Genomic DNA, 54671 nt, shown 5'->3' on the forward strand with positions numbered 1-54671 from the left:
CTGGTGTCGGTGGGCGCCTCGCTGGTCTACCACGTGCTGGGCTACCACCTGGGGCTCAACAGCATCGGGCCGCTGGTGGCGCTCTACTCCGTCGCCGCCCACCGGTCGTGGGCGTGGTGCGCGGCCGGTGCGGTGCTGATCGTCTTCGAGTGGACCTACGCCTCGGCGCAGCAGCCCGGCGTCGCGCTGTGGTCGGCCGCCGCGCAGTCGTGCATCGTGGCGGCCTGCGGGGTGGGCGCGGGCACCAGCGTGCGGCTGCTGTCGGAGCGCACCGGGCAGCTCGCCGACCTCGCCGCGCAGCTGCGCGCGGAGCAGGGCGCCGCCGCCCGGCGGGCGGTCACCCGCGAACGGGTGCGCATCGCCCGCGAGTTGCACGACGTCGTCGCCCATCACATGTCGGTCATATCCGTACAGGCCGGGCTGGGGCGCTACGTGGCGCTGAGCGACCCGGCCACCGCCCACGCCACGCTGGGCGTCATCGCCGACACCAGCCACGAGGCGCTGACCGAGATGCGCCGGCTGCTGTCGATCCTGCGCATCGAGGCCCACGACGACGACGAGGGCCTCTACGCCACCGCGCCGGGCCTGCTGGCCCTCGATCCGCTGGTCGAGCGCATGCGCGGGGCGGGCGTCGCCACCGAGCTCGTCGTCGAGGGCCGGGCCCGGCCGCTGCCGTCCGGCCTCGACCTGTGCGCCTACCGCATCGTCCAGGAGTCGCTGACGAACGTGCTCAAGCACGCCGACCCCGGCCGGGTCGAGATCCACATCGGCTACGGTCCGGCCACGCTGACGTTACGCGTCAGCAACGACGGCGCCGCCGTCCAGGCGGAGGACGGGCCGTCCGGCGGTCACGGGTTGATCGGCATGACTGAACGTGTCAGGCTCTACCAGGGGTCGATCACCGCCGGGCCGCTGCCCGGAGGCGGGTTCGAGGTCTTGGCGACCTTCCCGCTCCCCGTGCCCGGTGCCGACGATCGGCCGCCGTGACGACCGTGAAGCAGGTGCGAGATCAAAGTCCTCGTCGTCGACGACCAGGTGCTCATCCGTGCGGGTCTGGCCGCGCTCCTGCGCGCCGCGGGCCTGGAGGTCGTGGGCGAGGCCGCCGACGGTGAGGAGGCCGTGCGCCTGGCCGCCACGCTGCGGCCCGACGTGATCCTCATGGACATCAGGATGCCGGGCATCAACGGCCTGACGGCGACCGAGCGCATCCTGGCCGCCGCCCACGACCCGCCGCCCAAGGTGCTCATCCTGACCACGTTCGACCTCGACGAGTACGTCTACAACGCGCTGCGCCTGGGCGCCGGCGGGTTCCTGCTCAAGGACACCCCGCCCGAACGCCTGATCGCCGCCATCCACACGGTCGCGGCGGGCGACATCCTGCTGGCCCCGGCCGCGACCAGGCGGCTGATCGAGGCGTTCACCGAGCCACCGGCCCCGCTCCCCGCCCCCTCCCTCGACCGGCTCACCGGGCGCGAGACGGAGGTGCTGCGGCTGGTCGGGCACGCGCTGTCGAACAAGGAGATCGCCGAGCGGCTGTCGGTGAGCGAGGGCACGGTCAAGACGCATCTCAACCGGCTGATGGCCAAGCTGGGGCTGAGCAGCCGGGCGCAGGTGGTGGTGGTGTCGTACGATGCCGGCCTCGTCCGCCCCGGCCGTCCCCTGTCCCGCCGGACGACCGCCGACGACCAGGGTTAGCGCAGGGCCGCCGGACGCGGTCAGCGGTCGGGCGTGAGCAGGGGCTTGACGTCGAGGATCGGGGTCGCGTCGAGCGCCTCCAGGTTCCGGACGTGCACCCGCCGGCCCTCGACCGCCAGGATGTGCACGGTGTGCAGGCCGATCGGGTTGGGCCGGTCGGGTGCGCGGGTGGCGAAGACGCCGGTGAGCGGCCGGGCGGCGTCGCCACGCGGGTGGACGGCGAGGGTGTCGCGGTCGGCCCGGTCGAGCCAGGTGAGCAGCAGCACGTCGGTGCCCGGGGTCAGGCCGTCGAGGGCGGGGGCGTACCGGTCGTCGAAGACCAGCCAGGCGTCGGGGGCTCCCTCGTCGGGCTGCCGGGGCGCCGCCGTGCGATCGGTCAGCGTGGACTCGACGCGCCCGACCGGGCGCAGCGTGGGTTCGGTCACGAGTCCTGGATCTTTCCCCGTGCGGGGACGCCGGTCAAGACCGTCGATCGCCCGAAGCCCGCCGGAGGGGCCGGCGGCTGCCACGGGCTCATTCGTCGAGCGTGAGGCCGGCGAGCTGGCCGCGGGCGGTGACGCCCAGCTTGGGGAAGGCCTTGTACAGGTGCTGGCCCACCGTGCGCGGGCTCAGGAACAGGTGCGCGGCGATGTCCCTGTTGGACAGCCCGGTGGCGGCCAGCTGCACGATCTGCCGTTCCTGCGGGGTGAGCCGCGCGAACCGGTCCACGCCGGTGCGGCGGGGCGCGCTCCAGCCCGTGGCGCCGAGTTCGGTACGCGCCCGCTCGGCCCAGGGTTCGGCGCCGAGCCGTTCGAACACCTCCAGCGCGGCCCGCAACCGCTCCTGGGCCTCGCCGGTGTGGCGGGCTCTGCGCAGCCACTCCCCGTACAGGAGTTCGGTGCGCGCGCGGTCGAAGGGCCGCTCGTGCGCGGCCAGCGCGGCGCGGAAGTGCGCGCCGGGGTCGCCGGTGGTGTCCAGCAGGGCCCGGCATCGCAGCACCAGGGCGTCGGCCCAGCGCTGGCCCAGCGTCGCCGCCCACGACTCCAGCCGGGCGAACGGCTCCGCGGCGCGGGCGATCCTGCCGCTGCGCAGCGCGGCCTCGACCAGGTCGGGCACGTGGTGCATGGCGTCGATGCGGTTGCGGGAGCGCCCGTAGACCAGCGATTCCAGGCTGAGCAGGGCCTGCTCGGAACGTCCTGCGCCGAGGTCCAGCAGGGCGAGCGCGCCCGGGTGGGCGGTGGCCGGGTCGAGCGCCTCGCCGCGGACGGCCGCGAACCGGTCCAGCAGCCCGGCGGCCTGGCGCGCCCACGCGGGCTGGCCGGTGTCGGCGGAGATGGCCACTGCCTCGGTGGCCAGGCTGCGCGCCTCGGCGTGCCGGCCGCGCGCGTACTCGACCCGGGAGAGGAACGTCAGCGCCTGCGGCAGCAGGCCGACCATGCCCTCGGCCCGGATCGTGGCGGTGGCCGCGGCGGCCAGCATGTGGGTGCGGGCGTCGTACTCGGCCAGGCCCAGCCCGCCGATCAGCAGCAGCCCGCGGCGATCGGCCTTCGCCAGGGCACGGGCCGACTCCACCACCTCGGCCAGGGGCGGCAGCCCGTCGGCCGGCCGGCCGAGCGCCATGGCGATGAACCAGCGCGACAGCCGGTGCACCGGGACGACCTCGTCGTCCGGCGGCAGCTGGAGCGCGTCGAGCTGCTCGGCGGTGCGCCAGGCCATGTCGCGGTCGCCGTCGAACCAGATCATGGACGCGGCGTCGAGCAGCAGCCAGGCGGCCGAGCGCGGATCGGTGCTCGCCAGGTGGTCGACGCCCGCCGACAACATCGCGTGCGCCCCGGCGAGACGCCCCTCTCCGTAGTCGGAGCAGGCGCGCACCCGGATCAGCCGGGAGGTCAGCTCGGCGCCGGGATCGCCGGCGTCCTCGGCCAGGGTCCTGGCCCGGTCGAAGCGGCCGCTGAACTCGGTCGCCTCGGCGGCGAGCGTGAGCCTGCGCGCCCGGTCCCCGAGCTCCGGGCTCAGCGCGGCGGCGCGCTCGTAGGCCGCCGCGGCGGCCGCGTACCCGCTGCGGGAGCGCGCGCGGTCGGCGGCCGACTCCAGCCGGGCCGCGACCCGCTCGTCGGCGGCCAGCGTGGCGGCGGCCAGGTGCCAGGCGCTGCGGTCGGCGTCCGCGGCGTGGTCCAGGGCCTGGCTGAGCGCGTGGTGCACGGTCAGCTGCCGGGCCAGCGGCGTGCGTTGCCGGACGGCCGCGCGCACAAGGGGATGGCGGAACTCCAGCCGCTTGCCCTCGCCCCAGACGACCAGCCCGGCGGCGAGCACGTGCTCCAGGTCCTCCGGCGTGCTGCCCAGCGTCCCGGCGGCGGCCAGGACGACGCCCGGCTCGCCCGTGCCGTCGACGGCGGCGACCTGGAGCAGGACCTTGGCGCTGACCGGCAGGCCGTCGGCCTGGGCGGCGAAGGCCTCCTCCAGGCGGGCGGTGAGCGAGGGCTCGTCGGCGGGGCCGTGCGACTTGGGCAGCTCGATGAGCGCCAGCGGGTTGCCGGCCGCCTCGGTGAGGATCCGGCGGCGGGCCGCGTCGGGCAGGTCCGGGCCGGCGGAGTCGAGCAGCGCGGCGGACGCCGGCTCGTCCAGGCCGGACAGCTCCAGCACGGGCAGCCCCTTGGCCTCGAACCCCGGCCGCGCGGCGAACACCATGACCACGCCCTCGGCCGCCAGCCTGCGCGCCGCGATCAGCAGCGCCTCGGCCGAGGCGTGGTCCAGCCACTGGGCGTCGTCGATCAGGCAGACCACCGGCCCGTTCTCGGCCAGCTCCGACAGCAGCGACAGGACCGCCAGTCCGATGAGGAACCGGTCCCCCGCGCCGTTCTCGCCCAGCCCGAAGGCGCCGCGCAGGGCGGCCGCCTGCCGGTCCGGGATGTGCTCCAGCCGGCCGAGCACCGACCTGAGCAGCAGGTGCAGGGCGCTGAACGGCAACTCCGCCTCGGCCTCGATGCCCGTCGTCCGCAGGACGTGCGCGTCGCTCACGTCGGCGTGGCCGAGCAGCGCCGTCTTGCCGATGCCGGGCTCCCCCAGGACGACCAGGGCGCCGCTGGCCCCTTCCCGGGCGCCGTCCAGCAGGCCGTCGATGATCGTCAACTCGTGGTCCCGCCCCCGCAACATGGGTCAGACATTACCTATGCGATGACTCATGCTGATCTTTCGGGCGGTCTCTACCGTTGTCGACATGAAGCCGTACAGCGTGAACATTCCTCAGGCCGACCTCGATGACCTGCACGAACGCCTGCGCCGCACCCGGTGGACCCGGGAGATCGCCGGGCAGGGCTGGAGCCGCGGCGTGCCCCTGGACTACCTCAAGGGCCTGGCCGACTACTGGCTCAACGACTTCGACTGGCGCGCGGCGGAGGCCGAGTACAACAAGCATCCGCAGTTCGTCACCGAGATCGACGGGCAGGACGTCCATTTCTTCCACATCAGGTCGAGCTCCGGCACCGCCCTGCCGCTGCTGCTCCTGCCCGACAACCCGGGCGGCACGATCGGCTTCCTCGACGTGCTCGACGAGTTGTCGCGCGACTTCCATCTCGTGGTGCCGTCCTGCCCGGGGGTCGGCCTGTCCGGCTACGTCACCGAGCCCGGCTGGACGGTCCCGCGCACGGCGGCGGCCTTCGCCGAGCTGATGTCCCGGCTCGGCTACGACCGGTACGGCGCGCAGGGCGGCGGCGGAGGCGCCAACCTCGCCCTGGAGCTGGCCCGCCAGGCGCCCGAGCGGGTGGTCGGCGTGCACGTCAACGCCTGGGTCGCCTTCCCCTCGCCGGACGAGGGCGGGTTCACCGCTGACGAGCAGCGCCGCCTGGGCATCATGCAGACCTTCATGCAGGAGGGCCTGGGGTTCAACCAGATCATGTCGACCCGCCCGCAGACCCTCGCCTACGGGCTGACCGACTCGCCCGTGGGCCAGCTCGCCTGGATCGTGGAGAAGTTCAAGGAGTGGACCGACTCCCGCGCCGAGCTGCCCGAGGACGCCTTCTCCCGCGACCGGGTGCTGACCGACGTGAGCCTCATGTGGTTCACCGCGACCGCGGGGTCGGTCGCCAACCTCTACTACGAGCTCGGCCACGACCCGGGCGCCTACGCCCCCAAGCCCCGGGTGACCGTCCCCACGGCCGTGCTGCTGGCCAAGGACGACGTGACGATCCGCCGCTTCGCCGAGCGGGACGCCGACGTCCGGCGCTGGACCGAGCTCGACCGCGGCGGCGCGTACCTGGCGCTGGAGGTGCCGGAGCTGCTGGTGGCGGACGTGCGGGCGTTCTTCGGCCCACTGGCGGCTGCCTGACCGGCGGGCCTGAAGGATTCATGGCCCGCTTGATGACATCCGCATCTGGTGGGCGGCCCGCCCGGGGGGCAAGGTGGGACCGGCATTGCGCCGGCGGCGTGTCGAGAACGCGGCGTCGGCTCCGTCCTGGGAACATCGGCGGCCGGCGAGCGGCCGCGTTTGACGAAGGAGGCCCGGCGTGGCGATCCAGCGGATGGACAACGTGCTCATCGTCGTCGAAGACCTTGACGCGGTGATCGCGTTCTTCCTAGAACTCGGCATGGAGCTGGAGGGCAGGGGGCCGATCGAGGGGCGTTGGGCGGAGCGGGTGATCGGGCTCGACGGCGTCCGGCAGGAGGTCGCGATGCTGCGGATCCCGGGCGGCGCCGGCGGGATCGAGCTGGCCATGTTCCACACGCCGAAGCCGATCCGTCCCGAGCCGGCGGACCCGCCGGCGAACACGCTGGGCATCCGCCGGGTCATGTTCGCCGTTGACGACGTCGAGGACGTCATCGCCCGCCTGCGCCGGCACGGCGCCGAGCTCGTCGGCACGCTGGAGCGGTTCGAGGACAGCTACCTGCTGTGCTACGTCCGCGGCCCGGAGGGCATCGTCGTCGGCCTGGCCCAGCAGCTCGGCGGGTGACCGGGCGCCCGCTGCGTCCGTGCCGCTAGGGCCGCCGGACCGCGGCGAGGTCGAGCTCCAGCGCCACCTTCCTGGCGACGAGTCCGGCGGCGGCGTTCCACTTCACGCCCCAGTCGGTGCGGTCGATCGTGACGCCACCCTTGAGCCGGAGGCCGTCCCCGTCGCCGGTCAGCTCCAGCGCCAGGGTGATCGGGTTGCGCACGCCGCGGATGCTCAGGTCCCCGGTGACCTGGAAGGCCGTCTCACCGGTCCGCTCCACCCGGTTCGAGGTGAAGGTGATCACCGGGTGGTCGGCGTCCTTGAGGTACTTGCCGCGCAGGTACCGGTCGCGCTGCGGGTTGCGGGTCTGGACGCTGCCCGCCTGGACGGTGAGCTCGATGCGCGACCTGGACGGGTCGTCGCCGTCCAGGTGGCCGGTTCCCGCGAACCGGTCGAACCGCCCGTGTACGGCGGGGCCGACGGTGTGCCGGGCGACGAAGCCGATCCGGGTGCGGGCCTGGTCGAGGACGTAGTCGCCGGTCAGGGCGCGAAGGCTGGTGGTCATGCCGGGCGCTCCTGATCGATGGCGGGGGCCGAGCCCGGCAGCGGGCTGTCGTCGAGATACCTGACCTCGTAGACGCGTTCGGCGAACTTCCAGCCGTCGCCGGTGCGCTGGTAGCGGTCGTGGTAGAGGGCGTGGTTGGCGTGGGAGCCGCCGTCGCGCATCCGCCCGAACTCGTGGATGTAGGCCCGGCCGGTCGCGGTGTCGCCGTCGATCCGGATGACGCCCGGATGGACGTTCTGCACGAAGAACTCCCAGAGGCCCTGCCCCCACTCGATCCCGGCGCGGATCGCCTCCCGGCCGGCGAACTCCCTGCCGATGTGCGGCCATCGCATGACGCCGCCGGGCGTGAACAGGGATTCGACGCGGTCGTAGTCGCGGGTCATCACCGCGTCGGTGAGCTCGCCGCGCAGCGCCTCGATCTCGACGCGGTCGGCTATGGCTTGCAGGTCGGTCATGTGGTTCTCCCCCTCGCTCAGGTGGTGCGTCCAGCATCGGGGCAGGTCGGAGGGCGAACAAGGTAGGGTTCGTGGGGCGATCCATAACATGGGGGTTATCCGTGGAGCTGAGGGACATCGAGATCTTCCTGACGCTCGCCGAGGAGCTGCACTTCGGCCGTACCGCCGAACGGCTGCGCGTCTCGCAGGCGCGCGTCAGCCAGGCCATCAGCAGGCAGGAACGGCGCCTCGGCGTGGCGCTGTTCGACCGCACCAGCCGGCGCGTGGCCCTGACGCCGGTCGGCCGCCGCCTGCGCGAGGATCTGCGGCAGGCCTACGACCTGCTCCAGGAGGGGCTGGCCCGGGCCGAGGCCGCGGGCGTGGGCGCGGGCCGCACGCTGCGCCTGGGCGTGTTCGGCCACGCCGGCTACGAGCTGCGCCCGCTGGTCGACGCCTTCCGCGCCCGCCATCCCGGCGCCGAGGTCCGGTTCAGCGAGGTCACCGGCGGCGACCCGTTCGCCGCCCTGCGCGCCGGGGACGCCGACGCGCACGTGTTGTGGTTGCCGGTGGCCGAACCCGATCTCACCGTCGGCCCCACCGTGCTCGTCACCGGCCGGGTGCTGGCGGTGTCGGCCGGGCATCCGCTCGCCGGGCGGGGCGGCGCGTCGCTGGAGGACCTGGCCGACGAGCATGTCGTCGACCTGGGCCCCGCCGCCCCGGAGTACTGGGTGGCGTCCATGGTCCCCACCCGCACGCCGCTGGGCCGCCGCATCCCGCGCGGGCCCGTCGCGCGGACGTTCCACGAGATCCTGGCCCTGGTCGCCGCCGGGCAGTGCGTCCATCCGCTGGGCGAGATCGCCGCCCGCTACAACCGGCCGCCCGGCGTCGTCTTCGTGCCGCTCCACGACGCCCCGGCTCTCCGGTTCGCCCTGGTCTGGTCGTCCACCGCCGACGGCCCCGCCGTCCGCGCGCTGGCCAGGACCGCCGCCGGCCTCGGCCCGCTCTCGCTCGGCGGGAACGGCGAGCCGGGCTGAGGCCCCGCCGGCCGGGCTGAGGTCTGCTCCGGCGCCCTACGCGGTGGTGGGTGCGCCCGCGACGCGGCGTTCGCCGCCGTTGCGTTCCTGCCAGAACCGGTACACCTCGACGGCGTCCGCGCGCGGCTCGTGGCGCATCGGCAGCCGGCGCCGCTGCCAGGGCTTGGCGAACTCGTCGTAGAAGGTGCCCAGCTCGAAGTACTTGCGGTCGTCCACGTAGTGGGGCTCGTAGGCGTCGCGGGTGGTGAGGAAGACGACCTCGGCCGGGGAGCAGTAGTACAGCGCGCCCAGGCACATCGGGCAGGGGTGGGCCAGCACGTGGATGGTGGCGTCGGTCAGGTGCTCGGTGCCGAGCCTGGTGCAGGCCTCGCGGATGGCGAGGATCTCCGCGTGGGCGGTCGGGTCGCCGGTCTGGGCGACCTTGTTGGCGCTCTCGGCCAGGAGCTCGCCGTCCCTGACGATGACGGTCGAGAACGGGCGGCCGCCCTCGGCGACGTTCTGGCGGGCGAGGTCGATGGTGCGCTGGACGAAGTCCATGAAGGTCCTCCGGAAGTGGCCGGGCGGTCAGAAGGGCTTGGTCGGCAGGTACTTGCCGTCCAGGGTGATGACGGCGCGCTCGCCGCCCTCCGGGTCGGCGACCTTCTTCACGTCGAGCCGGAAGTTGATCGCGGAGATGATGCCGTCGCCGAACTGCTCGTGGATCAGGGCCTTGAGGGTCGTCCCGTAGACCTGGAGCATCTCGTAGAAGCGATACATGGTCGGGTCGGTCGGGATCCGGTCCGGCATCGAGCCGCGGATCGGGATGGTCTGCAGCAGCGCCGCCGCGTCCTCGCCGAGGTCCAGCAGCTCGGCCACGGCCCGGGCGGAGCTCTCCGGCAGCGGGTGCTGGCCGAGGACGGCGGCGGTGGTGAAGGCCACCGACAGGCCGGCGGCGTCGGCGATCTGCTGCCAGGACAGGTCCTTCCGGATCTTGGCCTCGACGGCGGTGGCGGCCAGGGCCTGGCGGACGGTGGGGTCGAACTGTGCGTGCACCATGTGTCGGTACGTCCTTCTCTTCAGGTGGTGTCGGGCTCGTCAGGTGGTGTCGGGAGAGCCGCGGGGCCCGGTCAGGCCGTGCGCGCGGCGCCCGCGGCGGTCAGGTCCTCGACGCAGCCGGTCGGGATGTCGTAGACCCAGCCGTGCAGGGTGACCTGCCCCGCCGCCAGCGCGCGGGCGACCGACGGGTGGGTGGCCAGGTTGGCCAGCTGGGCGAGCACGTTCTGCCGCACCAGGGCCGGCACGTCACCGTGGGCGGCGGTGCGGGCCCGGGCGGCGTCCGCGTGCCGCAGCCAGGCGGCGACGGTCGGGGCGCCGCTGAGGTCGTGCCCCTCGGCGAGGGCGGTCATCGCGCCGCACGCCGAGTGGCCGCAGACGACGACGTCCCGCACGCCCAGCGCGGCGACCGCGTACTCGATGCTCGCGGCCACCCCGTCGGCTTCTGGGCGGTAGGCGGGCACCAGGTTGCCGGCGGTGCGGATGACGAACAGGTCGCCCGGCTCGGTGCCGGTGATCAGCTCGGGGACGACGCGGGCGTCGGAGCAGCCGATGAACAGCGTGTGCGGTGTGTGACGGGTGGCCAGACGGGCGAAGAGCTCCGCCTTGGCCGGGAAGACGTCCCGCTGGAAACGGGCGACGCCCTCGGCGAGGTCCTGCATGGTCACTCCCTTCGGCGGTGGCCGGCCCTTGTGGGCTGCTGACATCCAGCATGCATGACCTGGTCCTATAGTGTCCAAGAGGCGTTCCGCCTGATGCCCATTGCTCTCATCTATAGTTTGTCCATGGCCGCTCTCGAACTGCGTCACGTGCGCTACCTGCTCGCCGTGGCCGAACACGGCAACTTCACCCGCGCCGCCGAGGAGCTGCACATCTCGCAGCCCACGCTCTCCCAGCAGATCAGGCAGCTGGAGCGGACCCTGGGCGTGCAACTGCTGGACCGCACCGGCCGCGCGGTACGGCTCACCGACGCCGGGGCGGTCTACACCGACCACGCCCGGCGCGCGCTTCGCGACCTGGCCGCCGCCGAACGCGCCGTGCACGACGTCCAGGACCTCTCCCGCGGCCACCTGCGGCTGGGCGTCACCCCGACCTTCACCGCCTACCTGGTCGGCCCGCTCACCGCCGAGCTGCACGTGCGCCACCCGGCCGTCGACCTCACCCTGACCGAGATGACCCAGGACCGCATGGAAGCGGCCCTGCTCGGCGACGACCTCGACCTCGGCATCGCCTTCGCCGGCCCCCACCTGCCGGGCGTCACCCCCACCGCGCTGTTCACCGAGACCCTCAGCCTCGTCACCGGCACCCCGCACGCCCGGACGCTGGCCGCCCCCCTACCGGTGCGCGCGCTCAAGGGCGAACGGCTCGCCCTGCTCAGCGGCGACTTCGCCACTCGAAGCCACATCGACGCCTACTTCGCCCGCCACCGGGCCGCCCCCCGCATCGCGGTCGAGGCCAACTCCATCCAGGCACTCACCGAGATCGTGCGCCGCACCCCGCTGGCCACCGTCCTGCCCGACGCCATCGCCCACGGCCACCCGCACCTCACGCCCGTCCCCCTCGACCCGCCGCTGCCCAGCCGCACCGTCACCCTGCTGCACCGCGAGGGCGCCTACCGCAGCGCCGCCGCCCGCGCCTTCACCGAGCTCACCGGGGACTTCGTTCGCTCCCGCGGCTACACCCCGCCCGCCTGAACCCCGGCGCGCAGCGGGCATGTGTCGGTCAGAAGCCCGACAGATGCCCGGCCGCCGACTCGGAGCCGCCGTCGCCGCCCGGCGCCGCCGGTTCGCCGGTCGCCGGGACGCCTCCGTCCGGCTGGACGGCGGCGGCCTGCGCCGGTTCGTCATGCTCCTGGCTCGCTCCGGCCTGGGCCTGCTGCGCCGCGTCCGGACCGCCATGGGCATGGCCGGTGTCACCGGACGCCGCGGCCGCGGTCTCGGGCTGGGAGCCGGGCAGCGGGTGCCAGCCGCCGTCGGGCGACTGGTAGGCGGCCGAGACCAGCTCCGCCGTCCCGGTCTGGCCGCCGTCGCCGGCCGTCCCGTCGTGCACGGGGAGCGGGTGCCAGGCGCCGTCGTGGCCCAGGAACCAGGCCGCGTTCAGCTCGACCCCCGGCGTGCCGCCACCGGCGTCGGGCGAGATGGGCGCGGCGGGCGGGACGGGGTGCCACGAACCGGCGGCGTCCTGCGTCCAGTCCAGGTTGACGACGCTCTGGGCGCCCGCGATCGTGTGGCCGTCCGGGCCGATGGGATGCCAGGTGCCCTCCGGGCCGCGCCAGCCCGACCCCGCGGTGCCGGGCGGGTCGCTCGCCGACACCTGGTGCCAGGCGCCGGCGGCGTCCCGGTAGCCGCCCTCGGTGTGCGTGATCGCGCCGGGGACCGGGGTGGAGGAGATCGCGTGCCAGGCGCTGCCCGGTTCGTACCACCATCCGCCCTGGAACTCGACGATCCCGTGCGGCGTCAGCGGGGCCGAGGGGTGATGACGGTGTTCCGTGGCGGGACCGGCCAGGCCGGGCAGCGCGTGCAGCGGCGGCGCGACGTCGGAGGGCAGGGTGAACGCGGCCTCCTCGGCGCTCCCGTGGACCGCCCGGAAGAGGAGGTCGCCGAGGTCGTGGGCGACGTCGTGGCCGGTGGCCGCCTCGATGCCCTTGATCGCCGTGGTGCCCACGCCGTAGCCCGCCAGCGCGGCGCCGACCAGCGCGCCGGCCGGGGTGGTGACGTCCAGCAGCCCCAGCGTGGCGGAGTAGACGCCGGCGAGCCCGGTCGCGGCGGTGGCGGCGCCGTCGAGCACCTGCTCGCCGTTGCCGCCGCCCAGCCCCGTGCCGAGCTTCACGCCGCCGTTCCAGGTGTCGCGCGCGCCGGCGAACAGGCCGTAGCCGCTGATCGCCTGGTTCAGCGGCGGGAAGGCGAACGGGCCGGAGGAGCCCAGGCCGTGGGCGCTGCCGCCGAGCCTGTCGAAGTCGGTGTTCATCAGGAAGCTGGGCACCGTGAAGACGTTGACCACGTGCTGGAGGGCGTCGTCGGCTCTGCGGGCCGCGTCGTCGACGCCGCGCAGCACGTCCGCGGCCTGGTGCAGGGCGTCCCGCAGGGCCTGCGGCAGGAGGTCCGTCATGACCGGGTGAACAGGCCGGCCCGCGCGACGGTGCCGCCCGGCTCGGGCCCCGGCGCCCCGGCCGCCAGTGCGAGGTCCAGCTCTGCGGCCAGGATGGCCGCCGCGTGCGCGTACGGCCGCGGCCCGACCGCCGCGGGATCGGCCTCCCGCCTGGCCGCCAGCTCGATCCAGGTCGCGAACGCCTCGGCCAGCGGCTGCTCGGCGGGCTCCGGCCGCAGTTCGCCGGCCTGCTCCACGAGCGCGGCGATCAGCTTCCTGCGCAGGCCCGACCCCGGCGGCCGAGGCGGGACCGCCTGGACGACCTGCATCACGGAGATCGCGGCACGCACCACGTCGACGATCATCTCGGCCTCCCGGCCCGCTCAGGACGCCGGGACCCGGACCTCGCCGAGGACCAGGTCACGCCCGTCCGGCCAATGGAAATCGTGCAGGGTGACGGTGAGGCGGGACGCCCTCGGCGAGGTGTCCCACACCGTGAACACGAGCTTGCTGCGCTGACCGAGCGGCGGGTCGCCGTCCCCGCCGCCCTGGAACGGCACCGACGCGAGCTCGCTGCCGCTCGCCCGGTCGCTGATGCGGTAGATCATCCGGGAGGCGAACTGCCGCTCCTCCCGGGTCACGTACGCGGTGACGACGATCGACGGCCTGGTCCTCCCCATCCACCTGCTGACCGTCCGAGCGGTCCGCTCCACCGTGAACCGCCAGCCGTACCCGTGGATCGTCCACGGCGGCGGCCCGGACGCGTTCTTCCTGATCGGCTCGTCGGCCTCCAGGAACGGCAGCCTGGGCAGGCTGAGCCCGGGAACGGCCGGCCCGTCGAGCCCGATCCGGGGGACGACCAGCGCCGCCGCGATCAGCACGGCGATCACCAGGTTGGCGCGGGCGAAGAAGCGCATCCGCCGGCCCTAGAAGAGGATCTTCTTCATGGCGCGGCGCTCGCGCACGACCGGTCCCTGCAGTTCCTGGTAGAGCTTGTCGACCTGGCCCGGCCCGCCGAGCCCGGCCAGGACGATCGACTCCTTCTCCGTCCCGAGCATGTAGGTCAGCTCCAGCGAGGCGGTGTTCGTCAGGTAGGAGGACAGGGTGCGGACGTAACGGACCTGGGTGATCGAGGCGTACAGGATCACCTGCTTGCTCCGGTCCCTGACGCCCTGGGCCACGTCGACGCGGCGCTGGTGGAAGACGTACGACGTCACCCTGGCGGAGACGACGGCGGCCACCCAGGCCGCCACGGCGTACAGCCCGAGCGCCACGACCAGCAGCGGGACCCGCAGCACCGAGACGGACAGCGCCAGCGCCGTGGCCACGAGCGGGGTGAGCGCGAGGTGCCGGGTCTGCGTCCTGGTGGACCACACTTCCTGGCCGATGTCGTAGACGGCCCGTTCGTCCAGGTCGTCGGCCATGGTGCGGTACGGCGTGACCCCCGCCGCGACGGCGCGGGTGTACTCCAGGGCGGCGGCGTGCTCGGCATCGTCCGGGACCATCACCTGCGGCGGCGCGGCGGCCACCGAGGGCAGCGTCCCGGCGGCGGCGCCCGCAGGCGGCGGTTCCGAGGTGGTGGGCCGGCGCGACGGGTCCGCGTCGGCGGCCGGCGGCGGCGCGGCCGGGGTGGTGGGCTGGTGCGCGGGATGGCCCGTGGCGGCGCCGTCGGCCGTCCGGCAGGCCGCCAGGCGGGTGTGCACGTCCTTCACCACGTCCCCCGCCAGCGACTGGCGGAAGGCGACCGCGGCCTCGTCGGGCCTGCCCTGCTCCTGGAGCGCCACGCCCAGCTCGTAGGCGGCCAGGTGGTGCGCGGGCTCGGCCGCCACCACCGCGCCCAGGTGCCGCTCCGCCTCGCGCCACTCGCCCAGCTCGTTCAGACACACGCCGAGCGAGTACCGGCAGACCCGGTCGCCGGGGAACTCGGCGACCATCTCCAGGAGCACGTCCCGGGCCTCGGCGGTCCGTCCCGCCCGGTAGAGGGCCAGCGCCCGGTCGAAGCCCTCGTCGTCCTGTGCCGACATGCGTCCACCCTCCGCTCTCGGGTCCGAGCCGGACGTCTCAGTGGTGGGGCAGTTCCGGGTACACCACGAGGAAGAAGACGGCCAGGGCGATGACGGCGATGATGATCTGCGTCCCCAGGCTCAGCTCGTCGCCGCCGCCGTCGCGGCGGGCCCGCCAGTCGTCGCGGTTGCGCCGGCGCGACGACTCGTCCATGGAGCGCCGGACCATCTCCCGCTGGTGGTCGATCCGCCGCGAGCTCTCCCGCTGGTAGTCGTCGAACGGCATCTGTCACTCCTTCTGGGTCGCACCGCCTGGAGCCAGAGTGATACGGAACGTCATCACCTGGTAACGATAAGACGAAAAACTGCCGTACTCCAGTCGCGCCCGCACATCCGCCGATGGAGACCGACACCCCACTGTCCCGCCGGCCGGCCGGGCCGATGAATACGAAGAAGTGCGTACTTCCGATTCGCTGTGCCGGATGGTAGCCGTTCATGCACAATGCGCCCATGACGTCATTGTTCAGGGACGATGGCCGACGCATTCACGACCTGGCGATGGACATCCTCACGACGAGAAAGCCCGTACGCGTCTGGCCGCTGCTGATGGAGCGGCTGACGAAGGACCTGCCGGGAGACCTGGCGGTGCTCATCGACCTGGACTGGACGGCGGGCACCGGGCACGCGCTGACCGGCTCGCCCGACTGGCTGCACCAGGCGCCGCTGGACGCCCTCATCCACTCCCACATGCGCGCGCACCCGCTGCTCCGCCACTACGCCAGGACCCGCGACCGCACCCCTCTGGCCATGGACGACGTCGCCGACGGCGACTGGTGGAGGAGCGAGGCCTACCACGCAGGCCGGGCGGCGATCGGCATCGACCGCCAGCTCGCCCTGCCCCTGGACGCCCGTCCGGGACAGATCCGCGGCGTCATCATGAGCCGCGACGGCACCGGCTACAGCGACCGGGACCTGGAGTACGCCGCTCTCGCGCGTTCGCTCCTCGACACGGTCGAAGCGCACGAGAAGGCCGTCTTCCGGCTGCCCGCGCTCGCGGACCCGGCCGAGCACGGGATCACCCTGCGCGAGATGGCGGTCCTGATGTTGCTGAGCGAAGGGCTGACCGCGTACGCCATCGGCCGCCGGCTCACCATCAAGGAGGCGACGGTGAACAAGCACAAGGAGAACCTGTACCGCAAGCTCGGCGTGCACGACCGGGTCACGGCGCTGCGCAGGGCCCGCGCGCTCGACCTCCTGCCGCCCGAACCGGGACGGGACGCCCGGCTCAACGGTGAGTGATCCACCAGAACAGCAGGCCGACGAGGCCGCCGCCGGCGGCTTCCGCGGCCCCGCGGGCCAGGGCGACGGCGAGGGTGCGGCGGAGGCGGGCGGAACGGCGGCGCGACGCGGAGGCGGCGCGGCGGGGTGCTCGGTTGTCGGTCATGCCGGCCATGACACCGGGGCCGGCGGCGAGGGTGAAGGTATGCCGGACAGGTCTGGATTCACGGGATTAAGCTGCTGGTGGCGGTGATCCGGACCGGTCCGTCCCGGATCCGGCAGGACGGTCCTGATCCAGACGGACGGGTCTCGCTGGGTGGAGAGGCGGACGTGGTGGCGGATTCACCGTTTCGGCCGCAGGGGTCGGGCTCCCGGGTCCTGGCCGAGCTGGCGCGGCTGTGGGACCAGGCCCGCGTCCACAACCCCGGCCGGGTGACGCAGAAGGAGCTCGCCCGGGTCTCGGGGGTGCCGCACACGACGGTGAACGGGTGGGCGACTGGGGCCGCCGAGCCGCGGAATCTGGACCAGCTCGTCCAGGTCGGCGCGACTTTGGCCGCGTGGGCGAACGAGCCCCTCCCGTCGGCGCGGGACTGGGACCGGCTGATGGCCGCCGACCGTGCCCGCCCGGCTCCCGCCCCGGCCGACGTCGGCCCGCCCGTGCCCGCGCCCGCGGAGCGGGTTCGGGTGGGCGTGATCCCGCAACCTGCCGACTGCTTCCAGGACCGGCAGGTGGCCGAGGATGTGGAGGCCGCGGCCGGCGAGGGCGGGACGGGTGCGCCGGCCCAGGTGCTGACGGGGACGGGCGGGGTGGGCAAGACCCAGCTGGCAGCCGCCCACGCCCGGCGCGCCTGGCGGCAGGGGGTGCAGGTGCTGGTGTGGGTGGAGGCCGCCACCCGCGACGGCATCGTGTCCGCCTACGCCCGCGCCGCGGCGCGCCTGGGCCTGACGCCGGCCGGCCTGGACGATCCCGACCAGGCGGCACGGGAGTTCCTGGTCTGGGCCGAGACCACCGGCCGGTCCTGGCTGGTGGTGCTGGACGACGTGCGGCGTCCCAAGGACCTGGCCGGCCTGTGGCCGCCGTCGGCGGTTTCGGCGGCGGGCGGCCAGGTGCTGGTCACCACCCGGCTGCGGGAGGCGGCCCTGGCCGGGGCGGACCGGCGTACGGTCGGCGTCGGCACCTTCACCGCGGCCGAGGCCCGCTCCTACCTGAGAGCCAAGCTCGGCGACCACGTCCCGGTCGCCGACCTGGACGCCCTGGCCGCCGACCTGGGGTTCCTGCCGCTGGCGCTGGCCCAGGCGGCGGCCTACGCCGCCAACGCCGCGATCGGCTGCGCCGAGTACCGGCGGCGGCTGGCCACGAGGTTGCTGGGCCACGCCGTGCCCGGCGAGGACCACCTGCCCGACGGTCATCGCCGGATCGTCGCCGCCACCTGGGAGCTGTCGATCGACGAGGCCGGCCGGGCCGCACCCGCCGGGCTCGCCCGCCCGCTGTTGTGCCTGACCAGCGTCCTGGACGCGGCCGGCATCCCGCAGGCGGCGCTGACCAGCCCGCCCGCCCTGGCGTACCTGACCAGCCACCTGCCCGATCCCGCACCCCTCGGCGGTGGCGGCGTGGACGCGGCAACGGTGAACCAGGCGATGGTGGACGAGGTACTGCGGGTGCTGCACCGGCACAGCCTGCTCGACCACGACCGCACCGCCGCCCACCGCGAGATCCGCGTCCACCGGCTCGTGCAGCGCGCCACCCGCGAGCACCTCGTCGCCCGGCCGGAGCTCGGCCCCCGCCTGTTCGCCGAAGTCGCCGGCGCCGCCGCCGACGCCCTGCTGCACGTCTGGCCGCCGGTCGAACGCGACGGGCTCGGCGAGATCCTGCGCGCCAACACGACCGCCTTGCAGCAGGCCGCCGGAACCGCCCTGTGCAATCCCGGCGCCGGCGCCCATCCCCTGCTGTTCCAGGCCGCCGCCAGCCTCGGTCACGCCGGACGGGTCACCGCCGCCGTCGCCGCCTCCGCCGGCCTGCACGCCACCTGCCTGCGCGACCTCGGCCCCGACCACCCCGACACCCTGGCCATCCGCGGCAACCTGGCGGGCTGGCGGGGGCGAGCAGGGGACGTGGCCGGCGCGGCGGCCGCGTTCGCCGAGCTCCTGACCGACATGGAACGGGTCCTGGGCCCCGACCACCCCACCACCCTGGCCACCCGCACCAACCTGGCGGGCTTCCGGGGCCAGGCGGGGGACGTGGCGGGGGCGGCCGCCGCGTTCGCCGAGCTCCTGACCGACATGGAACGGGTCCTGGGCCCCGACCATCCCGCCACTCTCGCCACCCGCCACAACGTGGCGTCCGCGCGACGCGAGGCGGGGGACGCGGCGGGGGCGGCCGCCGCGTTCGAGGAGTTGCTGGCCGATCGCTCACGGTTGCTGGGCCCCGGCCACCCCGACACTCTGGCCACCCGCAGCCACGTGGCCTCCTTGCGGGGTGACGCGGGGGACGCGGCGGGCGCGGCGGCCGCGTTCGCCGAGCTCCTGACCGACATGGAACGGGTGCTGGGCCCCGACCACCCCGAAACCCTCGCCACCCGTGCCAACCTGGCCGGATGGCGGGGCCAGGCGGGGGACGCGGCCGGTGCGGCCGCCGCGTTCGCCGAACTCCTGACCGACATGGAACGGGTCCTGGGCCCCGACCACCCCGCCACCCTGGCGGCCCGCGCTCACCTGGCGTCCTTCAAGGGCGAGGCGGGGGACGCGGCGGAGGCGTACGCCGCGTTGGAGGAGCTGCTGGCCGATCGTCTGCAGGTGCTGGGCCCCGATCACCCCAGCACCCTCACCACCCGCAGAAACCTGGCGAGATGGCGGGGCGAGGCGGGAGACGCCGCGGGTGCGGCCGGCGCCTACGAGCGGTTGCTGACCGATCTCCTGCGGGTGCTGGGCCCCGGCCATCCCTGGACCGTGGCCGCCCGCGAGGAGCTGGCGTACTGGCGGGAGGCCGGACGGCAGTAGGAGCGCACGGGTCCCGGCACGTGGCCAGCCCCTTTTCCGGCTCGATTCCTGTGCCCGTGAGGCCAAGCATTCCTGACCTCGACACCCTTTGTGGTGAACCGAATACTGAGCGTGACAAACTCCTCGGACGGAAGGATCCCCCCCATGCCCACCGCCCGCATCGCCTCCGGTCAGACCGCCCCAGGACAGGGCTGGCAGGCTTACGGCTCCAACGGCATCTACATCGACGTCGACACCAGCTCCGCGCACTTCTCCGGGCGTCCGGTCTACGTCACCTCCGTCAGCGGCACCGGCGGCAACCAGTGGAACCTGGTCGGCCCCAGCGCCGTCTACGACGCCACCGCCAACAAGTTCCGCGTCTACGTGCAGTGGCGTGACGCTTCGGCGCTGTCCCCGGGCACCGCCCAGCAGTTCGGCTGGTACATCCAGTGGATCGGTTACGACAACCCCTGACCCGCGGCTCGCACGGCCGGCCGGCGCCCGGACGGGCCCGGCCGGCCTCGCCATGCGGGGCTCCCAGGCGGCTCTCGTGCCCGCGGTGGCCGGATGTGGCGTTCGCCGGAACCTTCGTGCCCGCCTCACACGTTGATCAACAACACGGGAGGCAGGCATGGATGTGATGCTCGCAGGGTTGGCGGTGCTCCTCGGGGCGGTCACCGTCGGCACGGTCCTCGCGGCCGAGTTGGCGCACGTCCGCGCTCGCCTGCGGCTCGGCGGGCTGCGCGAGGTCGACCTCGGTCATTACGAGCTCGCCTATCTGGCGGGCGGTCCCGTACGGGTGGCGGACACCGCGATCGGGCTGCTGGCCAGGGAAGGGGAGATCCGCGTCTCCCGAGGCGGGAAGATCCATCGCGTCTCCACGGCCGTGACGGCGGGATACCCCGTGGAGGAGCGGCTGGTCGCGATCCTCGCCAAGCGCAGGAGCTCGCCGGTCGTCCAGGTCAAGCGCCGCCTGGCGGACAGCGCGGAGGTCGCCGGGATCAGCCGCCGGCTCGCCGACCTGGGCCTGCTCGTCGACTCCCGGAGCGTGCCCGGGCTCCGGGTCTGCCGCGACGTCCTGAAGCTGATCCCCACGGTCGCGGCCGTCGCCGCCGGGGCCGACGTGATCTACATGATCGTCGCGCAGTCGCCGCCGCTGAGCGTGGCCGCCCTGTTCGGGTTCGGCGGGAGCTGGCTGGCGGCCAGGAAGATCCGGCCCCTGTACGTCAGGAACCGGCCGGTCCGGCTCGGCCGCGCGGGCCGCCACCTGTTGGAGAAGGCCCGCCTGGCACACCCGTACGGGGCCGAGACCGACGCCGTGGCCGTGCCGCTCGCACTGTACGGACTGAGCCACCTCGGCGACCCGCACCTGTCAGCCGAGCTCAGCAAACGTTCGATCCCGGACGGCCACCTCTACCCGGCCGCCCCCAGCACCCCAAACGACCAGTGCGGCTCCGTCGGCTGGACCCCGGACGACAGCGGAACCGGCACCTGGGACGGCAGCGGCGGCTGGAGCGGCGGCTGGGACGGAGGAGGCGGCGGCGCGGGCGACGGCGGAGGCGGCGGCGGGGGCTGACGGGCGGCACCACACTCCCCCGCTAGCTGGACGAGGTGCGCCCACTACAATCGGGTCTGCCCGATCGGATCACCCAGCGGTGCCTGATGGCGGGTGCAGGTCCAGGATCATGTCGAACGACTGCGCGCCGTCCTTCCCGGTGAAGGAGCCGACCTGCTGGAAGCCACGCTTGTGGTAGTAGCTGATGGCACGCGGGTTGTCGGCGAGAACGCCGCCGAACAGGATGATTCTCTTCCTGCCGAACTGCCGTGCGACGTCCGCCACGAGCGGGAAGATCTGCGTTCCCACCCCCCTCCCCTGATAGTCGTCGGCCAGGGTGGGGCCGAAGCGGCAGTCCGTCGCCGTCAGGTGGATGCCGGCCTCCTGGTAGCGAGCGATGTCCGAGGGGTGGAGATCGAGACTGAACTCGACAAGGCCGACGATCCTGCCGGACAGCCCCTCCTCAAGCACCAGCCTGAGCTTGTCGTAGCGCGCGATCGCGTCACACAGCTTCCGGGCAGCCTCGAGGCCGTACCCGTCGAAGGCACTCAGTCGCCTCGATTCGGCGGACAGCCCCTCAAGAAAGGCTGCAAGACGCTCCGCGTCAGTGTGCAAGAGCGGCCGGAAGACGACCTCCTGACCGTCATCCAGGTTCAGGCGACGCGTCAGGACGAGGGGGTCTTCGGCGACCGCCGTCAGTGTGAGCACCTCAGCAATCCTTCCCCGCTCCATCCTCGGTGGCGCGAACCTACTGGTCGCCAACCTTCGGCGGCAACGCGAACGTTCGATGTCAGCCCTCGCCCCGTCGCGCTGTGGGCATGAGTGATCGCTCATGGCGGGGGCGTGGTTCGGCATTGGTGCTCATGGCGGGGCCGTCGCATAGTGAGGGCCATGGACCGATCCCTGCGTGTCGCGGTCATCGGCGACCGCGATCCGGCGTTTCCTCCGCACCTGGCCACCGACGACGCCCTCCGCCACGCCGCCGCGCACCTCGGCGTCGGGGTGGACGTCCGCTGGCTCGCCACCGAACCGCTCGAGTCCGACCTGGCCGAGGTCGAGGCCGCCGACGTGTTGTGGTGTGCACCCGGCAGCCCGTACCGCAGCCTGTCCGGCGCTCTGGCCGCGCTCCGGCACGGCCGCGAGCACGGCGTCCCCACGCTGGGCACGTGCGGCGGCTGCCAGCACATGGTCATCGAGTACGCACGCCACGTGCTCGGCTTCGAGGACGCCCAGCACGCCGAGTACGACCCGTACGCCTCGACCTTGTTCGTGTCGGAGCTGACCTGCTCGCCGGCGGGCAAGACCATGCCCGTGACTCTGGCGTCCGGTTCCCGGGTGGCCGCGTTGTACGGGCGGAGCGAGGTCGAGGAGGAGTACTACTGCAATTTCGGCCTCGCCCCCGACCGGCAGGCCATCCTGCACGACGGCGGCTTCCTGGTCACCGGCGTGGACGGCGACGGCGAGGCCCGGGTGCTGGAGATCCCCGGGCATCCTTACTACGTGGCCACGCTGTTCGTGCCGCAGGCCCGCTCACGTCCCGAGGAGCCGCACCCCTTGGCGGCCGGTCTGCTGCGTGCGGCGCTGTGACGTTCACCCAGCTCAGGATCCTTCAGGCGGTCGCGCGGACCGGCAACATGACCAGGGCCGCGCTGCGGGGCGGGCCGTGTGCCGCCGCGCGACGCTCATCCTCACCCAGGCGGAGGCGCTGGAACAGGAGGTGGCCGCGATCCGCGGGCAGGAGCGGGGCAGCCTGCGCGTCGGCGTGATCCCGAGCGCCAACGCGCGGCTGCTGCCGCCTCTGCTGCGCCGGTTCGCCGAGGCGCATCCGCGGGTGCGGCTCGCGGTGATGGAGGGCTCGGACCACGAGGTCCTGGAGTGGCTGGAGACCGGGGTCGCCGACATCGCCACTGTGTCGGCCGCGGCCGGCGAGGTCTCGCTGCCCGCCGGATCGGTGGCGCGGCCGCTCGCCACCGACCGCATGCTGGCCGTCCTGCCCAGCGGCCACGAGCTGAGCGTCCGCCCTTCGTTGCCGGTGGCGGAGCTGGCGCGGCACCCCTTCATCATGTCCACGGGCGGGTGCGAGCCGCTGATCACGGCGATCGCGCGGGCGGCGGGTGCGAGCCTGACGTGTCATTACCGGGTGCGTGACACCAACAGCATCCTGGCCATGGTCGCCGAGGGGCTCGGGCTGAGCATCGTCCCCGAGCTGTCGCTGCCCGCCCACCTCAGCGGCGTGCACGCGATCCCGCTGGAGCCCGCCGTCGCGCGGACCATCCTCCTCGCCTTGCCCGCGGACCCGCTCCCGGCGGCCGTCGCCTTCGCCGAACTGGCCGCCGCCCACCATGCGGCGTCCCCGTGAACTCACGGCGATCGGCGCAGGAACCGGATCGGCCGGGCCGTAGCGCCGGCTTGCCCAGGGGCGACTCAGGCTTGGGGTGGGGCCACGGCGTCGGGGGGCAGGCGGCGGGCCAGGCGGAGCAGCGCGAGTGCGGCCGGACCCACCAGGGCTGCCAGTGTCAGCCACAGCAGCAGCGGGGCCATGTCGAGCAGGGCCGAGAACCCGGCGGGTGCGAGGACCGCCGCGAGTGCCCAGGTCTGCTGGTAGATCGCCAGGTAGCGGCCCCGGAGGGCCGGTGGTGCGGTGGCCGCCGCGAGGGCCCAGCTGGGCACGGTGTGCATGAGCTCGCCGAAGGTGAGGACGAGCGTGGCGACGAGCAGCCCGCCGACGCGCGGGAGTCCGGCGGGCAGCAGCGCGGTCGCGGCGTAGGCGGCGCACGCCGCCATCAGGATCAGGCCGCTCAGGGCCATGGCGTGGGTACGGCGGGCGTGCCGCTGCCACCTCCGGACCGGGAGCTGACCCGCCGCCACCAGGACCGTGTTGATCGCGTAGAGGACGCCCAGCAGGGCCGGCGGGACGCCGAGCACCGTGACCGCGTACACCGGCAGGGCGACGGGGAGGACGAGGTGGATCAGGGTGTACGCCTGCTCGGCCGCCACCAGGGTGAGGAACGGCCGGTCGGCGAACACCTGCCGGTAACCGCCCGGATTCCGGGGCGGCGGTGCGGGCGCGCGCCGTCCCGAGAGCAGCAGGCATGCGGCCGCCAGGGCGAAGCTGGCCGCGTTCATCAGGGCGACGACCGCGAACCCGGTGGAGCCGGCGAGGGAGACCAGACCCGCCGACAGCAGGCCGCCCAGGCCGAAGGCGACGTTCCTCGCCGTGGCGATCAGGGTGTACAGCCGGTCCCTGAGCGCGCCCTCCGCCAGTGCGGAGACGTGGCCGCCGGAGGCGGGATAGTAGGCGCGGTCGCCGGCCGCGATCAGGGCGGCGACGACGAGCAGGGCCACAAACCCGTCCACCAGGGGATAGGCGGCGAAGGCGGCCGCACGCAGCACGTACGTGGCGATCAGCACGCGGCGCGCGTCGAACCGGTCGATGAGGATCCCGGCCACCGGGTTGGCCGCCAGCCCCACGACCGCCGCCACGGTGACCCCGAGCCCGACGGTCGTCATGGGCAGGCCGGTCACCTCGTGGATGAACAGCAGGGTCAGGGGCACGTACAGGCCGTTGCCGAGCGCGTCGACGAACATGCCGACCAGGAACGGGCGTACGCCGACGACACTCGTGAGGGAGGGGGAAGCCATGTGATCAGTGTTGCCAGGCGCTCATGGGGACGGCATCGGCCGCTGGGTCCCATGAAGGCGGCCTCCGGTCCGTCCATGGTCCTAGGTCTCCGGTTCCCGGGCGGGGCCGGACGCGTGGCGGAGGGGAAGTCCCTGCTGTGCGGCTCGCTGGGCCGAAGATCGCTGCCGTGGTGGCCATCGACGCGGCGGGCCGGGCGATCGGCGGTCCTGGGCGCGGGCAGGCAGCCGCCCGCGCCCCGGGGGTCAGTTGTTCGCGACGAAGTCGGCGACCAGCCGGTTGAACTCGTCGGCGTGCTCGATCATCGCCCAGTGCCCGCAGCGGTTGAGCAGCACCAGCCGGCTGTCCGGGATGTTGGCCAGCAGGTACAGGGAGGTCTCGAACGACACGACGCGATCGTCGCGGCCGTGGATGAGCAGGGTCGGCACCTGGATCCTCGGCAGCAGCTCCGGCTTGACCCACTTGGGCAGCGGGGCGCCCTTCGGCAGGCCGTCCACGTAGTTGCTCAGGTGGTCGGGGCGGGCGAGGGCGGCGTCCGAACGGGCCTGGCACAGCTCGGGGGTGGCGAAGCGCGCCTTGTCGTAGACCATGATCTCGACGAGCCGGCGCATGTTCTCCGGGCTCGCGTCCCGATACGCCTCGATCAGCACCTTCAGCCCCTCGGACGGGCCGTCGCCGGCGCCGAACAGTGTGGGGATCCGGCCGACCGGCGGCCCCATGGTGATCAGGTGCGAGATCCGGCCGGGGTGCTCGGTGGCCAGCCGCAGCGAGGTCTGCCCGCCCATCGAGTTGCCGACGAACGCGGCCCGCTCGATGCCGAGGGCGTCCAGGAACTGGATCGCCGCCTCCACGTGGTCGAGCCGGTCGACGGTCGCCGGGTCGGACTCGCCCCAGCCGGGCATGTCGACGGCGTAGACGTGGAAGTGCTCGGCCAGCGCCTCGATGTTGCCGGCGAAGTTGCTCCATCCGGTGGCGCCCGGCCCGCTGCCGTGCAGCAGCACGACCGGATGGCCGGAGCCCGCCTCGTAGTAGCGCAGCTTCCAGTCCTTGGTCCGGACGGTGCGCGCGATGTCCTTGGCGTCGAGTGCCATCAGTGGTCCTCCCCGTTCGGCGCGGGCGCGGCGGCCAGCAGCCCGGCGACGACGCCCGGGGGGCGGTGGCCCCAGCTGTGCAGCTTGTCGAGCGTCTTCACCTCCCACGTCGCGTCGTCGATGATCAGTCCGCCCCAGCCGTACTCCACGCTGAAGCCGGAGGGGGTGTGGACGTAGAAGCTGAACATGTGGTCGTTCGGATGCATGCCGAGCGTCATCTCGAACGGCTGCCTGGCGTCCATGCACCGGTCGTAGGCCAGGCCGACGTCGCGGATGTCGGTCACTTCGACCATGAAGTGGTGGGTCCTCTTCGGCGAGGGCAGGTCGCCGAAGGCCACGGTGTGGTGGCGGCCGTTGCAGTGCAGGAAGATCAGGTCGGCGACCACGCCCGGGGCCAGCTCCTCGACGATGACGTCGCTGACCTTGAAGCCGAGCAGGTCGATGTAGAAGTGCAGGTACTCCTCCCGGGAGACGCCGTGGGCCAGCAGCACCTGGTGGCCCGCGCCGCCGGCGCCCGTCACGAACCCGCCGAGCAGCTTCGGCGACTCGAACGGCGTGGCGGCGTCGGCCAGGCCGGTGACCAGCTCGACCCGGTTGCCCATGGGGTCGGCGGTGACGAAGACGCGCTCCACCTTGCGGGCGGCGGCGAGCGCGTCGTCGCCCTGGGTGACCTCGACGCCGGCCGCGCGCACCTTGTCCACCAGGGCGTCCAGCGCGGCGGCGTCGGAGACCTCGTAGCCGGTGGCCACCAGGTCGTCGGCGGGGCCGCCGGTGACGATCCAGCGGTGGGCCTTCTCGTCGGTGCGCAGGGTGAAGCCGCCGTCGGTCTTCTCACCGAAGCGCATCCCCAGCAGCTCGACGGCGAAGTGCTCCCAGTCGGCGAGGTCGCTGACCTCGTAGACGACGTAACCGAGCTCCTTGACTCCGGACATCTCTCTTCTCCTCTCGGGTGACAGGTTCACGCGGGCACGGCCAGGCCGCTGACGTCGGCCGCGGCGACGAACTTGTCAGGACGGACGGCCACGGCGCGGACGCCGTACCTGCGCAGCCAGGGCAGCAGGACCTCGTCGAGGTCGACCAGCTCCTCCGGTCCCTGCGTGTAGGCGGTCTTCGGCCGCACGGCGAGGTAGCGGGCGCCGAGCGCGTCCCAGCCGGCCCGCTCCTCCGCCGTCAGCAGGGTCGCCGGGTCGACGTCGTCGCCGAGCAGCACGAAGCCGTCGCCGAGCAGGTCGTCCAAGCGGGCCATCCGGCCGGTGGCGTCGCCGGCGACCGGCTGCGGGACCATCCGGCCGACGATGCTGGCGTCGCCCAGCGGCCCCCTGATCCAGCCGCCTTCGAGGACGGGCGGCGCGGTGAGCGGCGGCTCGTACGGCGTGACCGTGTCCTGGGGGACGGCGTTCATCGCGGCCTGCTCCTCCTCGGACAGCTCCTGCTTGATGACCCGGCCGAGCTGGACCGCGAGGCCGGTGTAGAAGGCGGTGTTCGGACGCCGTTCGGCCTCGTAGGTGTCCAGCCAGCTCTCGGGCAGCTCGCCCCTGATCACGCGGGCGAGCTTCCAGCCCAGGTTGTGGGCGTCGCGCATGCCGGACTGCATCCCGGCGCCGGCCCACGGCGGCATCAGGTGGGCCGCGTCCCCGGCCAGGAACACCCGGCCCTGGCGCCAGGTGTCGCACATCCGGACGTGGTGCTTGTAGAAGGCGTGCCGGTGGATCTCGACGTCCTGCTCGGTGACGCCCAGCGCCTTCAGCAGCGGCCAGACCTCGGCGCTGGTCGGGTAGTCCGCGGGGGACTCCGCCGGCTTGAGCGGGATCTCCCACCGGTGGTTGCCGGCGGAGAGCGCGATGTCGACGACCGGCCGCTCCTTGTCCGACCAGAACGTCAGGAAGTCCCGGTCGGGCCACCAGCGCTTGACGCGGCAGTCGATGACCACCCAGGTGACGTCGTTGGTGTCGCCCAGCAGGCGGCAGCCCACCTCGCCGCGGATCTTGCTGGCGCCGCCGTCGGCGGCGATGACGTACCGGGCGCGGGTGGTGCGCGCCTGCCCGGTCGCGGTGTCCGTGGAGGTGACGGTGACGCCGTCGGCGTCCTGGTCGATCCCCGTGACGTCGGCGCCGTAGTGGACGGTGATGCGGTCGCCGTGGTCCTGCGCGGCCGCGCGCAGCTCGGCCTCCATGGTCGGCTGGTAGATGTTGTAGAAGCGCGCCTTGCGGCCCAGCGTCGAGGGCGGGTGCTCGATCCGCATGATCTCCTGGCCACCGTAGGTGACCCAGCGCAGGGCCCGCTGGGGGTCGATCTTCTTCTCGATCCGCTCGTCGATGCCCAGGTCCTGGAAGATCCGCATCGTCCAGTCGTTGACGGTCACGGCCCGTGCCCGGGGGTAGATGTCCGTGTCCCGTTCCAGGGCGACGGCGGACACGCCGTACCTGGCGAGGGTGAGCGCGGCGATCACGCCGGTCGGGCCGTACCCGACGATCGCGACGTCCGCGTCGTAGCTGTCGGTCATGCGCTGACTCCGTTCTCGGCCGCCGGGGATCCGATGCGGCACTTTTGGACCAAACGTTCGGTCCAATTGTGAGGAGACTAACAACGACCTGCGGCGACGTGTCAAGACCTGTTCACGAACCGGTTACTGAGACCGCGTCCGGACCGCCGGACGAGCCGCTGTTCCGGGGTCCCTAGAATTCGGCTGGTGGAGAAGTCGGCGCGGGAGGCGCACACCGGAAACAGCCGCGGCCGCCGGTCCCGGCAGGAGATCCTCGACGCGGCCGCCCGGGTGATGTCCGTGCGCGGCTACGCCGGGACGTCGATCTCGACGCTCGTGAAGGAGACGGGCCTGCCCAAGAGCGCCTTCTACCACCACTTCGAGTCCAAGGCGGGGCTGCTGTCGGCCGTCATGGCCCAGGGGGCGCGGGGCTTCTTCGAGGCCATGCGCGAGGCCCACCGCGACCCGCCGGCCGGCGGCACCCCCCGCGAACGCCTGGGCTGGTACCTGCGCCGGACCGGCGAGGTCTTCGTGCACCGCGAGGAGTTCCTCCGCCTGCTGCTGGTGCTGGTGATGAGCAACGAGGCCGCCGAGGCCCCGGAGGCGATGCGGACCGTCATCGACGTCCGCGCCGAGGGCCGCGACCTCATGCGGCACATGATCCGCTCGTCGTTCGCCGGCGAGGGCGCGGAGGCCGCGGACGCGGTCGCGGACGCCCTCGCCCACTTCGGCATGGCCGGATTCGACGGCGCCTTCGTCTCGCTCCAGTCCGGGGACGGCAAGCCGATCGCGGAGTTCATGGAGGAGCTCGCCGACGCCCTGGTGGCGATCGGCGAGTCGCTGATCGCGGGCCGCCGGGGCGCGCCCGGCGGCTGACGGTCAGGCGGACCGCTGCTCGCGCCCGGCGGCGAGCGTGAGGGCGATGTCGACGATCATGTCCTCCTGGCCGCCGACCAGCCGGCGGCGGCCGCACTCCATCAGGATGCCGCGCACGTCGACGCCGTACCGCGCGGCGGCGGCCTCCGCGTGCCGCAGGAACGACGAGTAGACGCCGGCGTACCCCAGGGTGAGCGTCTCCCGGTCGACCCGTACCGGACGGTCCTGCAACGGGCGGACGATGTCGTCCGCGGCGTCCTGGAGCTGGAACAGGTCGCACCGGTGCTCGAAGCCGGACAGGTCGGCGACCGCGACGAACGCCTCCAGCGGGCAGTTGCCCGCGCCCGCGCCGTGACCGGCCAGCGACGCGTCGACCCGGTAGACGCCGTTCTCGACCGCGACGACGGAGTTGGCGACCGACAGCGAGAGGTTCTCGTGGGCGTGGATGCCGATCTCGGTCCCGGCGTCGAGCACGTCGCGGTACGCGCGGACCCGCGCGGCCACGTCGTTCATGGTGAGCCGGCCGCCGGAGTCGGTGACGTAGACGCAGTGCGCGCCGTAGGACTCCATGAGCTTGGCCTGCCGGGCCAGCTCCTCGGGCGGGGCCATGTGGGAGAGCATCAGGAACCCGGACACGTCCATGCCGATCTCGCGGGCCGCGGCGATGTGCTGGGCGGAGATGTCGGCCTCGGTGCAGTGCGTGGCGACCCGGACGGACCGCACGCCGAGGTCGTAGGCGCGCTTCAGCTCGTGGACGGTGCCGACGCCGGGCAGCAGCAGCGTGGTCAGGCGGGCGTTCTCCAGCACCGACGCGGCCGCCTCGATCCACGCCCAGTCCGTGTGCGAGCCGGGACCGTAGTTGAGCGACCCGCCGGCCAGGCCGTCGCCGTGCGCGACCTCGATCGCGTCGACGCCGGCCCGGTCCAGCGCCGTGACGATGCGCTTGACGTCCTCCAGGCCGATGCGGTGGCGGACGGCGTGCATGCCGTCGCGCAGGGTGACGTCCTGGACGAAGATCGGGGTGGTCATCGAAGGCCCGCCTTCCGTGCGGCGATGCGTTCCGCGACCCGCAGGCCGGCGGAGGTCATGATGTCGAGGTTGCCGGCGTAGGCCGGGAGGTAGTGCGCGGCGCCCTCGACCTCGAGGAACACCGACACCTGGTGGGTGGGCCGCGCCGCGCCGGCGGCCAGCAGCGTCTCCACCGGCTGGTCGGCGGGCACCTCGGTGATCTGCACCTGCTGCTTGAGCCGGTAGCCGGGCACGTAGGCGGCGACGTCGGCGACCATCTTCTCGACCGACCGGCGGATCTCGTCGTGGACGGCCGGGTCCGGCGCCGCGACGAGGCACAGGACGGTGTCCCGCATGATCAGCGGCGGGTCGGCGGGGTTGAGGATGATGATCGCCTTGCCGCGGCGCGCCCCGCCGATCTGCTCGATGGCGGCCGAGGTGGTCTCGGTGAACTCGTCGATGTTGGCCCGGGTGCCCGGCCCGGCCGACTTCGAGGCGATGGACGCGACGATCTCGGCGTACTCGACCGGCGCCACCCGGCTGACGGCGGCGACGATCGGGATCGTGGCCTGGCCGCCGCAGGTGACCATGTTCACGTCGGGCGCGTCGAGATGCTCGTCGAGGTTGACGGCGGGGACGACGTAGGGGCCGATCGCCGCCGGGGTCAGGTCGATCAGCCGCTTGCCGAGCGGGAGCAGCTTGGCGGCGTTCACCTCGTGCGCCTTGGCCGAGGTGGCGTCGAAGACGATCCCGATCTCGTCGAAGCCCGGCAGCGCGATCAGGCCGTCCACGCCCTCGGCCGTCGTCGGGACGCCCATCCGGGCGGCGCGGGCCAGACCGTCGGACGCGGGGTCGATGCCGACCATGGCGCCCATCTCCAGGTGACGCGAACCGCGCAACACCTTGATCATCAGGTCGGTGCCGATGTTGCCCGAGCCGATGATCGCGACCTTCGTCCTGCTCATGCTGCTGCTCCTTCGGTGAAGCGGACCGTCACCGTGCCGAGGTCGGACAGGGTGGCGGTGACGGTGTCACCGGCGGCGACCGGCCGCATCGGGCCGAGCGCGCCGGACAGGACGACCTGGCCCGCGCGCAGCGGCTCGCCGAGGTCGCGGGCCATGCGGGCCAGCCACACGACCGCCTCGATCGGGTCGCCCAGGCAGGCCGCGCCGGTGCCGGTGGAGACCTCCTGGCCGCCGATGCTCATCGACATCGCGACGTCCACCGGGTCGAACTCGCCGAGGGTGCGGCGTTCCGTCCCGAGGACGTAGGCGCCGGCGGAGGCGTTGTCGGCGACCGTGTCGCCGAAGGAGATGTCCCAGCCGGCGATCCGGCTGCCGCAGATCTCCAGCGCGGCGACGGCGTACTCGATCGCGGCGCGGACCTGGGGGGCGTCGAGCGGCCCGTCGTCCAGGTCGGCGCCGAGCACGAACGCGATCTCCGCCTCGGCCCGCGGCTGGAGGATCCGGCCGACCGGGATCGCGTCGCCGTCGGCGTAGGCCATGTCCTCGAACAGCACGCCCAGGTCGGGCTGGTCGACGCCGAGCTGGCGTTGCACCGCCTCCGACGTCAGGCCGATCTTGCGTCCGGTGATCCGCGCGCCGGCGGCCAGCCGGGAGGCGGTCAGCGCGGCCTGGACGGCGTACGCGGCGGCCAGGTCGTCGCGGCCGATCAGATCCCGCACGGGGGCGCACGGCACGCCGGACGCGGCGGCGCCGGCCAGCCGCCCGGCCGCGGCGGCGATGTCGGACGGGCTCGCGGCGGCGGGCCCGTTGGTTTCGTTCATCCCCCCACTGTGCAGGCAGGATGCCGCCCCAACCAGCACATCGTCTCGTTCAGCGATACGCTGTGCCAGTGACCGATCGGCCCGACCTCGACACCGTACTGGGCAAGGCGGTGACGATCCTGCGCGCCTTCCGGCCCGACGACCGGGTCGTCAGCCTCGCCGAGCTGGTGCGGCGCACCGGCCTGCATAAGGCGACCGTCCACCGGCTGTCGGGCGATCTGGTCGCCAACCGCCTGCTCGACCGCGCCGACGGCGGCTACCGGCTCAGCCGCGGCCTGTTCGAGCTCGGCATGCTCGCCTCGCTCGAACGCAGCCTGCTCGAACTGGCGATGCCGTTCCTCCAGGACCTCTACGAACGCACCCACGAGACCGTGCACCTCGGCGTGCGCGAGGGGCACGACGTCGTCTACGTGGCCAAGATCGGCGGCCACCGCCAGGCCAGGGCGCCCTCGCGCACCGGCGGCCGGATGCCGCTCCACTGCACCGCGATCGGCAAGGCGCTGCTCGCGTACGCCGGGCCCGACCTGCGGCGCGAGGTGCTGACCGGGCCGCTGGAACGGCGTACGCCGCACACCGTCGTCGTGCCGAGCATCCTGCGCGGCCAGTTGCGGCGCGTCACGGAGACCGGGGTCGCGTTCGAGGCGGAGGAGTCGGCCGTCGGGCTGGTGTGCGTCGCCGCGCCGGTGCTGGGTCGCGGCGACGAGCCGCTCGCCGCGATCAGCGTGGCCGGCCCCACCGGCCGGTTCCGGCCCGAGGGGCACGTGGCCGCGGTGCGCGCGGCGGCGGCCGCGCTCGGCAGCACGCTCACCCGCCGCGACCTCCTCCGGTGAGGCGGACGATGTACCGGTGGCTCAGAGGGCGCGGCTGATCGCGTCGGCCGCGGACGTGAGCGCGGCGACGAGGGGTTTGATCTCCTTCGGGGAGTAGCGGACGCTGGGCATCGAGATCGACAGCGCCGCGCCGGTCGCGCCGTCGCGGCCCTTCACCGGGCAGCCCACCGCGACCACGCCCCGCTCGGTGCGCTCCAGGTTGAGCGCGACCCCGCTGTGCCGCACGGACCGCAGGTCCCGCCGCAGCCGCGCGAGGTCGGGCAGCTCCTCGGCCGGGTCGCCCCGGTCGCCGGGGGCGTAGAGCTGCGCCAGCTCCTCGTCGGAGAGGGCCGCCAGCGCCACCAGTCCGCCGGTGGCCTGGTGGGCCGGGAAGACCATGCCTTCACGGCTGCCCACCCGCAGGGCCTGCCCGCACTCGACCGAGGCGATGAAGCGCACGTTGCGCCCGGTGCGGATGCTGAGGTTCACCGTCTCGTCGATCCGGTCCACCAGCGCCCGCATCTCGCCGAGCGCCGCCGCCCGCAGCGCGCCGACGTCGGACTGCGCGCGCTCGGCCAGCGCGAGGACCGGGCCCACCCGGTAGCTGCGGTCGTCGTTCTGCACCGCGAAATCGCGGTACACCAGCGCGGTCAGCAGCCGGTGGGCCGTGGAGCGGGCCACGCCGAGCCGCTCGGCGGCGGCCGAGACGGTGATCACCCCGTCGAGCTGGAGGATCTGCGCGAGCCGCAGAGCATGGTCGACGCTGGTGGGCGCGTAGGCCGGCGGGGTCTTCATGGGCTTGGCCATGGAACCGATCCTGGCACATGAATTCCGCTGTGCAGAATCCTCTTTTCCAGTCAGGTCGCCTGCGCGGATAGTCGGGGCCATGCCCCACGTGAACGCCGGCGGCTCGCCGGTCAAGATCGCCGCCGTGGACCGGCCGGACCAGCCCTCGCTCAGCCCCGAGCTGGAGGACCTCTACCGAGGCTTCGAGAAGGCGCTGCTCGTCCCGTTGTGGACGGAGATCGGCGACCTGATGCCGCCGCACCCGCGCTCCAGCGCGCAGCCGCACCGGTGGGAGTGGGGCACGCTGCTCGACCTCGCCGGCCGCGCCGGCGAACTGGTCCCGGTCGGGCGTGGCGGCGAGCGCCGGGCGATCGCGCTGGCCAACCCCAGCCTGGGCGGCAAGCCGTACGCGACGCCGACCCTGTGGGCCGCGATCCAGTACCTGATGCCGGGCGAGAACGCCCCCGAGCACCGGCACAGCCAGAACGCCTTCCGCTTCGTCGTCGAGGGCGAGGGCGTGTGGACCGTGGTCGAGCGCGACCCGGTGCCGATGCGCCGCGGCGACTTCCTCCCCCAGCCCGGCCTGCACTGGCACGCCCACCACAACGCGGCCGACACGCCCATGGCCTGGATCGACGGGCTCGACATCCCGTTCCAGTACGGCGTCGAGGCGCAGTTCTTCGACTTCGGCCGGGACACCCTCACCGAGGAGGAGCACGCCACCCCCGACCGTTCGCGCGCCGAGCGGCTCTGGGGGCACCCCGGCCTGGCCCCGGTCTCCCAGCTCCGCCGGCACGAGGGCACGCCGTTGCTCTGCTACCGCTGGACCGACACCGACGCCGCGCTGACCGACCAGCTCGCGCTGGAGCGGGAGGGGCACGCGGGCCCGATCGAGCCCGGCCACGCCCTGGTCCGATACATCGACCCGACGACCGCCGGCGACGTGCTGCCGACGATCCGGGCGCAGTTCCACCGGATCACGACGGGGGTGGAGACCGCGCCTTACCGGGAGACCGGCTCGTCGGTCTACCAGGTCTTCGACGGGTCCGGCCAGGTCACCGTCGGCGACCGGTCGTGGCGGGTGAGCCGCGGCGACCTGTTCGTCGTGCCGTCCTGGCAGCCGCTGTCGATCCGCTCGGAGGCGTCGGCCTCCGACTCCGACTCCGGCGCGCTCGACCTGTTCCAGTTCAGCGACGCCCCGATCTTCACCAGGCTCGGCCTGTACCGCAGCCACACCGAGGAGAACAGCCGATGAAGCTCGCCACCGTCCGTCTGGACGACCACCGCACCGCCGCCGTCCGCGTCGAGGGCGACGAGCTCGTCGAGGTGGGCCGGGCCGACGTCGGCGCGGTGCTGGCCGCGCCCGGCGGCCTGGAGGGCGCCGCTGCGGCCGACGGCCCGCGCCACCCGCTCGCCGGCGCCGACCTCGCCCCGGTCGTGCCGCGGCCGAGCAAGGTCGTCTGCGTGGGGCTGAACTACCAGAACCACATCAAGGAGATGGGCCGCGACCTGCCCGAGTACCCGACCCTCTTCGCCAAGTTCGCCGACACCCTGATCGGCGCCGCGGACGACATCCGGCGTCCGGCGGAGACCGACCAGTTCGACTGGGAGGCCGAGCTGGCCGTGGTCATCGGCCGGCCGGTGCGGCGGGCGGACGAGGAGCAGGCGGTCGCCGCGATCGCCGGGTTCACCGTGCTCAACGACGTCACCTGCCGGGACTGGCAGTTCCGGACCCGGGAGTGGCTGCAGGGCAAGAACTGGGACTCCACCACCCCGATCGGCCCGTTCCTGGTCACCGCGGACGAGACCGGCCCGCGGCCGGCGCTCGACGTCCGCTGCGAGGTCGACGGCCGGGTGATGCAGTCGGACAACACCGGCGACCTGCTCTTCGACCCGGTCCACCTGGTCCGCTACGTCTCGACGATGGTCCGGCTCAACCCGGGCGACGTGATCGCGACCGGCACGCCGGGCGGCGTCGGCCACGCGCGCAAGCCGCCGGTCTTCCTGCGCGGCGGCGAGCTCGTCGTGACCGAGATCGAGGGGCTGGGCAGGCTGGAGAACCGCGTCGTCGGCGAGGGCGCGTGATGGCGCGCGACCTCGCCACCACGCTCGCGTGGGTCGAGACGGGGACCGGGCTGTGCGCGTCGGCCATCGCCGGTCTGTCCGAGCGGGAGTACGACGCCGCGTCGGCCCTGCCCGGCTGGACGCGCAAGCACGTCGTGGCGCACCTGGCGGCGAACGCCGAGGCGATCGGCAACCTGGTCCGCTGGGCGCGCACCGGCGAGCCGACCCCGATGTACGCCTCCCCGCAGGCGCGCGCCGCCGGGATCGAGCGGGGCGCCCTGCTGGACGCCGGCGAGCTGGCCCGGTGGTTCACCGAGTCGGCCGCGACCCTGGCCACCGCCATGGCGGCACTGCCCGAGAAGGCGTGGCGGGCCGAGGTGGTGACCGCGCAGGGACGGACCGTGCCGGCGAGCGAGATCCCCTGGATGCGCGGCCGGGAGGTCATGGTGCACGCGGTGGACCTGGCCACCGGGCTCACCTTCGCCGACCTTCCCGACGGTTTCCTGCGGGAGCTGCGGGAGGACATCCGCGCCAAGCGCGGCCCCGGCGCGGTGCCCGACGTCGCGGGGTCGCTGCCCGACGTGACCGCCTACCTGGCCGGACGCCCGGCGGGCGGAGTGACCGCCGCCGGCGGCGGACGCGCACCGACCCTGCCTCCGTGGCTGTGACGAGCCTCCGTGGCTGTGACGAGAAGGAAGATCCTATGGGCACCCTCCCCTCCACCCGTGCCGACGTGATCGTCGTCGGGGGCGGCATCGGCGGTCTGTCCGCCGCCCTCGCCCTGGTCCGCCAGGGCCTGCGGGTCCGGGTGTACGAGCAGGCCTCGGCGTTCGGCGAGGTCGGCGCGGGCCTGCAGCTCGCCCCGAACTGCACCCGCATCCTGGACCGCTACGGCCTGCTGGCCGAGGCGGCCGCGCTCGGCGTGCTGCCCGAGACCATGGTCATGAAGGACGCCCTGGACGCCACCGAGCTGACCCGGCTCGACCTGCGCGACGTCGAACGCCGCTACGGGTACCCCTACCTGGTGATCCACCGCAGCGACCTGCACGGCATCCTGCTGCGCGCCTGCGAGCGGGCGGGCGTCGAGCTGCTCACCGACGCCCGCTGCACGTGGTACGAGAACGTCGAGGGCGGCGCCCGCGTGCGGTTCGCCGACGGCGTCGTGGACGAGGCGGACGTGGTGATCGCCGCCGACGGCCTGCACTCGATCGCCCGCGAACTGCTGGTCCAGGACGAGCCGGTGAACTCCGGATACGTCGCCTACCGCTGCGCGGTGCCGTTCGAGCAGGTCGCCGGCAACGACGTCCAGGACAAGGACGTCGTCGTGTACGTCGGGCCGCGCTGCCACTTCGTGCAGTACCCGCTGCGGGGCGCGGAGACGTTCAACCAGGTCGCCGTGTTCGAGTCGCCGAAGGCGCTGGCCGGCCAGGACGACTGGGGCACCCCCGACGAGCTGGACGCGGCGTTCGCGGGAACCTGCGACCAGGTCCAGCGGGGCCTGCCGCTGATGTGGCGCGACCGGTGGTGGCGGATGTTCGACCGCGACCCCATCATGACCTGGGTCACTGGGCGGATCGCGCTGCTCGGCGACGCCGCGCACCCGCCGCTGCAGTACATGGCGCAGGGCGCGATCATGGCGATCGAGGACGGCTGGGTGCTCGGTGAGCACGTCGCCGCCCAGCGCGCCGCGGGCGGACCGGTCGTGGACTGGGACCGGGCGCTGGCCGCCTACGAGGCGGTACGGCCCGAGCACTGCCGCCGGGTGGTCGGCACGGCCCGGGCGTGGGGCGCGTTGTGGCACCTGGAGGGCGTCCGGAGACTGCAGCGCAACGCCCTGCTGCGGGAGCGCGACGTCCACGACTACTCGTTCGTCGACTGGATCTTCGGCCCGACGGCCCTGACCCCCGAGGACGAGCCGGAGATGTTCCGCCCGATCCCCCTCGACTCCGCCCCGCTGTGAGGCGTCAGGTCGCCAGGCCCCGGCGGTAGGCGTAGACCACCGCCTGCACGCGGTCCCGCAGGCCGAGTTTGGCCAGGATGCGTGACACGTACGTCTTGACGGTCTCGTGGCTGATCACCAGCGTGGCGGCGATCTCGCTGTTGGACCGGCCGTCGGCGATCAGGCGCAGCACCTCCAGCTCGCGCGGGGTCAGCGCGGTCTCCCCGGACGGCGGCTCGGCCGGGCGGATGCGGGCCGCGTACCGGCCGACCAGCTGGCGCGTCACCTCGGGGGCCAGCAGCGCGGCGCCCGAGGCGACGGTGCGGATGCCGTGCAGGAGCTGCGCCGGCGGGGCGTCCTTGAGCAGGAAGCCGCTGGCCCCCGCGCGCAGCGCCTCGTAGACGTACTCGTCGAGGTTGAACGTGGTCACCACGAGCACCTTGACCGGGTCGTCGACCCCGGCGCCGGCCAGCAGCCGGGTGGCCTCGATGCCGCCGAGCACCGGCATGCGCACGTCCATGACGACGAGGTCGGGCCGCAGCCGGCGGGCGAGGTCCACCGCGGCGCGGCCGTCGCCGCACTCCCCCACGACCTCCAGGTCCGGCTGGGCGTCGATGATCGTCGCGAAGCCGGTGCGGATCAGCGCCTGGTCGTCGCAGACCAGCACCCGGATCGGCGCGCTCACGACGGGCCGCCCGCGGGGACGCGGGCCCGCACCACGAAGGCGCCGCCCGCCTGCCGGCCGGCGCTGAACTCGCCGCCGAGGGCGTCCACCCGCTCGCGGAGCCCGGCCAGGCCCCGTCGGCTCCCGCCGGGAGCGGCGGGAGCGGCGGGAGCGGCGGGAGCGGCGGGAGCGGCGGCCCGGGAGCCGGGCCCGTGGGTGCTGACCACCACGCTGATCTCCTTCTCGCCGTGACGCACCCGGACCGCGGTGGGGCTGCCGTGGGCGTGTTTCAGGGCGTTCGTCAGGGCCTCCTGGACGACCCTGTAGGCGACGAACTCGGCGCTGCCCGCCGGTTCCGCCCGGCTGCCCTCCTCGGCGAACTCCACCGGCTGCCCCGCCCGGCGGGTCCGCTCCACGAGGGTGTGCAGGTCGGCGGCGGACGGCAGGCCGTCGGGGTCGTGATCGGCCTTGAGCAGGTCGAGCATGTGCCGCAGGTCGGCGATGGCCCGGCGGCCGGTGTCGGTGACGGCGTTCAGCGTCGCGTCGAGCCGTTCCGGGACGGCGGTCAGGTAACGGGCGGCCTCGGCCTGCACCACCATCGCCGTCACGTGGTGCGTCACGACGTCGTGCAGCTCGCGGGCGATCCGGGTGCGTTCGGCGGCGCGGGTGGCCTCGGCGACGTGGCGGCGGCGTTCCTCCTCGGCGGCCCGGGTCGAACGCAGCCAGGCCCCGATGCCCCAGGTGAGGGCCAGCGCCAGGTAGAACACCACGTACCCCTCGACCCGCTCGTCCGCGCCGAGCCGGTCGAGCGCGAGGGCCAGCGGCACGTACGCCAGCGACAGGAGGACCACGGTGACGCGCCGGACACGCTCCAGGTGGGCGCCCGCGCTGATGAGCGCGACGGGCAGCACGTTGCTCGCGAACAGGTGGTAGGCGCGCAGCTGGTCGAGGGCGAAGCCGAGCGACACCAGTACGAGGCACACCGCCGGCCACCGCCGCCGGACGGCGAGCGGCAGGCACTCCAGGGCGATCGCCACCAGGGCCACCCCGTCGAAGGGACGGGCGGGCAGGTCGCCCACCTGCGTGCCCTTGTCGTGGAGGCCCGGCAGGAGCGACGCGGCGGCCACCAGCAGCCCGAACGGCAGATCCCGGACCACGACGTCGCACCGTCGCCACACCTCCGTGGCCCGCCGTAGATCGATCACCGGGCGAGCGTAGCGGGACCACGGGCGTGCGGGCGCCGATAAGCCTGCTTTGTCCCCCGTGCGAGCTACCGGGGAATGTCCACCGTGCGGTGACGATCCCGGCGCCGCCCGGTCCGTAACGTTGCGGGGCGGCCACGGCGTTCCGCCGGCCTTTCCCGTTCGTACCCCCGCCGTGCGCATCGCCTCCGCGGCGGCCGGCTCACTGGAGGACCTCATGCTCGCCAAGATCAGGACACCCGTCGCGGCCGTGCTGTGCTGCGTCGGTCTCGGCGCGGGGGTGGCCGGCTGCGACGGCGACGCGATGGAGAACTGGGACCCCTTCGCCGCCTCCACGCCCTCCGCGTCCTCCGCGCCGATCTCCGGCACTGAGAAGATCACCGTGGCGGGCCGGTCGGTGAACGTGTCCTGCTCGGGCGAGCCGGTCCAGGGCGGCCCGGTCGTCGTCCTGATGCACGGCGGCGGCGACGGGCTGGACAAGATGGCGTCCCTGCAGAAGACGTTGAGCGGCAAGCACCGGGTCTGCTCCTACGACCGGCTCGGCGCGGGCAAGAGCGACCAGCCGGACGGTCCGCAGGACCTCGCCGCCAGCGGCCGGATCCTGACCGGCGTGCTCGACCACGTCGCCGGGAAGGCCCCGGTCGTCCTGGCCGGTCACTCGCTGGGCGGGCTGATCGCCGCCCGGTACGCCCCCGACCACCAGGACAGGGTCAAGGGCCTGGTCCTGCTGGACGCCACCCCGCCCACCATGATGAACGACATCGAGCAGGCGATCCCGAAGTCCGCCGAGGGCCCGGCCGCCGAGCTGCGCGCGCAGAACCTGGCGATCTTCCAGGGGCAGAACCCGGAGCAGCTGGTCATCCCCGACGGCCCGGTCCGCTCCGCCGGTGACATCCCGGTCGAGGTCGTCCGGCACGGCAAGCCGTACCTGGAGGCCCTGCCCGAGTACGGGCCGCGCCTGGAGCGGGCGTGGGCGGCGGGCCAGCGCAAGTGGCTGGCGCTGTCCGGCCGCAGCAAACTGAGCACGGCCGCGGGTAGCGAGCACTACATCTACGTGGACGAGCCCGGCGTCGCCGTCGAGGCCGTCGACCGCGTCGCCGGGCAGGCGCGGGACCGATGATCCGGCCGGTCGCGGGGATCTGATAGAAGGCTGGTTCATGACAGCAGCGTTCATCAGGTTCGTCCCTGACGATGTCGACGACCTGGTCGCCTTCCTGACCGGCGAGGACTGGCCCTTCCACGTCGGACGGCCGGAGGCCGAGGCCGTCCGGCGGCGGGCCGCCGACGGTCACTACGACGACGCCGACGAACGCACCTTCTGGGTGGTCTCCGAGGGCGAGCGGGCCGGGTTGATCAGGTTGCAGGACCTCGCCGACGAAGGACCGGTCTTCGACCTGCGCGTCAGGGCCGCCCACCGGGGGCGCGGGCTCGGCGGCCAGGCGGTGCGCTGGCTGACCGGCCACCTGTTCACCGAGCTGCCGGGGATCACCCGGATCGAGGGCACCACCCGGCAGGACAACCTGGCCATGCGTGCCGTCTTCCGCGGCGCGGGCTTCGTGAAGGAGGCGCACTACCGCAGGGCGTGGCCGGGACGCGACGGACGCCTGTACGACTCGGTCGCCTACGCGATCCTGCGCTCGGACTGGGAGACCGGCGAGGTCACGCCGGTGGCGTGGGAGGACGAGCCCCGCCCCTGACGGTCACGGCGGACGGTCGCGAGACGCCGCCGTCGTGCTCGCCGAACGAGCGGCGGTAGGCGGCGGGCGTGGTGTGCACCAGGGAGTGGAAGCGTCTGCGCAGGTTGGCGGCCGAGGACAGGCCGACCCTGGCCGCGATCGTCTCCACGGGGAGGTCGGTCTCCTCCAGCAGGGCCCGCGCCGCCGTGACGCGCTGCTGGAGCAGCCATCGGCCGGGGCTGACGCCGAGCTGGCCGGCGAACCTGCGGGCGAGGGTCCGCGGGGAGACCCCGGCCCGTGCGGCGAGGTCGTCGAGGGTGAGGGGTTCGTCCAGGCGTTCGGCGGCCCAGTCGAGGAGCGGCGCGAGCGACTCCGGCCGGCGGTCCGTGACGGGCGCGGTGCTGTACTGGAGCTGGCCGCCCTCGCGGTGCGGCGGCATGACCATGTGGCGGGCGATGTGCGCGGCGTAGGCCGCGCCGTGGTCGGCGCGGGCCAGGTGCAGGCACAGGTCGATGCCGGCGGCGGTGCCGGCGCTGGTGGCGAGGTCGCCCAGGTCGATGTACAGCGTGTCGGGTTCGACCTGTACGTCGGGAAAGCGGTCCGCGAGCTCGGCGGCGAGCCGCCAGTGGGTGGTCGCCCTGCGGTGATCGAGCAGTCCGGTCCCGGCGAGCAGGAAGCTTCCCGAGCAGATCGCGACGATCCGGGCGCCTCGCCGGTGGGCCCGCCGGATCGCCTCGATCACGGCGGGCGGCGCCGGGTCGTCGCGGCGGTGCCATCCGGGGATCACCACCGTGTCGGCGGCCTCCAGCGCGGACAGGCCCGCGCCGACCGCCATGTCGTACCCGGCCAGCGTCGGTACGGCGCCCGGACGTTCGGCGCACACCTGGAAGGAGTAGCGGGCGGGCAGGCCCGGCCGGCGCACGCCGAAGACCTCCGCCGCGCACGCCAGCTCGAACGTGGACTGCGGCGGCAGGACCAGCGCCACCACTCGCTGAACGGTCATGGCAGGAAAGTACCGCCACACGTCAATCCAGACACTGGGCGGGGGACGGCGTCCGCCGCGACGATGGGCTCATGACGCAAGATGCGAACGACGTCCAGATCCTGCACGTCGACGAGGTGGAAGCCGTCGAGGTCGTCCCCGGGATCGTCCGGCGGCGGCTGCCCGCCACGGACCGGGCCCGCGGCTGGATGTACGACTTCGCCCCGGGCACCGAGTGGCCCGAGGCGGACGTGCACGACGGCGAGGAACGCTACTACGTGATCTCGGGCGAGTTCATCGACCGGGGTCACCGGCTCGGGCCGGGCAGTTACGTCGTGTTCGCGCCGGGCAGCACGCATCGCCCGCGCACCGAGACGGGCGCCCGCATGCTGGGCATCAGCATCCTCACCCCGTAGGGACGCCGCAGGCCGGGGACCGGCGGGCGGCGTCGGTCACGCGGGCGGCGGGCAGCGTCAGTCACGCGGGCGGCGGACGCGGGGAACGGGCTGGCCGCGGCGGGCGGCCTCGGCCTCCAGCCGCTTCCGCAGCAGCCTGCCCTGGCCGAGGAACGAACGGCTGCGCTCCCGGCGGCTCCCCGCCAGGCTCCAGTCGTTGAGCGCCCGCTCGACCCGCACGCTCAGCCGGTCGCCCGCACCGGTGGCCCGCCCGAGCAGCACGACGTTCTCCTGCCACTCCATGGCCGGGCCGTGCCGGTGGAAGGTCAGGCACACCGGCCCGTCGGCCGCCTGGACGCCCGCGGGCAGCCGCAGGTCGAAGCCCGCCTCGGTGCGTACGGCCGAGCGGGTGGGCACGGCCAGCGGCAGGCCGTCGGCCACCATGGTGACGACGGGCTCGCCCAGGCGGGCGGCGCGGCCGGCGAACGGCCGCCAGTCCGCCGGCGGGGCCGACCGGCTCGGCAGCCGGGGGCCGGTGGGGGCGGGATCGGAGGCGGGCGCGGTGACGTCCGGGGGGCCCGTCCAGATCTCGGGCGTCCTGGACAGGTCGCCCTCGGGCCACCAGACGATCCGCTCGGGGGTGACCTCCACCCAGATGCGGGCGAAGTACCAGCCCAGCCGCCTCACCAGGAACCACGGCATCCCGGCGAACCCGGCGCCGGTCTTGGCCAGCGACTCGCGGACGTACCGGTCGGTGCCGGCCTGCAGGTCCGCGTCGCGCACGGTCGCCCGGCCCTGCACCAGGACGACGGGCGCCCGGTCCGGCCCGCCCTCCGCGCCGGAGCACAGCAGCGCGACGCGCGGGTCCCGGCGGGCGCGCTCGGCCTTGTCCGGGTAGGTGAGCCCGGTGCTGACGTCGAGCGTGCCGCCCGCGCCGGCGTACGGCGTGACGGGCCAGGTGACGGGGCGGCCGTCGCGGGTGAGCGAGGCGTACGCGCAGACCAGGGCGCGGCCGAAGACCTCGGCCGCCCGGCGCGGCGAGACGGTGGGTGCGGACGCGGTCATCACGGCTCCAGGATCAGGTCGGCGGGGGTGGTGCCGTACAGGCGGGTGAAACGCCGCCGGTAGGCCGGCCACCAGAACAGGCGGAACATCAGCCGGGCCACGACCGGCAGGTCCGCGTACGACGCCGCGAGCAGGCGGGCGTCGGCGCTGGAGGCGAGCCAGCCGAGGATGACGGGGACCCGGCGGCGGCCGAAGTCGTCCATCGCCTGACGCCGATCGGCCTCGACGTCGGCGGGGGTGAGGTGGGCGAGCATGAGCGGCACGGCGACCCGCTCCTCGTGGTCGAGGTGCTCGTTGACGAGCTCGTGCAGCCGCCGCAGGACGGGCGCGCGCCCGGCCAGGGGCGCCCCGCGGTCGGCGGCGGCCTCGATCAGCGGGTCGAGCAGGGAGTGCTCGGACTCCAGCTCGGCCAGCGCGTCCGCCGCCTGCGGGGCGCGGCCGGTGAGCTTGGGCCACAGGGCGGCGTCCTCGTGCGTGTGGTGGGCGTGCAGCATGTCCAGCACGAGCGCGAGCTGCTCCGCCAGCAGCTCCTCGTGCGCGTCGTCACGCGGGTCGCCGCACGCCTCGGCCAGGCGGCCGAACTCGGCGCGGAAACCGGCGTGCATCATCAGGAAGCCGGTCAGGTGTTCTGGTGTGATCATCAGTCTGTTCCCTCACGTGTCGGGAACAGCGTGCGCGCCGGGCCTCTACGTGCACTTGGCGAGCGCTTGGCGGGCCCTTGTCAGCCAGTAGGCCGCACCGGCCCGCTCCAGCTGGCGCACCGCCTCGCGCAGGTGGGCGCGGGCCCCCTCGCGGTCACCGAGCGCCAGCAGCGCCTCGCCCAGGTGGCCGTCGTACGCGCCGTCGACGGTGGTGCAGGCGCCGTTCACGTGCAGCAGCCCGGCGAACGGGCGGAACGCGTCGTAGACCTCCCGGACGACGTCCGCCTCGCCGAGCCGGATCGCCGCGTGCAGCCGGCACATGGCGGCCATCGCCCAGTGGTAGTCGCGCGGCGGCATGGGCGTCTCGCGCAGGATGCGCCGGGCGCGCTCGGGCTCGCCCAGCTCCGCCAGCGCGTACGCCAGGGCGTAGGCGGGCCCCGCCAGGCCGGTGTGCCGGGCCATCTCCTCGATCCAGGCCGCCTCCTCGCCCAGGCGGTCCTCCTGGATGATCGTCTCGGCCCGTCCGCCGAGCATGCTGAGCTCGAAGTAGGCCAGGTCGGCGAACGACAACATCGCCCTGACGGGCTCGAAGTGCCGGGCCGGGTCGGGGACGCCCTGGAACAGGTCGAGCCCCACGTGCGCCACCGCGGCCTGCAGCGCCAGCGTGGGACTGTGCAGGTCGCGCAGCAGCGTGCCGATCTCCGCCAGCAGGTCGCGGGCCTGCGGCACCCTGCCGTGCTCCACGTGGTGGCCGACGAGGTGCAGCTGCGCGATCACCCTGAGCTGGGGCGACAGGTCCGGCTCGGCCAGCAGGCGGCGGGCGGTCCCGGCGCGCTGCTCGACGAAGTCCTGTCCCTGCAGCGCGATGAGCCGCAGGTGCAGGACGCGCCGCAGCAGGGCGGGGTCGTCCAGGCGCTCGGCCGCCGCCACGGCCCGCTCGGAGACCGCGCCGACCTCGTCCTCGCGGCCGGTCTGGGCGAGCACGACGGCCCTGACGGCCTGCGCCGTCGCCCAGGCCGGGGTGGACGGCGGCAGCTCGCGCGCGGCCCGGTCCGCCGCGTCGCGTACGGCGGCCACGTCGACGCCGTACCGGAAGGGCACCCAGATGCCATGGCCCATCGCGATGTCGGCGGCTCTGACGGCTTTGTCCAGGTCGTCGCCGGCCATGGCGAGCGCCTGCTCGACCGCCTCGTACCCCTCGTCGAACCGGCCGGCGGCGTAGCGGCTCTCCGCCAGCCCGACGGCCAGCTCGAACCGCTCGGCCGCGCTCGCGCCGGCCGGCTCGGCGGCCGCCAGCGCCTCCTGCCAGGACACGGCCGCGTCGTCGGGCGCGTGCCGTCGCCGGGCCGCCCGTGCCGCGCGGGCCGCGTAGTCCATCGCCATGCGGGCGGGCTCCGCGCCCAGCTCCGCCGCCGCCAGCCAGTGCCGCGCGATCACCGCCGCGCGGTCGTCGCGGTCGTCGCGGCCGCCGTGCACGGCGGTGAGGGCGGCCGCCACCTGCTCGTGCACCCGCGCCCGCCACAGCCGCGACCGGCGCGACAACAACGCGTCGGTCACCAGGGCGTGCGCGAACTCGTATCCGCCCAGCCGGTACGACGACTCCCGGACCAGCCCCGCGCCGAGCGCCGCGTCGAGCGACGGCAGCAGGTCGCCGACCGTGCCGCCGGCGACCCGGGCCAGGACGACCGCCTCGAACTCGTCGCCCATCACGGCGGCCAGCTCCAGCACGCGGGACGCCTCCTCCCCCAGGCCCGCCACCCGGTGCAGCACGACGTCCAGGACGCCCTGCGGCAGCCCGTCGCCCGCGCGGGCCAGCTCGGCGAGGAAGAACGGGTTCCCGGCGGTGCGCCGGCGCAGCTCCTCGGCCCCGTGGCCGCCCGGATCGCGGCCGGACAGCTCCTTGACCAGTGCGCGGACCTCCTCGGTGGCCAGCCCGTCCAGCCCGAGCCGGCGCGCGCCGAGCCGGGACAGCGCCGACAGCGTGGCGGTGAGCGCCGACGCCTCGTGCCGTCGGAACGTCGCCACCAGCAGCAGGCCCGGCCGGGCGGTGGCGGCCACGTGGACCAGCAGCCGCAGCGTGGCGTCGTCGGCCGCGTGCAGGTCCTCCAGCACGACGACCGCCGGGCCGACCGCGGCCAGGAACGCGCCGACGGCCTCGAAGAACCGCAGCCGCGCCCCCTGCGCGTCGGACGCCGGGACCGCCTGCGCACCGCCCGACAGGAACGTGCCGACCTCGCCGGGCAGGGCGGCCTGCGGGGCCGCGGCGGCGAGGTCGCGCAGGACGCGTTCCCAGGGCCACAGGGCGGGCGCGGTCTCGTGGTCGGGGCTCGCCCCCCAGCCGACCGGCACGCCGGCGGTCGCGCGGAACCGCCTCAGCAGGCTCGTCTTGCCGACGCCCGGCTCGCCGTCCACCAGCACGACCTGCCCGGCGGCGGACGCCGCCCCGGCCGCCTCGGTCAGGAACGCGAGCGCGCTCTCCCGGCCGACGAACACCGGCTGGTCCGGCGCGGGCTCGCCGGCGCCGGGCGCCGCCGCGCCCACCGGCGTCCGCGGCGGCTCGGGGTGCGGGGCGGGCAGCGTGGACGGCAGCGTGGACGGCGGCGGGGTGGCGGGACGGCCGGGCGGTAACAGCGCGGCGTCCTGGCGCAGCACCGCGGCTTCGAGCTCGCGCAGCCGCGGACCCGGGTCGATGCCCAGTTCCCCGGCGAGCACGTCGCGCACCCCGCGCAGGCATTCCAGGGCCGCCGCCTGCCGCCCGGCGCGGTAGTGGGCCAGCACCAGCAGTTCCCAGGCCCGCTCGCGCAGCGGATGCTCGCGGACGAACGGGTCCAGCCGCGCGACCACGTCCGTGTGGCGGCCCAGGTCCAGCAGGGCCGCGGCCAGCGCCTCCACCGCGTCCAGCCGTACCTGCTCCAGGCGGCCGATCTCCGGTTGCGCCCACTCCTGGGCGCGCACGTCCGCGTACGGGTCGCCGCGCCACAGGCCGAGCGCCTCGGCGAGGTCGGCCGCCGCCTGCTCGTGCCGTCCCGCGGCCAGGTGGGCGGAGCCGGCCGACACGAGCGTGCCGAAGTCCGTCGTGTCGAGGGCGAGCCCGCCGGTCATCAGGCCGTAGCCGTCGGCGGCGCTGACCAGGACGGCCGGGGTCGCGCCCGGCCGCCGGTCGGGCTCCAGCCGGCGGCGCAGGTTGGAGACGTACACCTGCAGGCTGCCCTGGACGCTCGGCGGCGGGTCGCCGGCCCACAGCCGGTCGGCCAGCAGGTCGGCGGGGAGCACGCGACCGGCGTGCATCGCGAGGAGGGCGAGCAGGGCCCGCTGCTTGGGCGGCCCGACCGGTACGGCCTGCCCGGCCACGACGAGTTCCATGGGCCCGAGGACGTTCAGCCGCACGCGCCCATGGTAGGGGCCGCCTTTCAACCGGTCCAGACGCGACAATGACGGCCTCGGCTCAGGCCGGGGTGGGCTGGTCGTCGAGTACGGCGAGCTTGGCCGGGTCGACGACGATGTGGATGCCGGTGATCCGGCCGCCGGTGACGGTGAAGGCGATGGCGGACAGCGGGGTCCCGTCGGCGCGCCAGGACAGGTGGCCGGGGAGCCCGTCCACCAGCACGGGCCGCTGCCCGGCGACCTCGCCGGAGAACATGCGGGCTCCGGCGGCGACGGCGGTGGCGCCGAGAGTGACGACCACGCCGCCGGGGGTGTCCACGGTCAGCTTCACGTCCGGGTCGAGGACCCGCAGCAGCGCCTCGAAGTCGCCGCCGAGCGCGGCGGCGCGGAAGGCGTCCACGGCCTCCCGGTGCTCGCGGCCGGGGCCCGCCGCCCGGTCCGTGGACCGGACCTTGCGGCGGGCGCGGCTGGCGATCATCTTGGCGGCGTCGGCGGACCTGCCCAGGATGTGGCCGATGTCCTGGAACGGGACCGCGAACAGGTCGTGCAGGACGAACGCCAGCCGCTCGCTCGGGGTGAGCGAGTCGAGCACCACGAGGAGGGCGAGGCCGACCGAGTCGGCCAGCGCCGCCTGCTCGTCCGGCGTGGGCTCGTCGTCGGGCGTCACCAGGAGGTCCGTGAACTCCTGCCCGTACGCCGTCTCGGGATGGGCCTGGCGGGATCGCAGCAGGTCCAGGCTGATGCGGCCGACCACGGTGGTCAGCCAGCCCGCCAGGTTGCCGATGGCCGACACGTCCTGACGGACCAGCCGCATCCAGGCTTCCTGGACCACGTCCTCGGCGTCGGCGTGCGAGCCCAGCACGCGGTAGGCGACGGCGCGCAGCCGATCGCGCTGGGCCTCGAACACGTCAGCCACCGGGCCGGACGGGTGCACGGTCACGGCCTGCGCTGCTGACGGAGGGAGATCCGGTTGCCGTCCGGGTCCACCGCCTCGGCGCGGACGCCGAACGGGTAGTCCACGGGCTCGGACTCCTCGAAGGTGACGCCCCGCCCGCGCATGACCTCGAAGTCCTTGCGCAGGTCGTCGGATTCCAGGATCAGCGGGCCCGGCGCGCCGTTCCCGCCCGCGACGCCCGGCTGCCCGGCGGCCGGCGCATAGGACCACAGGAGGATCTGGACCGGGCTGCCGGGCACGCCGACGGTGAGGAAACGGCCGTCGGGCCCCCGGACGTCGATGCGCTTGTCCAGGCCGAGCCCCGCGGTGTAGAACTCCAGCGCGCGGTCCTGGTCGGTGACGTAGACCGTGGTGTACATGATGGTGGTCAGCATCCTGCTCTCGATTCACTCGTGGGTCTGACGACCGTTCGTTCTCGGTCGTCACCCCCATGACGAGTGGCGGCGGGAAAAGGTAACACGGCCGGTCCGGCCCGGCGGGTTCCCGGCTTTACGGAACATGAAAACTCGTTCACGATCACTGCGAGGGGGTGCAGGCTCGATCAGAAGGGGGCCCTATGCGGCCTGGCAGACGATCCTTGGGAGCGGTTGGCCTCACCCTCGGATTCCTCACTCTGGCGTTGTTCCTCGCCGCGCTGGCGATCGGCCCGACCGGGAGGACGGCTCTGGCCTCCGTCCCGGCGGCGCACGACGTCGCGCACGCGGCCGTCCCGGCGGCGGCTGTCTCCGGGGCGGCTGTCGCGGCTGTCTCAGGGACGGCCGACGACGCGCCGCCGACCCGTCCCGGGGGGCTGCGGCCGTGCCCGGTGCCGTTCGCCGCCAACCCGACCGGCTACGCGTCCATCTGCTGGGCAGCCTCCTCCGACGACACGGGCGTCGCCGGGTACGACCTGTACCGCCTGGACCCGGACGGATTCGTCCTCGCAAGCAGCACGACCAGCACGATCGGCGGCTTCTCCGGCGAGCTGAACCGCCTCTACACGATGTACGTCGTGGCCAGGGACCTGGCGGGGCACCTCAGCCCGCCGTCCGCCCTGATCACGGTGCCGGCGACGCTCGGGATGACCCCGTCCAGCTCGCCGACCCCGCTGCCGGGCGACCATGTGCCCCCGTCCAAGCCCGCCGGGCTGCGCGACGCGTGCCTGCAGGACTACCCGGGTGTCACGTTCTGCTGGCAGCCGTCGACCGACAACGTGGCGGTGACGGCGTACGACGTGTACCGGGAGACGGCGACGGCGTACAGCAGGGTCGGCACGGTCCTTCCGCCGAGCCTGAACTTCGCCGAACCCGGCCTGGTCGTCGGGCAGCGTTACACGTACGTCGTGGTCGCCGAGGACGCGGGCGGCAACGTCAGCGTGCCGTCCGACCCGCTGTCCGCGCTGGCCAGGGAGGGGCTGCCGTCGCCCACCCCGTCGTCGGGCGCGCCGTGCACGGTGACGTACCGGGCCACGACGGGAGGGCCGCGGCTGGACGCCGAGCTCGTCGTGCGCAACACCGGCACGGCCCCGGTCGACGGGTGGACGCTGACGATCGACTACCCGGCGGCGGCCGCCGTGCGTCTCGTCTCGGGCTGGTCCGCGAACTGGACCCAGGCCGGTGCGGGGGTGGCCGGCGTGAACAAGCAGTGGAACAAGGTCATCGGGGTCGGCTCGCAGACCCAGGTCGGGTTCACCGCCACGTACGGCGGCGGCGCGCCGCCTTCGCCGGCGAGCTTCGCACTCAACGGCAAGACCTGCGCAACGGGCTGACGTTCCGGCTCGTAACTGCTCGGCGGGGACGGCCACGACGACCACCAGCCCTGCCCCGCCGAGCCCGACCGGCTCAACCGTCCACCTCCCGAGCCCAACCGGCCATCGTGGCGAGCGCGAACTCCCGGTGGCGGGGGTGGGCCGCTTCAGGCGCGTAGGGCGTCGAGGAGGCGGGACAGCGCCGCCTGGGTGTCGGCCAGCTCGTCCGGGGCGGACTGCGCCAGCCACAGCGCGGCCTCGTTCATCGCCCCGGACAGCAGGCGGGCCAGCGGCGCGACCGGCTGGGCCGGGATGGCGCCGGCCGCGACGAGGGCGGCCAGCGCCTCGGTCAGGTGCCGGACGCTGGTGGCCTCGTCGATCGCCCGCCACTCGTTCCAGCCGAGCACGGCGGGGCCGTCGATCAGCATGATCCGCTGCACGTCGGGATCGGCGCCGGCCGCGACGAACGCCGCGCAGCCCGCCTTGAGCTGCGCCCACGGGTCGTCCTCGGCGTCGGCCGCCGCGGCCACCCGGTCGGCCACCTCGCGCTGCACCTGCTCCAGCACGGCCCGGAAGAGGTCGGGCTTGCCCTCGAAGTGGTGGTAGAGAGCGCCTTTGGTGACGCCGGACTCGCCGACGATCTCCGCCAGCCCCACCCCGGCGTAGCCCCTGGTCGCGAACAGGCGCCGCGCCGTGGCGAGCAACGTGCGGCGGGTGCGTTCCTTCTGCTCCGTCCTGGTCACTGCGTCCCCTTTGACATACCGACGGTATCCCAAATAGTGTACGCCCACATACCGTTGGTACGTGAAACTGATGAGGAGGAACGCATGGAGCTGAGCAGCGTGTATCCGGTGGTGTGCACGGCCGACCTGGCCGCTTCGAAGGACTTCTACGTCCGGTTGTTCGGATATGAGGTGACCTTCGAGGCCGACTGGTACGTGAGCCTGCGCCGCGGACCGTACGAGCTGGCCCTGCTCGACCACCGCCACCCGACGCTGCCCGCCGCCTACCGCCGTCCGGTCGCGGGGCTGCTGATCAACTTCGAGGTCGCCGACGTCGACGCCGAGTGGGAGCGCCTGGTCGGGCGCGAGGGGCTGACCCCTGAGCTGGCGCTGCGCGACGAGGACTTCGGCCAGCGGCACTTCATCGTCGCCGACCCCAACGGCGTCCTCGTGGACGTGATCACGCCGATCCCGCCCTCGCGGGAGTACGCGTCCCAGTACGCGCCCGAGTGAGACCGACGCCGGGTGCTGGACCGGTCGTACGCGTACGTGAATCATGAAGGGGTGCGTACGGGTTTCACCCATGAGGCGACGATCGTCATGGACGCGGACGGCGATGTGCGCGCCCCCGGCGCGGCGATCACCGTGGCGCTGTGCGGGCACTGGGAGCACGAGCCGCCCTGCCCGATCGCGGCGCACCACACGACCGCCGACCGGCAGGGCGACGTCGTCCGGGTGCGGGTCCTGTTCGCGGCCGAGGCGGCGGCCGAGGCCGACGTACGGGCCCGCATCGACGCCGCGCTGGCGCGGGGGACGCTCGACGGCCCGGACGGGGTCACCACCCGATGGCGGCTCCTGGACACCCGGCCCGGCCGCCCGCGCGCGGCCGAACTGCCGCACCTCGAACGTCTCCGGCGCGGCTGAAGCTCGCCGAATTACGGCGGCGGTCACGGCTCGGCGGCCCTCCGGATCGGTCCCGACAAGTACGCTGACCGCTGTTTCGCGCGACAGTGAAGGAGCACCGATGACCGCCGATCCGACGATGGCCAGGATCGGCCAAGGGGTGGACTTACACCACCACCAAGGCCGGCCCGAAGCCGCTCGCGAATTGTTCGCGCAGATCTGGGACGACATCGGCGGCGAGCAGGGCGATCCGCTGCACGTCTGCGTTCTCGCCCACTCGATGGCCGACGTCCAGGACGACGTGCGCCAGGAGCTGATGTGGGACCTGCGCGCGCTCGCCGCCGCCGACCAGGTCACCGACGAACAGGTGGCACAGGCCGGGGTGTCGCTCCCGGTGGTGGCGCTGTACCCGTCGCTGCACCTGAACCTGGGCGAGTGCTACCGCAAGCTCGGCGATCTCGACCGCGCCCGCGACCACCTCGACCAGGCCCGAGCCGGGATCGACGCCCTGGCCGACGACGGATACGGCCGACTCATCAGAGGCGGCCTGGACCGTCTGGCCGACCTACTGAATTCCAACAATTCTTCTGTCACCCCACCCACGAAACCCTGAACCGATTTTCCCGGCACCATTTCGCACCAGAGCAATTCCCCTCGAACCCCCGGAGCCCCTTCGGCGAATTCCTCAACAACGAGCTCTAATTCCCGAACGACAACGGCGCCCAATCAATTGAGAGCACCACCCCACCCGAGCGTCTCGCCTCCACCCGCGGCGGCCCAATGGCCCGGCGGTCCGGCGGCGAGGGCCTGGGAGCCCGGGGAGTACGGGGAGCCTGAGCGGCACGGGGAGTCCGGGCGGTCCAGGAGCGGACAGACCGGAAGCGGACGCCCCCAGAGCGGACAGCCAGGAGCGAACGGGCCGGGAGCCGGGGCCGGGGACCAGGGAGCGGGATCGGGGACCAGGGAGCGGGGAACTGTGGCCGGGAAGCTCTGAGCTCGGAGCTGGGGACCTGCCATGCCTCCAGACCGCCCGGCGGGCCGAAGGTGTGCGCGGCCAGGGCAGCCAGACCGGGCGCGCCCACGTCAGGCGCGGCGAGAGTGGGAGCAGCAAAGGCACGCCAACCAGACACACCTCCACCAGTTCCCGGCAGAGCGACCGCCCCTCCATCAGACACGCTCGGACGGCGACGAACAGGCCCGCCCCGGCCGCCCCAGACGACAACACCAGGACGGCCCCAGCGGACTCGGACGACAACACCCCGGCCACGCCACCCACTCCCACCTCACCTCACTCCATCGCACTGTCCGGCCGCACGGTCCCACCCCGACATCCCCGCCCCGTCATACGGTCGCCACGCCGTCCAACGTCCCCGCCCCGCCATACCGCTCGATCGCCGTCGGGCCGCACCGCCCAACTGCTCGACCGGCCGCACGCCCCGCCGCCTGGACTCTGCCGCATCGCGTCCTGCGGCGGGCGAGCCCGGCGGTGTCCGCCGAGTCGTCCCTTGCCGCCCGACGTCCCCGCCCCTCCTCGCCGTACCGCGTGACCGCACCGCCACCACGCCACCACGCCACCGACCGGGCACCCCGCTGCCTCACCTTGCCGCGCCACCCGGCCATGCCGCCCGCCCGCTCTCTGCCGGCGCCCCCCACGCACCGCCACCCGGCCGCGACGCTCCGCCGCAGGCTTCCTCCGCCCAATTTCCGACCTCGTTCACGCCGATCACCGGCCCGGTCGGACCCGAGCCGCCATGAACCCTCGGACGCCCCCAGCACGCACGCCCTTTCCTGAGGAGGCTCGGCGCCCGAGGCCCTCATCGGCGCCGCACCTCCACCACGCCAGCACACCCGCACCAGCACCAGCACACGACGGAGACCACCGGCAGGCCCAAAACAGGGAACGCCACCCCCACAGAACGGACGTTCTTCCGCCGGCCGAGATCACGAATTCGCCACCCGGAGATCAGCCACTACACACGGTCACAGAATCCCCCAGAGTTTGACCGGAAACCCTTACGCGACGTCATTCAGGCTGACGGCCAACTCCGCCCCGGAAAGCACTCGACAAAGCGATCATGCGGATTATGCTTCATCGCGCAATTTGTACGTATTTGCCGCCAATCGCGGTGGGTTTTACGGGGAGACACCATGACCGACGACGTGAAAGGCCCGGGGGCCGGCACACGCGTTCACGAGGCCATATCCATCCAGACCAGGAAAAGTCCTGACAGCATCGCCGTCATAGCCGGCACCACCCGCCTCACCTACGCCGAGCTGGACCGCAGGGCCAACGGCATCGCCCACACGCTGCTCGACCGCGGCATCGGACGCGGCCACCACGTCGGCGTCTGCCTGGAACAGGGCGAATGGCTGCTCCCGGCGCTACTCGGCGTGTGGAAGGCGGGCGCGGCCTACGTGCCGCTCGACCCCGCCTACCCCGCCGAGCGCTTACGGTTCATGGCCGCGAACGCCGAGGTCACCACCGTGCTCTCCGCGACGGCGCTGGCCCCGACGGCCGCCCTCACCGGGGCGGAGGTCGTCCACGTCGACGACGTCGCGCCGCGCGAGGACGCGCCCGGCGTCGCGGGAGACGCCGCCGACGCCGCGTACGTGATCTACACCTCCGGCTCCACCGGGACGCCCAAGGGCGTGGTCGTGGAGCACCGCAACACCATGAACTTCCTGACCTGGGGCGCGTCGGCGTACACCGCCGAGGAGCTGGGCGGCATGCTGGCCAGCGCGTCGATCTGCTTCGACGCCTCGGTCATGCTGCTGTTCGTCCCGCTCGTCGCCGGCGGCACGGTGATCATGGCGGAGAATCTGCTGGCGCTGCCGTCCCTGCCCGCCCGCGACGAGGTGACGACCGTCTTCGGCGTCCCGTCCGCGCTGTCGGTGCTGCTGCGCGACCCGCTGCCGGCCGGGGTGCGGACGGTGGTGTCGGGCGGCGAGCCGCTGACCGCCGCGCTGATCCGCCAGATCTACGCCAACCCGAACGTCCGGCGCGTCCTCAACATGTACGGCCCGACCGAGTGCAGCACCGCCTGCACCTTCTTCGAGGCGGGACGCGACTTCGACGGCGAGCCGCCGCTCGGCGAGCCGCTGGCCGGCGCCGTGCTGTCGGTGCGCGACGCGCAGGGCCTGCCCGTCCGGGACGGCGAGCTGGGCGAGCTGTGGATCGGCGGCCCCGTGGTGGCCCGCGGATACCTGGGGGTGGACTCCCCCGCGTTCGGCTCCGGCCCGGACGGCGTCCGCGTCTACCGCAGCGGCGACCTGGTCCGCCGGGTGGACGGCGAGCTGCGCTACGCGGGCCGG

At 73.8% G+C, this 54671-nt stretch carries 57 protein-coding genes (2 of these 57 cut by a window edge); 26 read left to right on the forward strand and 31 right to left on the reverse strand.

Annotated features, from left to right (window positions below; translation table 11 throughout):
- Both ACFYUV_RS49015 and ACFYUV_RS49020 read left to right on the forward strand, forming a co-directional pair.
- Positions 1-987, forward strand: the 3' portion of a protein-coding gene (locus tag ACFYUV_RS49015) for a sensor histidine kinase (protein WP_387682578.1). The gene continues 216 nt to the left of window position 1, outside the view; the window shows 987 of its 1203 coding nt (coding positions 217-1203); the start codon falls outside the window, past its left edge; it ends in the stop codon at positions 985-987.
- Between the two features lie 21 nt (positions 988-1008).
- Complete coding sequence (locus tag ACFYUV_RS49020) at positions 1009-1695, forward strand: response regulator (protein ID WP_387682716.1); 687 nt, start codon at positions 1009-1011, stop codon at positions 1693-1695.
- 20 nt (positions 1696-1715) lie between these two features.
- Here ACFYUV_RS49020 and tsaA read toward each other — a convergent pair whose 3' ends face one another.
- Together tsaA and ACFYUV_RS49030 are read right to left on the reverse strand one after the other, a co-directional pair.
- Entirely contained in the window at positions 1716-2120 is a 405-nt protein-coding gene (tsaA, locus tag ACFYUV_RS49025) for a tRNA (N6-threonylcarbamoyladenosine(37)-N6)-methyltransferase TrmO (protein ID WP_352364273.1), read from the reverse strand.
- A gap of 88 nt (positions 2121-2208) precedes the next feature.
- A complete protein-coding gene (locus tag ACFYUV_RS49030) occupies positions 2209-4827 on the reverse strand; it encodes an ATP-binding protein (protein WP_387682581.1) in 2619 nt (872 codons plus the stop codon).
- Between the two features lie 64 nt (positions 4828-4891).
- On the opposite strand from ACFYUV_RS49030, the gene ACFYUV_RS49035 reads away from it, so the two are divergent.
- Positions 4892-5998 carry an epoxide hydrolase family protein gene (locus tag ACFYUV_RS49035; RefSeq protein ID WP_387682583.1) on the forward strand — a complete coding sequence of 369 codons (1107 nt, stop codon included), beginning with the start codon at positions 4892-4894 and terminating at the stop codon, positions 5996-5998.
- 193 nt (positions 5999-6191) lie between these two features.
- Positions 6192-6620, forward strand: a complete 429-nt coding sequence (locus ACFYUV_RS49040; RefSeq protein WP_387682718.1) for a VOC family protein — start codon at positions 6192-6194, stop codon at positions 6618-6620.
- Between the two features lie 25 nt (positions 6621-6645).
- Here the strand turns inward: ACFYUV_RS49040 and ACFYUV_RS49045 are convergent, their stop codons facing one another.
- Together ACFYUV_RS49045 and ACFYUV_RS49050 are read right to left on the reverse strand one after the other, a co-directional pair.
- A complete protein-coding gene (locus ACFYUV_RS49045) occupies positions 6646-7164 on the reverse strand; it encodes a YceI family protein (protein ID WP_387682586.1) in 519 nt (172 codons plus the stop codon).
- Positions 7161-7619 carry a nuclear transport factor 2 family protein gene (locus tag ACFYUV_RS49050; RefSeq protein ID WP_387682589.1) on the reverse strand — a complete coding sequence of 153 codons (459 nt, stop codon included), beginning with the start codon at positions 7617-7619 and terminating at the stop codon, positions 7161-7163. The genes ACFYUV_RS49045 and ACFYUV_RS49050 overlap by 4 nt, the downstream gene beginning before the upstream one ends.
- Before the next feature lie 101 nt (positions 7620-7720).
- Here ACFYUV_RS49050 and ACFYUV_RS49055 point away from each other — a divergent pair, with 101 nt between their 5' ends.
- Entirely contained in the window at positions 7721-8632 is a 912-nt protein-coding gene (locus ACFYUV_RS49055; RefSeq protein ID WP_387682591.1) for a LysR family transcriptional regulator, read from the forward strand.
- A 36-nt stretch (positions 8633-8668) separates the two neighbouring features.
- Here the strand turns inward: ACFYUV_RS49055 and ACFYUV_RS49060 are convergent, their stop codons facing one another.
- The 3 genes from ACFYUV_RS49060 to ACFYUV_RS49070 form a co-directional block, all read right to left on the reverse strand.
- Entirely contained in the window at positions 8669-9169 is a 501-nt protein-coding gene (locus ACFYUV_RS49060; protein ID WP_387682593.1) for a nucleoside deaminase, read from the reverse strand.
- Between the two features lie 27 nt (positions 9170-9196).
- Entirely contained in the window at positions 9197-9667 is a 471-nt protein-coding gene (gene cynS, locus ACFYUV_RS49065; protein ID WP_387682596.1) for a cyanase, read from the reverse strand.
- A gap of 71 nt (positions 9668-9738) precedes the next feature.
- A complete protein-coding gene (locus tag ACFYUV_RS49070) occupies positions 9739-10326 on the reverse strand; it encodes a carbonic anhydrase (protein WP_387682599.1) in 588 nt (195 codons plus the stop codon).
- A gap of 123 nt (positions 10327-10449) precedes the next feature.
- On the opposite strand from ACFYUV_RS49070, the gene cynR reads away from it, so the two are divergent.
- The gene (gene cynR, locus ACFYUV_RS49075) at positions 10450-11358 is read left to right on the forward strand and encodes a transcriptional regulator CynR (protein ID WP_387682602.1); all 909 of its coding nucleotides are present in this window, start codon (positions 10450-10452) and stop codon (positions 11356-11358) included.
- A gap of 28 nt (positions 11359-11386) precedes the next feature.
- Here cynR and ACFYUV_RS49080 read toward each other — a convergent pair whose 3' ends face one another.
- The 5 genes from ACFYUV_RS49080 to ACFYUV_RS49100 are packed head-to-tail and all read right to left on the reverse strand — an operon-like array spanning position 11387 to position 15040.
- The gene (locus ACFYUV_RS49080; RefSeq protein ID WP_387682605.1) at positions 11387-12772 is read right to left on the reverse strand and encodes a hypothetical protein; all 1386 of its coding nucleotides are present in this window, start codon (positions 12770-12772) and stop codon (positions 11387-11389) included.
- Positions 12769-13116, reverse strand: coding sequence for a hypothetical protein (locus ACFYUV_RS49085; RefSeq protein ID WP_387682608.1), 348 nt, complete (start codon positions 13114-13116; stop codon positions 12769-12771). Before ACFYUV_RS49085 ends, ACFYUV_RS49080 begins: the two co-directional genes overlap by 4 nt.
- An 18-nt stretch (positions 13117-13134) precedes the next feature.
- A complete protein-coding gene (locus ACFYUV_RS49090) occupies positions 13135-13668 on the reverse strand; it encodes a hypothetical protein (RefSeq protein ID WP_387682610.1) in 534 nt (177 codons plus the stop codon).
- Between the two features lie 9 nt (positions 13669-13677).
- Positions 13678-14775, reverse strand: coding sequence for a tetratricopeptide repeat protein (locus ACFYUV_RS49095; RefSeq protein WP_387682613.1), 1098 nt, complete (start codon positions 14773-14775; stop codon positions 13678-13680).
- Positions 14776-14812: 37 nt separating this feature from the next.
- Positions 14813-15040, reverse strand: a complete 228-nt coding sequence (locus ACFYUV_RS49100; protein ID WP_358301777.1) for a hypothetical protein — start codon at positions 15038-15040, stop codon at positions 14813-14815.
- Between the two features lie 224 nt (positions 15041-15264).
- Between ACFYUV_RS49100 and ACFYUV_RS49105 the strand changes: the two genes are divergently transcribed.
- Positions 15265-16053 carry a LuxR C-terminal-related transcriptional regulator gene (locus ACFYUV_RS49105; protein WP_387682616.1) on the forward strand — a complete coding sequence of 263 codons (789 nt, stop codon included), beginning with the start codon at positions 15265-15267 and terminating at the stop codon, positions 16051-16053.
- Here the strand turns inward: ACFYUV_RS49105 and ACFYUV_RS49110 are convergent.
- Positions 16040-16198: a hypothetical protein gene (locus tag ACFYUV_RS49110; RefSeq protein ID WP_387682619.1), complete on the reverse strand. Its 159-nt coding sequence runs from the start codon at positions 16196-16198 to the stop codon at positions 16040-16042. The genes ACFYUV_RS49105 and ACFYUV_RS49110 overlap by 14 nt on opposite strands.
- Before the next feature lie 164 nt (positions 16199-16362).
- Between ACFYUV_RS49110 and ACFYUV_RS49115 the strand changes: the two genes are divergently transcribed.
- The 3 genes from ACFYUV_RS49115 to ACFYUV_RS49125 all read left to right on the forward strand — a co-directional run bounded on the left by ACFYUV_RS49115 (position 16363) and on the right by ACFYUV_RS49125 (position 20584).
- Entirely contained in the window at positions 16363-19029 is a 2667-nt protein-coding gene (locus ACFYUV_RS49115) for a tetratricopeptide repeat protein (protein ID WP_387682621.1), read from the forward strand.
- 144 nt (positions 19030-19173) lie between these two features.
- The gene (locus ACFYUV_RS49120; protein ID WP_387682624.1) at positions 19174-19482 is read left to right on the forward strand and encodes a hypothetical protein; all 309 of its coding nucleotides are present in this window, start codon (positions 19174-19176) and stop codon (positions 19480-19482) included.
- A 157-nt stretch (positions 19483-19639) separates the two neighbouring features.
- Positions 19640-20584, forward strand: a complete 945-nt coding sequence (locus ACFYUV_RS49125) for a TIGR04222 domain-containing membrane protein (protein ID WP_387682627.1) — start codon at positions 19640-19642, stop codon at positions 20582-20584.
- Positions 20585-20653: 69 nt separating this feature from the next.
- Here the strand turns inward: ACFYUV_RS49125 and ACFYUV_RS49130 are convergent, their stop codons facing one another.
- The gene (locus tag ACFYUV_RS49130) at positions 20654-21271 is read right to left on the reverse strand and encodes a GNAT family N-acetyltransferase (RefSeq protein ID WP_387682630.1); all 618 of its coding nucleotides are present in this window, start codon (positions 21269-21271) and stop codon (positions 20654-20656) included.
- A gap of 183 nt (positions 21272-21454) precedes the next feature.
- Here ACFYUV_RS49130 and ACFYUV_RS49135 point away from each other — a divergent pair, with 183 nt between their 5' ends.
- Positions 21455-22150: a hypothetical protein gene (locus tag ACFYUV_RS49135; protein WP_387682633.1), complete on the forward strand. Its 696-nt coding sequence runs from the start codon at positions 21455-21457 to the stop codon at positions 22148-22150.
- 76 nt (positions 22151-22226) lie between these two features.
- Positions 22227-22922: a LysR family transcriptional regulator substrate-binding protein gene (locus ACFYUV_RS49140; RefSeq protein WP_387682636.1), complete on the forward strand. Its 696-nt coding sequence runs from the start codon at positions 22227-22229 to the stop codon at positions 22920-22922.
- Between the two features lie 65 nt (positions 22923-22987).
- Here the strand turns inward: ACFYUV_RS49140 and ACFYUV_RS49145 are convergent, their stop codons facing one another.
- The 4 genes from ACFYUV_RS49145 to ACFYUV_RS49160 all read right to left on the reverse strand — a co-directional run bounded on the left by ACFYUV_RS49145 (position 22988) and on the right by ACFYUV_RS49160 (position 27797).
- Entirely contained in the window at positions 22988-24205 is a 1218-nt protein-coding gene (locus ACFYUV_RS49145; RefSeq protein ID WP_387682639.1) for an MFS transporter, read from the reverse strand.
- 243 nt (positions 24206-24448) lie between these two features.
- Complete coding sequence (locus ACFYUV_RS49150) at positions 24449-25294, reverse strand: alpha/beta fold hydrolase (RefSeq protein ID WP_387682642.1); 846 nt, start codon at positions 25292-25294, stop codon at positions 24449-24451.
- Entirely contained in the window at positions 25294-26226 is a 933-nt protein-coding gene (locus tag ACFYUV_RS49155; RefSeq protein ID WP_387682645.1) for a VOC family protein, read from the reverse strand. The genes ACFYUV_RS49150 and ACFYUV_RS49155 overlap by 1 nt, the downstream gene beginning before the upstream one ends.
- A gap of 26 nt (positions 26227-26252) precedes the next feature.
- Complete coding sequence (locus tag ACFYUV_RS49160) at positions 26253-27797, reverse strand: bifunctional 3-(3-hydroxy-phenyl)propionate/3-hydroxycinnamic acid hydroxylase (RefSeq protein WP_387682648.1); 1545 nt, start codon at positions 27795-27797, stop codon at positions 26253-26255.
- Between the two features lie 186 nt (positions 27798-27983).
- Between ACFYUV_RS49160 and ACFYUV_RS49165 the strand changes: the two genes are divergently transcribed.
- Complete coding sequence (locus ACFYUV_RS49165) at positions 27984-28652, forward strand: TetR/AcrR family transcriptional regulator (RefSeq protein ID WP_387682651.1); 669 nt, start codon at positions 27984-27986, stop codon at positions 28650-28652.
- Positions 28653-28655: 3 nt separating this feature from the next.
- Here the strand turns inward: ACFYUV_RS49165 and dmpG are convergent, their stop codons facing one another.
- The 3 genes from dmpG to ACFYUV_RS49180 are packed head-to-tail and all read right to left on the reverse strand — an operon-like array spanning position 28656 to position 31446.
- On the reverse strand, positions 28656-29681 hold the full coding sequence (gene dmpG / locus ACFYUV_RS49170) for a 4-hydroxy-2-oxovalerate aldolase (protein WP_352364326.1): 1026 nt from the start codon (positions 29679-29681) through the stop codon (positions 28656-28658).
- On the reverse strand, positions 29678-30625 hold the full coding sequence (locus tag ACFYUV_RS49175; protein WP_387682654.1) for an acetaldehyde dehydrogenase (acetylating): 948 nt from the start codon (positions 30623-30625) through the stop codon (positions 29678-29680). The genes dmpG and ACFYUV_RS49175 overlap by 4 nt, the downstream gene beginning before the upstream one ends.
- Entirely contained in the window at positions 30622-31446 is an 825-nt protein-coding gene (locus ACFYUV_RS49180) for a 2-keto-4-pentenoate hydratase (protein ID WP_387682657.1), read from the reverse strand. The genes ACFYUV_RS49175 and ACFYUV_RS49180 overlap by 4 nt, the downstream gene beginning before the upstream one ends.
- Positions 31447-31514: 68 nt before the next feature.
- On the opposite strand from ACFYUV_RS49180, the gene ACFYUV_RS49185 reads away from it, so the two are divergent.
- Positions 31515-32276, forward strand: coding sequence for an IclR family transcriptional regulator (locus ACFYUV_RS49185; RefSeq protein WP_387682661.1), 762 nt, complete (start codon positions 31515-31517; stop codon positions 32274-32276).
- Positions 32277-32297: 21 nt separating this feature from the next.
- On the opposite strand, the gene ACFYUV_RS49190 is transcribed toward ACFYUV_RS49185, so the two are convergent.
- Positions 32298-33062, reverse strand: a complete 765-nt coding sequence (locus ACFYUV_RS49190) for an IclR family transcriptional regulator (protein ID WP_387682664.1) — start codon at positions 33060-33062, stop codon at positions 32298-32300.
- Between the two features lie 79 nt (positions 33063-33141).
- Between ACFYUV_RS49190 and ACFYUV_RS49195 the strand changes: the two genes are divergently transcribed.
- From ACFYUV_RS49195 to ACFYUV_RS49210, 4 genes are read left to right on the forward strand one after another with little or no spacing between them, the layout of a single operon-like run.
- Positions 33142-34296 carry a cupin domain-containing protein gene (locus ACFYUV_RS49195; RefSeq protein WP_387682667.1) on the forward strand — a complete coding sequence of 385 codons (1155 nt, stop codon included), beginning with the start codon at positions 33142-33144 and terminating at the stop codon, positions 34294-34296.
- Entirely contained in the window at positions 34293-35126 is an 834-nt protein-coding gene (locus tag ACFYUV_RS49200) for a fumarylacetoacetate hydrolase family protein (RefSeq protein ID WP_352327259.1), read from the forward strand. Before ACFYUV_RS49195 ends, ACFYUV_RS49200 begins: the two co-directional genes overlap by 4 nt.
- On the forward strand, positions 35126-35773 hold the full coding sequence (locus ACFYUV_RS49205) for a maleylpyruvate isomerase family mycothiol-dependent enzyme (RefSeq protein ID WP_387682670.1): 648 nt from the start codon (positions 35126-35128) through the stop codon (positions 35771-35773). The genes ACFYUV_RS49200 and ACFYUV_RS49205 overlap by 1 nt, the downstream gene beginning before the upstream one ends.
- A 35-nt stretch (positions 35774-35808) precedes the next feature.
- Complete coding sequence (locus ACFYUV_RS49210) at positions 35809-37065, forward strand: FAD-dependent monooxygenase (RefSeq protein ID WP_387682673.1); 1257 nt, start codon at positions 35809-35811, stop codon at positions 37063-37065.
- A gap of 4 nt (positions 37066-37069) precedes the next feature.
- On the opposite strand, the gene ACFYUV_RS49215 is transcribed toward ACFYUV_RS49210, so the two are convergent.
- Positions 37070-37729 (reverse strand): response regulator, encoded by a 660-nt coding sequence (locus ACFYUV_RS49215; protein ID WP_387682675.1) that lies wholly within the window; start codon positions 37727-37729, stop codon positions 37070-37072.
- Positions 37726-38913, reverse strand: a complete 1188-nt coding sequence (locus ACFYUV_RS49220; protein WP_387682678.1) for a sensor histidine kinase — start codon at positions 38911-38913, stop codon at positions 37726-37728. Before ACFYUV_RS49220 ends, ACFYUV_RS49215 begins: the two co-directional genes overlap by 4 nt.
- A gap of 172 nt (positions 38914-39085) precedes the next feature.
- On the opposite strand from ACFYUV_RS49220, the gene ACFYUV_RS49225 reads away from it, so the two are divergent.
- Together ACFYUV_RS49225 and ACFYUV_RS49230 are read left to right on the forward strand one after the other, a co-directional pair.
- Complete coding sequence (locus tag ACFYUV_RS49225; protein ID WP_387682681.1) at positions 39086-40030, forward strand: alpha/beta fold hydrolase; 945 nt, start codon at positions 39086-39088, stop codon at positions 40028-40030.
- Positions 40031-40067: 37 nt separating this feature from the next.
- On the forward strand, positions 40068-40607 hold the full coding sequence (locus ACFYUV_RS49230) for a GNAT family N-acetyltransferase (RefSeq protein ID WP_387682684.1): 540 nt from the start codon (positions 40068-40070) through the stop codon (positions 40605-40607).
- Here ACFYUV_RS49230 and ACFYUV_RS49235 read toward each other — a convergent pair.
- A complete protein-coding gene (locus tag ACFYUV_RS49235) occupies positions 40570-41589 on the reverse strand; it encodes a helix-turn-helix domain-containing protein (protein WP_387682687.1) in 1020 nt (339 codons plus the stop codon). The genes ACFYUV_RS49230 and ACFYUV_RS49235 overlap by 38 nt on opposite strands.
- A gap of 71 nt (positions 41590-41660) precedes the next feature.
- Between ACFYUV_RS49235 and ACFYUV_RS49240 the strand changes: the two genes are divergently transcribed.
- Positions 41661-41984 (forward strand): cupin domain-containing protein, encoded by a 324-nt coding sequence (locus ACFYUV_RS49240; RefSeq protein WP_387682690.1) that lies wholly within the window; start codon positions 41661-41663, stop codon positions 41982-41984.
- Between the two features lie 57 nt (positions 41985-42041).
- Here the strand turns inward: ACFYUV_RS49240 and ACFYUV_RS49245 are convergent, their stop codons facing one another.
- The 5 genes from ACFYUV_RS49245 to ACFYUV_RS49265 are packed head-to-tail and all read right to left on the reverse strand — an operon-like array spanning position 42042 to position 48382.
- Positions 42042-43028: a hypothetical protein gene (locus ACFYUV_RS49245; RefSeq protein WP_387682692.1), complete on the reverse strand. Its 987-nt coding sequence runs from the start codon at positions 43026-43028 to the stop codon at positions 42042-42044.
- On the reverse strand, positions 43028-43669 hold the full coding sequence (locus tag ACFYUV_RS49250; RefSeq protein WP_387682694.1) for a hemerythrin domain-containing protein: 642 nt from the start codon (positions 43667-43669) through the stop codon (positions 43028-43030). Before ACFYUV_RS49250 ends, ACFYUV_RS49245 begins: the two co-directional genes overlap by 1 nt.
- Before the next feature lie 45 nt (positions 43670-43714).
- Positions 43715-47056: a BTAD domain-containing putative transcriptional regulator gene (locus ACFYUV_RS49255; protein ID WP_387682696.1), complete on the reverse strand. Its 3342-nt coding sequence runs from the start codon at positions 47054-47056 to the stop codon at positions 43715-43717.
- Between the two features lie 58 nt (positions 47057-47114).
- Complete coding sequence (locus ACFYUV_RS49260) at positions 47115-47993, reverse strand: sigma-70 family RNA polymerase sigma factor (RefSeq protein WP_387682698.1); 879 nt, start codon at positions 47991-47993, stop codon at positions 47115-47117.
- The gene (locus ACFYUV_RS49265; RefSeq protein ID WP_387682700.1) at positions 47990-48382 is read right to left on the reverse strand and encodes a VOC family protein; all 393 of its coding nucleotides are present in this window, start codon (positions 48380-48382) and stop codon (positions 47990-47992) included. Before ACFYUV_RS49265 ends, ACFYUV_RS49260 begins: the two co-directional genes overlap by 4 nt.
- A gap of 203 nt (positions 48383-48585) precedes the next feature.
- Between ACFYUV_RS49265 and ACFYUV_RS49270 the strand changes: the two genes are divergently transcribed.
- On the forward strand, positions 48586-49755 hold the full coding sequence (locus ACFYUV_RS49270; protein WP_387682702.1) for a cellulose binding domain-containing protein: 1170 nt from the start codon (positions 48586-48588) through the stop codon (positions 49753-49755).
- 146 nt (positions 49756-49901) lie between these two features.
- Here ACFYUV_RS49270 and ACFYUV_RS49275 read toward each other — a convergent pair whose 3' ends face one another.
- Entirely contained in the window at positions 49902-50477 is a 576-nt protein-coding gene (locus tag ACFYUV_RS49275; RefSeq protein WP_352360008.1) for a TetR/AcrR family transcriptional regulator, read from the reverse strand.
- An 84-nt stretch (positions 50478-50561) separates the two neighbouring features.
- Here ACFYUV_RS49275 and ACFYUV_RS49280 point away from each other — a divergent pair, with 84 nt between their 5' ends.
- The 4 genes from ACFYUV_RS49280 to ACFYUV_RS49295 form a co-directional block, all read left to right on the forward strand.
- Positions 50562-50969 carry a VOC family protein gene (locus ACFYUV_RS49280; protein ID WP_387682704.1) on the forward strand — a complete coding sequence of 136 codons (408 nt, stop codon included), beginning with the start codon at positions 50562-50564 and terminating at the stop codon, positions 50967-50969.
- Positions 50970-51020: 51 nt separating this feature from the next.
- Positions 51021-51380: a hypothetical protein gene (locus tag ACFYUV_RS49285; RefSeq protein ID WP_387682706.1), complete on the forward strand. Its 360-nt coding sequence runs from the start codon at positions 51021-51023 to the stop codon at positions 51378-51380.
- A gap of 100 nt (positions 51381-51480) precedes the next feature.
- On the forward strand, positions 51481-51972 hold the full coding sequence (locus ACFYUV_RS49290; protein ID WP_387682708.1) for a tetratricopeptide repeat protein: 492 nt from the start codon (positions 51481-51483) through the stop codon (positions 51970-51972).
- A gap of 1535 nt (positions 51973-53507) precedes the next feature.
- Positions 53508-54671, forward strand: partial view of an amino acid adenylation domain-containing protein gene (locus ACFYUV_RS49295; protein WP_387682710.1) — the 5' portion only. It continues 3516 nt past the right edge of the window; only the first 1164 of its 4680 coding nucleotides appear in the window; it begins with the start codon at positions 53508-53510; the stop codon falls past the right edge of the window.

The sequence above is a fragment of the Nonomuraea sp. NPDC003560 genome, assembly GCF_042878785.1.
GTDB lineage: Bacteria > Actinomycetota > Actinomycetes > Streptosporangiales > Streptosporangiaceae > Nonomuraea.

What these genes read in the sequence shown, in the direction of transcription:
- ACFYUV_RS49030 (WP_387682581.1), bottom strand. Translation starts at nt 4,827, where the DNA reads ATGTTGCGGGGGCGGGACCACGAGTTGACGATCATCGACGGCCTGCTG.
- ACFYUV_RS49035 (WP_387682583.1), top strand. Translation starts at nt 4,892, where the DNA reads ATGAAGCCGTACAGCGTGAACATTCCTCAGGCCGACCTCGATGACCTG.
- ACFYUV_RS49040 (WP_387682718.1), top strand. Translation starts at nt 6,192, where the DNA reads ATGGACAACGTGCTCATCGTCGTCGAAGACCTTGACGCGGTGATCGCG.
- ACFYUV_RS49045 (WP_387682586.1), bottom strand. Translation starts at nt 7,164, where the DNA reads ATGACCACCAGCCTTCGCGCCCTGACCGGCGACTACGTCCTCGACCAG.
- ACFYUV_RS49050 (WP_387682589.1), bottom strand. Translation starts at nt 7,619, where the DNA reads ATGACCGACCTGCAAGCCATAGCCGACCGCGTCGAGATCGAGGCGCTG.
- ACFYUV_RS49060 (WP_387682593.1), bottom strand. Translation starts at nt 9,169, where the DNA reads ATGGACTTCGTCCAGCGCACCATCGACCTCGCCCGCCAGAACGTCGCC.
- cynS (WP_387682596.1), bottom strand. Translation starts at nt 9,667, where the DNA reads ATGGTGCACGCACAGTTCGACCCCACCGTCCGCCAGGCCCTGGCCGCC.
- ACFYUV_RS49070 (WP_387682599.1), bottom strand. Translation starts at nt 10,326, where the DNA reads ATGCAGGACCTCGCCGAGGGCGTCGCCCGTTTCCAGCGGGACGTCTTC.
- cynR (WP_387682602.1), top strand. Translation starts at nt 10,450, where the DNA reads ATGGCCGCTCTCGAACTGCGTCACGTGCGCTACCTGCTCGCCGTGGCC.
- ACFYUV_RS49080 (WP_387682605.1), bottom strand. Translation starts at nt 12,772, where the DNA reads ATGACGGACCTCCTGCCGCAGGCCCTGCGGGACGCCCTGCACCAGGCC.
- ACFYUV_RS49085 (WP_387682608.1), bottom strand. Translation starts at nt 13,116, where the DNA reads ATGATCGTCGACGTGGTGCGTGCCGCGATCTCCGTGATGCAGGTCGTC.
- ACFYUV_RS49090 (WP_387682610.1), bottom strand. Translation starts at nt 13,668, where the DNA reads ATGCGCTTCTTCGCCCGCGCCAACCTGGTGATCGCCGTGCTGATCGCG.
- ACFYUV_RS49095 (WP_387682613.1), bottom strand. Translation starts at nt 14,775, where the DNA reads ATGTCGGCACAGGACGACGAGGGCTTCGACCGGGCGCTGGCCCTCTAC.
- ACFYUV_RS49100 (WP_358301777.1), bottom strand. Translation starts at nt 15,040, where the DNA reads ATGCCGTTCGACGACTACCAGCGGGAGAGCTCGCGGCGGATCGACCAC.
- ACFYUV_RS49105 (WP_387682616.1), top strand. Translation starts at nt 15,265, where the DNA reads ATGACGTCATTGTTCAGGGACGATGGCCGACGCATTCACGACCTGGCG.
- ACFYUV_RS49110 (WP_387682619.1), bottom strand. Translation starts at nt 16,198, where the DNA reads ATGACCGACAACCGAGCACCCCGCCGCGCCGCCTCCGCGTCGCGCCGC.
- ACFYUV_RS49120 (WP_387682624.1), top strand. Translation starts at nt 19,174, where the DNA reads ATGCCCACCGCCCGCATCGCCTCCGGTCAGACCGCCCCAGGACAGGGC.
- ACFYUV_RS49125 (WP_387682627.1), top strand. Translation starts at nt 19,640, where the DNA reads ATGGATGTGATGCTCGCAGGGTTGGCGGTGCTCCTCGGGGCGGTCACC.
- ACFYUV_RS49135 (WP_387682633.1), top strand. Translation starts at nt 21,455, where the DNA reads ATGGACCGATCCCTGCGTGTCGCGGTCATCGGCGACCGCGATCCGGCG.
- ACFYUV_RS49145 (WP_387682639.1), bottom strand. Translation starts at nt 24,205, where the DNA reads ATGGCTTCCCCCTCCCTCACGAGTGTCGTCGGCGTACGCCCGTTCCTG.
- ACFYUV_RS49150 (WP_387682642.1), bottom strand. Translation starts at nt 25,294, where the DNA reads ATGGCACTCGACGCCAAGGACATCGCGCGCACCGTCCGGACCAAGGAC.
- ACFYUV_RS49155 (WP_387682645.1), bottom strand. Translation starts at nt 26,226, where the DNA reads ATGTCCGGAGTCAAGGAGCTCGGTTACGTCGTCTACGAGGTCAGCGAC.
- ACFYUV_RS49160 (WP_387682648.1), bottom strand. Translation starts at nt 27,797, where the DNA reads ATGACCGACAGCTACGACGCGGACGTCGCGATCGTCGGGTACGGCCCG.
- dmpG (WP_352364326.1), bottom strand. Translation starts at nt 29,681, where the DNA reads ATGACCACCCCGATCTTCGTCCAGGACGTCACCCTGCGCGACGGCATG.
- ACFYUV_RS49175 (WP_387682654.1), bottom strand. Translation starts at nt 30,625, where the DNA reads ATGAGCAGGACGAAGGTCGCGATCATCGGCTCGGGCAACATCGGCACC.
- ACFYUV_RS49180 (WP_387682657.1), bottom strand. Translation starts at nt 31,446, where the DNA reads ATGAACGAAACCAACGGGCCCGCCGCCGCGAGCCCGTCCGACATCGCC.
- ACFYUV_RS49190 (WP_387682664.1), bottom strand. Translation starts at nt 33,062, where the DNA reads ATGGCCAAGCCCATGAAGACCCCGCCGGCCTACGCGCCCACCAGCGTC.
- ACFYUV_RS49195 (WP_387682667.1), top strand. Translation starts at nt 33,142, where the DNA reads ATGCCCCACGTGAACGCCGGCGGCTCGCCGGTCAAGATCGCCGCCGTG.
- ACFYUV_RS49200 (WP_352327259.1), top strand. Translation starts at nt 34,293, where the DNA reads ATGAAGCTCGCCACCGTCCGTCTGGACGACCACCGCACCGCCGCCGTC.
- ACFYUV_RS49205 (WP_387682670.1), top strand. Translation starts at nt 35,126, where the DNA reads ATGGCGCGCGACCTCGCCACCACGCTCGCGTGGGTCGAGACGGGGACC.
- ACFYUV_RS49210 (WP_387682673.1), top strand. Translation starts at nt 35,809, where the DNA reads ATGGGCACCCTCCCCTCCACCCGTGCCGACGTGATCGTCGTCGGGGGC.
- ACFYUV_RS49230 (WP_387682684.1), top strand. Translation starts at nt 40,068, where the DNA reads ATGACAGCAGCGTTCATCAGGTTCGTCCCTGACGATGTCGACGACCTG.
- ACFYUV_RS49235 (WP_387682687.1), bottom strand. Translation starts at nt 41,589, where the DNA reads ATGACCGTTCAGCGAGTGGTGGCGCTGGTCCTGCCGCCGCAGTCCACG.
- ACFYUV_RS49240 (WP_387682690.1), top strand. Translation starts at nt 41,661, where the DNA reads ATGACGCAAGATGCGAACGACGTCCAGATCCTGCACGTCGACGAGGTG.
- ACFYUV_RS49245 (WP_387682692.1), bottom strand. Translation starts at nt 43,028, where the DNA reads ATGACCGCGTCCGCACCCACCGTCTCGCCGCGCCGGGCGGCCGAGGTC.
- ACFYUV_RS49250 (WP_387682694.1), bottom strand. Translation starts at nt 43,669, where the DNA reads ATGATCACACCAGAACACCTGACCGGCTTCCTGATGATGCACGCCGGT.
- ACFYUV_RS49265 (WP_387682700.1), bottom strand. Translation starts at nt 48,382, where the DNA reads ATGCTGACCACCATCATGTACACCACGGTCTACGTCACCGACCAGGAC.
- ACFYUV_RS49280 (WP_387682704.1), top strand. Translation starts at nt 50,562, where the DNA reads ATGGAGCTGAGCAGCGTGTATCCGGTGGTGTGCACGGCCGACCTGGCC.
- ACFYUV_RS49290 (WP_387682708.1), top strand. Translation starts at nt 51,481, where the DNA reads ATGACCGCCGATCCGACGATGGCCAGGATCGGCCAAGGGGTGGACTTA.